The sequence below is a fragment of the Rhizobium sp. RCC_161_2 genome, assembly GCF_041355235.1.
Taxonomy (GTDB): Bacteria; Pseudomonadota; Alphaproteobacteria; order Rhizobiales; family Rhizobiaceae; genus Rhizobium.
Window position 1 is genome coordinate 1 of sequence record NZ_JBFUPL010000004.1, and the last position, 55,527, is coordinate 55,527.

General features: G+C 60.5%; 58 protein-coding genes (1 of these 58 only partly in view). 33 read left to right on the top strand and 25 right to left on the bottom strand.

All coding sequences use genetic code 11. The annotated features are described in order from the left end of the window. Positions 1–281: tyrosine-type recombinase/integrase (locus AB6803_RS11535; RefSeq protein WP_371109014.1), on the top strand; the 281-nt coding region annotated here is incomplete at its 5' end. A gap of 612 nt (positions 282–893) precedes the next feature. On the opposite strand, the gene AB6803_RS11540 is transcribed toward AB6803_RS11535, so the two are convergent. Next, positions 894–1,742 carry a ParA family protein gene (locus AB6803_RS11540; protein ID WP_371109015.1) on the bottom strand — a complete coding sequence of 283 codons (849 nt, stop codon included), beginning with the start codon at positions 1,740–1,742 and terminating at the stop codon, positions 894–896. A gap of 466 nt (positions 1,743–2,208) precedes the next feature. Here AB6803_RS11540 and AB6803_RS11545 point away from each other — a divergent pair, with 466 nt between their 5' ends. The 5 genes from AB6803_RS11545 (at position 2,209) to AB6803_RS11565 (ending at position 5,110) form a co-directional block, all read left to right on the top strand. Next, on the top strand, positions 2,209–2,991 hold the full coding sequence (locus tag AB6803_RS11545; RefSeq protein ID WP_371109016.1) for a pentapeptide repeat-containing protein: 783 nt from the start codon (positions 2,209–2,211) through the stop codon (positions 2,989–2,991). A 45-nt stretch (positions 2,992–3,036) separates the two neighbouring features. Continuing rightward, a complete protein-coding gene (locus AB6803_RS11550; protein WP_371109017.1) occupies positions 3,037–3,534 on the top strand; it encodes a GAF domain-containing protein in 498 nt (165 codons plus the stop codon). Between the two features lie 188 nt (positions 3,535–3,722). Then, positions 3,723–4,172 carry a peptide-methionine (R)-S-oxide reductase MsrB gene (msrB, locus tag AB6803_RS11555; protein ID WP_371109018.1) on the top strand — a complete coding sequence of 150 codons (450 nt, stop codon included), beginning with the start codon at positions 3,723–3,725 and terminating at the stop codon, positions 4,170–4,172. Continuing rightward, a complete protein-coding gene (gene msrA, locus AB6803_RS11560) occupies positions 4,169–4,696 on the top strand; it encodes a peptide-methionine (S)-S-oxide reductase MsrA (protein ID WP_371109019.1) in 528 nt (175 codons plus the stop codon). Before msrB ends, msrA begins: the two co-directional genes overlap by 4 nt. Continuing rightward, positions 4,697–5,110, top strand: a complete 414-nt coding sequence (locus tag AB6803_RS11565; RefSeq protein WP_371109020.1) for a DUF6314 family protein — start codon at positions 4,697–4,699, stop codon at positions 5,108–5,110. An 85-nt stretch (positions 5,111–5,195) separates the two neighbouring features. Here AB6803_RS11565 and AB6803_RS11570 read toward each other — a convergent pair whose 3' ends face one another. The 4 genes from AB6803_RS11570 to AB6803_RS11585 form a co-directional block, all read right to left on the bottom strand. Beyond that, entirely contained in the window at positions 5,196–6,281 is a 1,086-nt protein-coding gene (locus AB6803_RS11570) for a 3-deoxy-7-phosphoheptulonate synthase (RefSeq protein ID WP_371109021.1), read from the bottom strand. A gap of 366 nt (positions 6,282–6,647) precedes the next feature. Continuing rightward, positions 6,648–7,709: a porin gene (locus tag AB6803_RS11575; RefSeq protein WP_371109022.1), complete on the bottom strand. Its 1,062-nt coding sequence runs from the start codon at positions 7,707–7,709 to the stop codon at positions 6,648–6,650. Between the two features lie 402 nt (positions 7,710–8,111). Next, complete coding sequence (locus tag AB6803_RS11580; RefSeq protein ID WP_371109023.1) at positions 8,112–8,459, bottom strand: hypothetical protein; 348 nt, start codon at positions 8,457–8,459, stop codon at positions 8,112–8,114. Positions 8,460–8,680: 221 nt separating this feature from the next. Then, positions 8,681–10,249, bottom strand: coding sequence for an MFS transporter (locus AB6803_RS11585; RefSeq protein ID WP_371109024.1), 1,569 nt, complete (start codon positions 10,247–10,249; stop codon positions 8,681–8,683). A gap of 190 nt (positions 10,250–10,439) precedes the next feature. On the opposite strand from AB6803_RS11585, the gene AB6803_RS11590 reads away from it, so the two are divergent. Beyond that, positions 10,440–11,363, top strand: coding sequence for a LysR family transcriptional regulator (locus tag AB6803_RS11590; protein WP_371109025.1), 924 nt, complete (start codon positions 10,440–10,442; stop codon positions 11,361–11,363). Positions 11,364–11,457: 94 nt separating this feature from the next. Continuing rightward, positions 11,458–12,516, top strand: coding sequence for a histidinol-phosphate transaminase (hisC, locus tag AB6803_RS11595; protein WP_371109512.1), 1,059 nt, complete (start codon positions 11,458–11,460; stop codon positions 12,514–12,516). A gap of 105 nt (positions 12,517–12,621) precedes the next feature. Here hisC and cysN read toward each other — a convergent pair whose 3' ends face one another. The 3 genes from cysN to AB6803_RS11610 all read right to left on the bottom strand — a co-directional run bounded on the left by cysN (position 12,622) and on the right by AB6803_RS11610 (position 15,929). After that, positions 12,622–14,106, bottom strand: a complete 1,485-nt coding sequence (gene cysN / locus AB6803_RS11600; RefSeq protein ID WP_371109026.1) for a sulfate adenylyltransferase subunit CysN — start codon at positions 14,104–14,106, stop codon at positions 12,622–12,624. Between the two features lies 1 nt (position 14,107). Further along, positions 14,108–15,061 carry a sulfate adenylyltransferase subunit CysD gene (gene cysD, locus AB6803_RS11605; RefSeq protein WP_371109027.1) on the bottom strand — a complete coding sequence of 318 codons (954 nt, stop codon included), beginning with the start codon at positions 15,059–15,061 and terminating at the stop codon, positions 14,108–14,110. Between the two features lie 130 nt (positions 15,062–15,191). Next, positions 15,192–15,929: a phosphoadenylyl-sulfate reductase gene (locus AB6803_RS11610; RefSeq protein WP_371109028.1), complete on the bottom strand. Its 738-nt coding sequence runs from the start codon at positions 15,927–15,929 to the stop codon at positions 15,192–15,194. Between the two features lie 486 nt (positions 15,930–16,415). Between AB6803_RS11610 and AB6803_RS11615 the strand changes: the two genes are divergently transcribed. Next, positions 16,416–16,862 carry an Rrf2 family transcriptional regulator gene (locus AB6803_RS11615; RefSeq protein ID WP_371109513.1) on the top strand — a complete coding sequence of 149 codons (447 nt, stop codon included), beginning with the start codon at positions 16,416–16,418 and terminating at the stop codon, positions 16,860–16,862. A 3-nt stretch (positions 16,863–16,865) separates the two neighbouring features. On the opposite strand, the gene AB6803_RS11620 is transcribed toward AB6803_RS11615, so the two are convergent. After that, positions 16,866–18,227, bottom strand: coding sequence for a chloride channel protein (locus AB6803_RS11620; protein ID WP_371109029.1), 1,362 nt, complete (start codon positions 18,225–18,227; stop codon positions 16,866–16,868). 192 nt (positions 18,228–18,419) lie between these two features. Here AB6803_RS11620 and AB6803_RS11625 point away from each other — a divergent pair, with 192 nt between their 5' ends. Together AB6803_RS11625 and AB6803_RS11630 are read left to right on the top strand one after the other, a co-directional pair. Continuing rightward, positions 18,420–18,692 carry a YlcI/YnfO family protein gene (locus tag AB6803_RS11625; protein ID WP_371109030.1) on the top strand — a complete coding sequence of 91 codons (273 nt, stop codon included), beginning with the start codon at positions 18,420–18,422 and terminating at the stop codon, positions 18,690–18,692. Beyond that, entirely contained in the window at positions 18,689–18,988 is a 300-nt protein-coding gene (locus AB6803_RS11630; RefSeq protein WP_371109031.1) for a type II toxin-antitoxin system RelE/ParE family toxin, read from the top strand. The genes AB6803_RS11625 and AB6803_RS11630 overlap by 4 nt, the downstream gene beginning before the upstream one ends. A 12-nt stretch (positions 18,989–19,000) precedes the next feature. Here the strand turns inward: AB6803_RS11630 and betA are convergent, their stop codons facing one another. The 4 genes from betA to betI all read right to left on the bottom strand — a co-directional run bounded on the left by betA (position 19,001) and on the right by betI (position 23,511). After that, positions 19,001–20,653, bottom strand: coding sequence for a choline dehydrogenase (gene betA / locus AB6803_RS11635; RefSeq protein WP_371109032.1), 1,653 nt, complete (start codon positions 20,651–20,653; stop codon positions 19,001–19,003). Between the two features lie 161 nt (positions 20,654–20,814). Beyond that, a complete protein-coding gene (gene betB, locus AB6803_RS11640; RefSeq protein WP_371109514.1) occupies positions 20,815–22,278 on the bottom strand; it encodes a betaine-aldehyde dehydrogenase in 1,464 nt (487 codons plus the stop codon). Continuing rightward, the gene (locus AB6803_RS11645) at positions 22,278–22,919 is read right to left on the bottom strand and encodes a glutathione S-transferase family protein (protein ID WP_371109033.1); all 642 of its coding nucleotides are present in this window, start codon (positions 22,917–22,919) and stop codon (positions 22,278–22,280) included. Before AB6803_RS11645 ends, betB begins: the two co-directional genes overlap by 1 nt. Before the next feature lies 1 nt (position 22,920). Continuing rightward, a complete protein-coding gene (gene betI, locus AB6803_RS11650; RefSeq protein ID WP_371109034.1) occupies positions 22,921–23,511 on the bottom strand; it encodes a transcriptional regulator BetI in 591 nt (196 codons plus the stop codon). Between the two features lie 149 nt (positions 23,512–23,660). Between betI and AB6803_RS11655 the strand changes: the two genes are divergently transcribed. From AB6803_RS11655 to AB6803_RS11670, 4 genes are all read left to right on the top strand, one after another. After that, positions 23,661–24,209: an HdeD family acid-resistance protein gene (locus AB6803_RS11655; RefSeq protein ID WP_371109035.1), complete on the top strand. Its 549-nt coding sequence runs from the start codon at positions 23,661–23,663 to the stop codon at positions 24,207–24,209. 228 nt (positions 24,210–24,437) lie between these two features. Then, positions 24,438–24,689 carry a type II toxin-antitoxin system ParD family antitoxin gene (locus AB6803_RS11660; protein WP_371109036.1) on the top strand — a complete coding sequence of 84 codons (252 nt, stop codon included), beginning with the start codon at positions 24,438–24,440 and terminating at the stop codon, positions 24,687–24,689. Between the two features lie 210 nt (positions 24,690–24,899). Then, the gene (locus AB6803_RS11665) at positions 24,900–26,705 is read left to right on the top strand and encodes a GGDEF domain-containing protein (RefSeq protein ID WP_371109037.1); all 1,806 of its coding nucleotides are present in this window, start codon (positions 24,900–24,902) and stop codon (positions 26,703–26,705) included. Between the two features lie 81 nt (positions 26,706–26,786). Continuing rightward, the gene (locus tag AB6803_RS11670) at positions 26,787–27,785 is read left to right on the top strand and encodes an NAD(P)H-quinone oxidoreductase (protein WP_371109038.1); all 999 of its coding nucleotides are present in this window, start codon (positions 26,787–26,789) and stop codon (positions 27,783–27,785) included. Here AB6803_RS11670 and AB6803_RS11675 read toward each other — a convergent pair. Beyond that, positions 27,766–29,190 (bottom strand): MFS transporter, encoded by a 1,425-nt coding sequence (locus tag AB6803_RS11675; RefSeq protein WP_371109039.1) that lies wholly within the window; start codon positions 29,188–29,190, stop codon positions 27,766–27,768. The two genes, AB6803_RS11670 and AB6803_RS11675, sit on opposite strands and share 20 nt — an antisense overlap. Before the next feature lie 102 nt (positions 29,191–29,292). Between AB6803_RS11675 and AB6803_RS11680 the strand changes: the two genes are divergently transcribed. After that, positions 29,293–29,919, top strand: coding sequence for a helix-turn-helix transcriptional regulator (locus AB6803_RS11680; RefSeq protein ID WP_371109040.1), 627 nt, complete (start codon positions 29,293–29,295; stop codon positions 29,917–29,919). An 8-nt stretch (positions 29,920–29,927) separates the two neighbouring features. Here AB6803_RS11680 and AB6803_RS11685 read toward each other — a convergent pair whose 3' ends face one another. Continuing rightward, positions 29,928–30,212 (bottom strand): addiction module antidote protein, encoded by a 285-nt coding sequence (locus AB6803_RS11685; RefSeq protein ID WP_371109041.1) that lies wholly within the window; start codon positions 30,210–30,212, stop codon positions 29,928–29,930. Positions 30,213–30,214: 2 nt separating this feature from the next. Further along, the gene (locus tag AB6803_RS11690) at positions 30,215–30,505 is read right to left on the bottom strand and encodes a type II toxin-antitoxin system RelE/ParE family toxin (RefSeq protein ID WP_371109042.1); all 291 of its coding nucleotides are present in this window, start codon (positions 30,503–30,505) and stop codon (positions 30,215–30,217) included. Between the two features lie 126 nt (positions 30,506–30,631). Between AB6803_RS11690 and AB6803_RS11695 the strand changes: the two genes are divergently transcribed. Further along, positions 30,632–31,639, top strand: coding sequence for an asparaginase (locus tag AB6803_RS11695; protein ID WP_371109043.1), 1,008 nt, complete (start codon positions 30,632–30,634; stop codon positions 31,637–31,639). A gap of 35 nt (positions 31,640–31,674) precedes the next feature. Here the strand turns inward: AB6803_RS11695 and AB6803_RS11700 are convergent, their stop codons facing one another. Continuing rightward, positions 31,675–32,151: a DUF2127 domain-containing protein gene (locus AB6803_RS11700; RefSeq protein WP_371109044.1), complete on the bottom strand. Its 477-nt coding sequence runs from the start codon at positions 32,149–32,151 to the stop codon at positions 31,675–31,677. Between the two features lie 119 nt (positions 32,152–32,270). Beyond that, the gene (locus AB6803_RS11705) at positions 32,271–33,026 is read right to left on the bottom strand and encodes a DeoR/GlpR family DNA-binding transcription regulator (RefSeq protein ID WP_371109515.1); all 756 of its coding nucleotides are present in this window, start codon (positions 33,024–33,026) and stop codon (positions 32,271–32,273) included. A 125-nt stretch (positions 33,027–33,151) separates the two neighbouring features. On the opposite strand from AB6803_RS11705, the gene AB6803_RS11710 reads away from it, so the two are divergent. Together AB6803_RS11710 and AB6803_RS11715 are read left to right on the top strand one after the other, a co-directional pair. After that, on the top strand, positions 33,152–33,508 hold the full coding sequence (locus tag AB6803_RS11710) for a DUF4406 domain-containing protein (protein ID WP_371109045.1): 357 nt from the start codon (positions 33,152–33,154) through the stop codon (positions 33,506–33,508). 181 nt (positions 33,509–33,689) lie between these two features. Further along, positions 33,690–34,310 carry a glutathione S-transferase family protein gene (locus AB6803_RS11715; protein WP_371109046.1) on the top strand — a complete coding sequence of 207 codons (621 nt, stop codon included), beginning with the start codon at positions 33,690–33,692 and terminating at the stop codon, positions 34,308–34,310. Here the strand turns inward: AB6803_RS11715 and AB6803_RS11720 are convergent, their stop codons facing one another. Then, a complete protein-coding gene (locus tag AB6803_RS11720) occupies positions 34,311–34,667 on the bottom strand; it encodes an MmcQ/YjbR family DNA-binding protein (protein WP_371109047.1) in 357 nt (118 codons plus the stop codon). Between the two features lie 110 nt (positions 34,668–34,777). Between AB6803_RS11720 and AB6803_RS11725 the strand changes: the two genes are divergently transcribed. Continuing rightward, positions 34,778–35,098 (top strand): hypothetical protein, encoded by a 321-nt coding sequence (locus AB6803_RS11725; RefSeq protein ID WP_371109048.1) that lies wholly within the window; start codon positions 34,778–34,780, stop codon positions 35,096–35,098. 6 nt (positions 35,099–35,104) lie between these two features. Here the strand turns inward: AB6803_RS11725 and AB6803_RS11730 are convergent, their stop codons facing one another. Beyond that, the gene (locus AB6803_RS11730) at positions 35,105–35,290 is read right to left on the bottom strand and encodes a hypothetical protein (RefSeq protein WP_371109049.1); all 186 of its coding nucleotides are present in this window, start codon (positions 35,288–35,290) and stop codon (positions 35,105–35,107) included. A 148-nt stretch (positions 35,291–35,438) separates the two neighbouring features. On the opposite strand from AB6803_RS11730, the gene AB6803_RS11735 reads away from it, so the two are divergent. After that, on the top strand, positions 35,439–36,335 hold the full coding sequence (locus tag AB6803_RS11735) for a LysR substrate-binding domain-containing protein (RefSeq protein WP_371109050.1): 897 nt from the start codon (positions 35,439–35,441) through the stop codon (positions 36,333–36,335). A gap of 7 nt (positions 36,336–36,342) precedes the next feature. Here the strand turns inward: AB6803_RS11735 and AB6803_RS11740 are convergent, their stop codons facing one another. After that, a complete protein-coding gene (locus AB6803_RS11740) occupies positions 36,343–37,002 on the bottom strand; it encodes a glutathione S-transferase family protein (RefSeq protein WP_371109051.1) in 660 nt (219 codons plus the stop codon). A gap of 269 nt (positions 37,003–37,271) precedes the next feature. Here AB6803_RS11740 and AB6803_RS11745 point away from each other — a divergent pair, with 269 nt between their 5' ends. Together AB6803_RS11745 and AB6803_RS11750 are read left to right on the top strand one after the other, a co-directional pair. Next, a complete protein-coding gene (locus AB6803_RS11745; protein ID WP_371109052.1) occupies positions 37,272–40,772 on the top strand; it encodes an indolepyruvate ferredoxin oxidoreductase family protein in 3,501 nt (1,166 codons plus the stop codon). Between the two features lie 30 nt (positions 40,773–40,802). After that, positions 40,803–41,966: an isovaleryl-CoA dehydrogenase gene (locus AB6803_RS11750; protein WP_371109053.1), complete on the top strand. Its 1,164-nt coding sequence runs from the start codon at positions 40,803–40,805 to the stop codon at positions 41,964–41,966. 40 nt (positions 41,967–42,006) lie between these two features. Here the strand turns inward: AB6803_RS11750 and AB6803_RS11755 are convergent, their stop codons facing one another. Beyond that, entirely contained in the window at positions 42,007–42,366 is a 360-nt protein-coding gene (locus tag AB6803_RS11755; RefSeq protein WP_371109054.1) for a type II toxin-antitoxin system HicB family antitoxin, read from the bottom strand. Beyond that, complete coding sequence (locus AB6803_RS11760) at positions 42,363–42,617, bottom strand: type II toxin-antitoxin system HicA family toxin (RefSeq protein WP_371109055.1); 255 nt, start codon at positions 42,615–42,617, stop codon at positions 42,363–42,365. Before AB6803_RS11760 ends, AB6803_RS11755 begins: the two co-directional genes overlap by 4 nt. Positions 42,618–42,677: 60 nt before the next feature. Between AB6803_RS11760 and AB6803_RS11765 the strand changes: the two genes are divergently transcribed. The 5 genes from AB6803_RS11765 to AB6803_RS11785 are packed head-to-tail and all read left to right on the top strand — an operon-like array spanning position 42,678 to position 48,322. Continuing rightward, the gene (locus AB6803_RS11765; protein WP_371109056.1) at positions 42,678–44,285 is read left to right on the top strand and encodes a carboxyl transferase domain-containing protein; all 1,608 of its coding nucleotides are present in this window, start codon (positions 42,678–42,680) and stop codon (positions 44,283–44,285) included. A 10-nt stretch (positions 44,286–44,295) separates the two neighbouring features. After that, positions 44,296–44,679: a RidA family protein gene (locus AB6803_RS11770; RefSeq protein WP_371109057.1), complete on the top strand. Its 384-nt coding sequence runs from the start codon at positions 44,296–44,298 to the stop codon at positions 44,677–44,679. A gap of 9 nt (positions 44,680–44,688) precedes the next feature. Further along, positions 44,689–46,677 carry an acetyl-CoA carboxylase biotin carboxylase subunit gene (locus AB6803_RS11775; RefSeq protein WP_371109058.1) on the top strand — a complete coding sequence of 663 codons (1,989 nt, stop codon included), beginning with the start codon at positions 44,689–44,691 and terminating at the stop codon, positions 46,675–46,677. Then, complete coding sequence (locus AB6803_RS11780; protein ID WP_371109059.1) at positions 46,674–47,543, top strand: hydroxymethylglutaryl-CoA lyase; 870 nt, start codon at positions 46,674–46,676, stop codon at positions 47,541–47,543. The genes AB6803_RS11775 and AB6803_RS11780 overlap by 4 nt, the downstream gene beginning before the upstream one ends. Further along, positions 47,540–48,322: a crotonase/enoyl-CoA hydratase family protein gene (locus tag AB6803_RS11785; protein WP_371109060.1), complete on the top strand. Its 783-nt coding sequence runs from the start codon at positions 47,540–47,542 to the stop codon at positions 48,320–48,322. Before AB6803_RS11780 ends, AB6803_RS11785 begins: the two co-directional genes overlap by 4 nt. Positions 48,323–48,325: 3 nt before the next feature. Here the strand turns inward: AB6803_RS11785 and AB6803_RS11790 are convergent, their stop codons facing one another. Next, positions 48,326–49,699, bottom strand: coding sequence for a TIGR03808 family TAT-translocated repetitive protein (locus AB6803_RS11790; RefSeq protein ID WP_371109061.1), 1,374 nt, complete (start codon positions 49,697–49,699; stop codon positions 48,326–48,328). A gap of 177 nt (positions 49,700–49,876) precedes the next feature. Here AB6803_RS11790 and AB6803_RS11795 point away from each other — a divergent pair, with 177 nt between their 5' ends. The 5 genes from AB6803_RS11795 to AB6803_RS11815 all read left to right on the top strand — a co-directional run bounded on the left by AB6803_RS11795 (position 49,877) and on the right by AB6803_RS11815 (position 55,019). Beyond that, positions 49,877–50,647 carry a carbon-nitrogen hydrolase family protein gene (locus AB6803_RS11795; protein WP_371109062.1) on the top strand — a complete coding sequence of 257 codons (771 nt, stop codon included), beginning with the start codon at positions 49,877–49,879 and terminating at the stop codon, positions 50,645–50,647. 28 nt (positions 50,648–50,675) lie between these two features. Further along, a complete protein-coding gene (locus AB6803_RS11800; protein WP_371109063.1) occupies positions 50,676–51,686 on the top strand; it encodes a ligase-associated DNA damage response exonuclease in 1,011 nt (336 codons plus the stop codon). Further along, entirely contained in the window at positions 51,686–53,323 is a 1,638-nt protein-coding gene (locus AB6803_RS11805; RefSeq protein ID WP_371109064.1) for a cisplatin damage response ATP-dependent DNA ligase, read from the top strand. Before AB6803_RS11800 ends, AB6803_RS11805 begins: the two co-directional genes overlap by 1 nt. Positions 53,324–53,413: 90 nt before the next feature. Continuing rightward, positions 53,414–54,427 (top strand): alpha/beta hydrolase family protein, encoded by a 1,014-nt coding sequence (locus tag AB6803_RS11810; protein WP_371109065.1) that lies wholly within the window; start codon positions 53,414–53,416, stop codon positions 54,425–54,427. A 160-nt stretch (positions 54,428–54,587) separates the two neighbouring features. Beyond that, positions 54,588–55,019 carry a hypothetical protein gene (locus tag AB6803_RS11815; RefSeq protein ID WP_371109066.1) on the top strand — a complete coding sequence of 144 codons (432 nt, stop codon included), beginning with the start codon at positions 54,588–54,590 and terminating at the stop codon, positions 55,017–55,019. Positions 55,020–55,034: 15 nt separating this feature from the next. On the opposite strand, the gene scpA is transcribed toward AB6803_RS11815, so the two are convergent. Further along, positions 55,035–55,527 carry the end of a methylmalonyl-CoA mutase gene (gene scpA, locus AB6803_RS11820; protein ID WP_371109067.1) on the bottom strand. The gene runs 1,640 nt beyond the window's last position, so the window shows 493 of its 2,133 coding nt (coding positions 1,641–2,133); its start codon lies off the right edge, out of view; its stop codon occupies positions 55,035–55,037.

Consider the following 55,527-nt stretch of genomic DNA (forward strand, 5'->3'; position numbering starts at 1 on the left):
GACCAACACAAACGATACCTAAGGCGGGTCACTTCTCGGTGGAAATGCCGGGTCAGCTCTCAGTGGAAATCAACAGCCACACCCTTCGGCACACCTGCGCCACCTGGCTCATGCAGGCTGGCGTTTCGATCAGTTTGGTTGCAAAATATATCTCCACAACCGAAAAGATTGTCGAGGAGGTCTACGGTCATCATCATCCTGATTTTCAGGCCGAAGCCGACCATGCTTTTTCGCGCGGGAAAGCCGGACGCGGCAAGGAGGGCAGGAAGTTTGCCGCATGAGGTATGTCATCCGAGAAGCTAATCTCGATCTGACGTAACGTTAGATTTCGGTTTTTCGCTATCTTTCGGCTCGGGTGTGTCTGACGGAGGTTCCAATGATCTTATGCGCTCACTCGTAGACCGGATTGCGTCTGAGAGAGGCCCCAGTTCAGACGGACCGTAATGGCGACTTTCGCTGATCAGCTTCTCCAATGTTTCTGGAGACATAGAGGACACGATCCTTAGCACCTGCCTAAATGCATCCGGCCGTTGCTTTAGATTCCGTGAGGGAATGCCTCGCATTTCGAGGAAGTTACGAACGTCTCCAATCGTCGGCAAAAATGCTTTCCGGTCGAACCGTGAAGCCAAACTCAACAAAAGCTGTTTCGTTTCCGCCGGTGCATCTGAACGAGCTGCCATATCGGTAGCGGTGAGTTTGACCGATGGTGCTCGCTCTGGTTTCTTCGTCTTAGAAGGCATTCCATCGAAACTAGACCGCCCGTCAACAGGCGAGTGTCGGGCCACCTCTGTCAGCGCACGGTGCACTTGCTCAGAGCCGTAACCCCGTACCAAGGCCGATAGGATATCCTTTAAAACCATGTTTTCTTTGGGCATACCGTTCTCTTAAGTTTTTTAGAGTCCGATGCTATCAAAAAATTCCTTAGCAAACCGCGAGAATCTATCGGCGTTGCCCGAATAGCTATAATCTCCGCGCATCAGCTTGGGAAACCCTCTCGAAAATGGGATTTCATTTTTGAAAATCGGCCATTCATTTCTCGCAGCTTCAACTTTGATTTCCGACAGCGCTCTCGTTTTCTCCGGGCCTCCGTTGTTTCCACCATGGTAAAATGCGTTGTTTACAACCACTCCAGCCACGGAAATCTGATGCCCTCGATTTCGGTCGGTAAAGAGGGAAAGTGACTGCTGCAGCAGCGGGAATCCGATAGTAGCGAAATACTCCGGCTTAACAGGGACAAGCACCAAGCCGCTTGCATGGTAAGCAGCGTGCGTGAAAATCGATTCCGTGGGAGAGCAATCAATAATTATTAGGTCCTTGTGGCTGTAGTGTTCCGCAAGAAATTTGGCCAAAACCTTGGGATCAGGACGCAACGTATTCGTGAGATTATCGGAGAAATCAAAACGAGACGGTATGACCTGAAGGGAGTTTGTCCCGATCTGCCACACTGTCTCAATGCCGTCAGTGGGAGAAAGTGGCGATGGACTAGACCGACCTGTGGATGGCGGTTTGTATCCATTGAAAATTTCAACGATAGATGGTCTTCTGTTGGTTAGAAATGCATTGTAATTGTGCCCCATCAGGGCTTGGCTGAGATTTGCTTGCGGGTCCAAGTCGACCGCTAGAATATCTTTCTGTCTAGTGAGTAACGCATAGCGACTAAGCAAAGCCGATATCGTAGATTTTCCCACCCCTCCTTTAAGATTGATGACGCACACCGCCAGAGGACCATTCTGTCTTGCCACTGTACTCCTCCCCCAAATTCAGAGTCTAATAAGTGGCGAGAGTGGCATGCAGCTTAGAAGCGATCAACTTAAAGTTCGCGTGTTTCAAGTTGCCGCCACCGTTTGCCACCGACACAACGGAAAATACCGGGAACGAACAGGCATCAAAGCGGTTTGCAAAGCCCAGATTTGCGGGCTTCTTGCTAAAGTGTCGGTGGTTCGGGACGTGGGGGTCGAGTGTTCGAATCACTCCACTCCGACCAGCTTAAACTCCCGATTTTTCCCGAAAATTTGATACGCTTCCGGTCGCCGGTGGTCATATCCCCATCTCTTCATGCTTCGGGCGTCAAGTCGTTCATCCGCTTCGCAATATCCTTTTGCGGCCTGGGCTCTTTTTGTCGCTCGCAGCACCATATACAAGGGAAAGACGAGCGCATCCGACTCGATGTCGGGGATGGGCCAATGGTTTCGGAAGCGGAGCGACGAGATGGGCAGCCTTTTTGAAAGACTAGTCTGGCAGGCTGGAGCGGAATTCCGGCAGGGCTGGAATATGGGCGGTGCCGCCCTTGGCCGCCTCGCGGGCATCTCCGCGGCGGCGCTCCTGCTCGCTTCGGGCGCCGGGCAATCCGCCTTCGCCGGCGATTGCGACAATGTGGTCGCGGCACCCGGCATAGACTGGAGCGCATGCAGCAAAACCAACATCATGCTGCCGGGCAGCGATCTACATGGAGCCAATCTTGCCGGCGCCCATTTCGACAGCACCGATCTCAGCAATGCCAATCTCACCTCGGCCAATCTGGAAAAGGCAACGCTGGTGCGTGCCTGGCTGAAGAGCGCGCGCGCCGAGGGGACGAATTTCGCCAAGATCGAAGCCTATCGCTCGGATTTCAGCAATGTCGTCGCCAATGGCGCCACCTTTGCCAATGCCGAGCTGCAGCGGGCCGAATTCAGCGGCGCGCAGCTTGCGAATGTCGATTTTCAGAAGGCCGAACTCGGCCGCGCCGATTTCGACAAGGCGGTGCTGACGGGCGTCAATTTCTCCTTCGCCAATCTTTCCCGCGCCACCTTGAGCGGCGTGACCATCCAGGGGCCGGTCACCTTCGGTGGCGCGTTCCTGTATCTGACCCGCATCGAGGGGATAGACCTGTCGGCGGCAACCGGTCTGGTGCAGACTCAGGTCAATCTGGCCTGCGGCGACCAGGCGACCATACTGCCTTCGGGATTGAAGGCTCCTGGCTCCTGGCCATGCCCGCCTGACGACAAGGACTGACGGCAACAATCCGCCCGGCAACGGCGCAACCGAAAGACGACCGCAATGTTTGCAGAACAGACAATTCAGTCCTCCAGCAAGCCCGAATTCTACCGCGAGCTGGCAGGCCAGCTACAGGCCCTGCTCGACGGCGAGGCGGACCCGATCGCCAACGCCGCCAATACATCGGCGCTGATCTTCCAGATGCTGCCGGACCTCAACTGGGCCGGCTTCTATTTCCTGCAGTCGGATGAAGAGCTGGTGCTCGGGCCGTTCCAGGGCAAGCCCGCTTGCGTGCGCATCGCCGTGGGTCGTGGCGTCTGCGGCACGGCGATCGAGAAGGAACAGTCGATCCTCGTCGAGGATGTGCATGCCTTCCCGGGCCACATCGCCTGCGACGCCGCTTCGCGCTCGGAGCTGGTGGTTCCCTTGTTCCGGGATGGTCTTGTCTTCGGCGTCATCGATCTCGATAGCCCGCTTCCCGGCCGTTTCGACAAGAACGACCAGGCCGGCATCGAGGCGCTTTCGGCAATTTACACTGCGGCCTGCGACTGGGATGAGTGACTGCCTGTCGCTGCGCGGCGCATCACGCCGTCATGCGCGATATGGCAAATCGGCTGCCCCATACCTATATTTCCGTCGCAACCACTCCCGCGACGCTTATTGAGCTTAACGTCTGTAACGATGTCCGGCATTCTCCCGTAATGACTGGTGAAGCTTGAGGTATGCGTCCAAGAGCAAGGAGAATAAGAATGCGAAATTACAGCAAGACCTCCGAGGCCATCGCGAAGCTGTCTCCCGAGCAGTATCGCGTCACGCAGCAAAGCGGCACGGAACGTCCCTTCACGGGCGAGCTTCTCGATAACAAGCAGCCGGGTATCTACGTCGATATCGTATCGGGCGAGCCGCTGTTTGCCTCTTCCGACAAGTTCGATTCCGGCTGCGGCTGGCCGAGCTTCACCAAGCCGATCGAGACCGCCAACGTCAACGAGCTCACCGATCTGTCGCATGGCATGTTGCGGGTAGAAGTTCGCTCGATACACGGCGATAGCCATCTGGGCCATGTTTTCCCCGATGGACCGCAGGATCGCGGCGGTCTGCGCTATTGCATCAACTCCGCCTCGCTTCGCTTCGTGCATCGTGATCGCATGGAAGCCGAAGGCTACGGCGCCTATCTCGACCAAGTGGAGGATATCCGATGACTACGGAACGTGCAGTTCTCGCCGGCGGTTGTTTCTGGGGCATGCAGGACCTCATTCGCCGCTATAATGGCGTTATCTCGACCCGCGTCGGCTATACCGGCGGCGAGGTTCGCAATGCGACCTATCGCAACCACGGCACCCATGCCGAAGCAATCGAGATCGTCTTCGATCCCGAGAAGATCAGCTATCGCGATCTGCTGGAATTCTTCTTCCAGATCCACGATCCGAGCACGCGCAACCGCCAGGGCAACGATGTCGGCACGAGCTACCGCTCGGCGATCTTCTACACCAGCGACGAGCAGAAGCGGGTCGCTCTCGACACGATCGCCGATGTCGACGCTTCCGGTCTCTGGCCGGGCAAGGTCGTCACCGAAGTGGTGCCGGCAAGCGATTTCTGGGAGGCCGAGCCCGAACATCAGGACTATCTGGAGCGCATCCCGAACGGCTACACCTGCCATTTCGTCCGGCCCGGCTGGAAGCTTCCGGTCAGGCAGGCCGATATGACGCAGCGTGCGGCGTCCTGAATGATGCAAGCCGCCGCAGCCGAGCGGCTGGAATGCTATCTCGGCACATGGGACGTGAAGCGGCGGATCATCGACCGCCTCAACGCGACCGTGATAACCTTCGAAGGACAGGCGTTGGTGACGCCTGTCCAGTTCGGGGAACACGGCGACACCACGAGCGATTACGCGACGCTCAGAAGCAGCCGAACTTATCGGCTAGCTTCCGAGGCAGAGTGTTTGACTGTCTCTTTCCCCGACCTCTCCGAATTCATCCGCATCGGCGACGGTGCATCGCAGCGTGTTGACCATCAATGCGGCTCGGATCTCTATCGCGGTCGCCTTTTCTTTCGCGGGCCGGATGCCTGGGCCGAAATGTGGCATGTGCGAGGGCCTCGAAAGCACTATGTAAGCCTCGCCCACTATTGGCGAGTTTAGCCTCTCGGGGCAGGGTGTGAGGCGGAAAATCTCTCCGCCTCTCTTTTTCGACTCTTCGCGCAATAGCAGCGAGTGGTGGGAAGTCTTATCGAGACACCCGTCGTCTTGCCTGGACCGCCCGGGCCAGTTCCTCCAGCGTAGCTACCGAGGTCGGCCAATCGAAGCAGCCGTCGGTGATGCTCTGGCCATAGACCAGTGCCTTGCCGGGAACGAGGTCCTGCCGGCCGCCGACGATATTGCTTTCCATCATCATGCCCTTGATGCGGCGGTCGCCGGCCGATACCTGCGCGGCGACGGCGCTGACCACTGCCGGCTGGTTTTCCGGGTTCTTGTTGCTGTTGGCGTGGCTGGCATCGATGATGATCTGCGGATCGAGCCCAAGCTTGGACGCCTGTTCCGAGACCGCCTGCACGCTGGCCGCATCATAGTTGGGCTGCTTGCCGCCGCGCAGGATGATGTGGCCGTCGTCATTGCCGCGTGTCGAGGCGATGGCGGCAAGGCCATCCTTGGTTACGGCGGGGAAATGATGCGGTTGCGACGCCGCCATGATCGCATCGAGCGCGATCCTCGTGTCGCCGTTGGTTCCGTTCTTGAACCCGATCGGGCAGGAGAGACCTGAAGCCAGTTCGCGATGCACCTGGCTCTCGGTCGTCCTCGCGCCGATAGCTCCCCAGCTTACGAGGTCGGCGATGTATTGCGGCGTGATGGTGTCGAGGAATTCGCAACCGGCCGGCAGCCCGGTCTCATTGACGTCGACAAGGAGCTGCCTGGCAAGGCGCAGCCCCTCTTCGATGCGGTAGCTTCCGTCGAGATGCGGATCGTTGATGAGGCCCTTCCAGCCGACCGTGGTGCGCGGCTTTTCGAAATAGACCCGCATGACGATTTCAAGGTCGCCGGCGAACCGGTCGCGCTGTTCCTTCAACCGGGCGGCGTAGTCACGCGCCGCGACAGGGTCGTGGATGGAGCAGGGGCCGATGACCACGATCAGGCGATCGTCCTCATTGTGCAGGATGCGGTGGATGGCGCTGCGTGCGCCCGTCACGGTCGAAGTGACGGCCTCGTCTCTTGGGATCTCGTCTATGATGCGAGCGGGCGGCGTGAGCGCGGTAATTTCGATAATTCGCAGATCATCAGTGGAATTCAACACGGTATCTGTTCCTTTTGGGGTCATACCGTGGCGACAAAAAAAGCCGCCAGGTAGACTAGCGGCTGTTCGGGTCTTTTATTGCGTCAGTTTTATCTACGCGCAGGCCCGCCTCCGCTGAGAGCAGCGGTACGAATAAAATCGCGAGGCGTTTGCGTAGGTGAACGACATGACGTGTCTCTACGACAAAAAATATGGCTTGTCGATGCCGTTGATAGTTTGGGAGCCGATCGTTATCGAGCCTGATTGCTGGTGTTCGATCCAGCGCCCAATTTGGTGGCAGTAGCAAAAAGACGAACCCCAAATCGGAAAGACTGGCCCCGCTTCGCTGGAAGCCGAGCCAGTCCCCATCCGATCAGGGGTCAAGTCAGATCAGATCTCGAAAACGAGGTCTTAGAAAGTACGCTGGAAGCGCAGAATGCCAGCCCACTGGTCCTGATTGATGGAGTCCCAGTTGGTGTAGGATACTTCCGGCGTGATCTGCAGGTTCTTGACCGGGTTGAACTTGACGTTCGCGGTCGCTGCAAAGATCTTCGAGTCGGTGTAGGCAACCTGAGCGTTAGCCTGCAGCTTGTCGTTGATCGGAACGGTGACGCCGCCCCAGACAGCCCAGTCACCCCAGCCGATGGTCTTGGCCGGGCCAGAGCCGTTCGAGCTTGCGTACTTGTTCAGCTTGTCGCCGTCCGTGTTCCAGCCGCCCATCAAGAAGGCCTTGAAGACGCCGAAGTCGCCATCGATACGAGCCTTGATAGCGCCTTCTTCAACGATGGAGTCGTAACCACCGACGACCTTAAAGCCGAACTTGCCGGCCTTGTAGCCGAAACCAGCAACAGCGTCCGGAGCGTAATGGTTGTGGCTGTCTTCGCCGTTAACGCCCGTGGCGCCCGGACCGGAGTTGCTGTCTTCAGCCGAGATCACAGCCGTGAAGCCGTTGCCGGCGTCGTAGTTGTAGGTGATCTGGTTGAGTTCGTACGGGCCGTCATAGACAACGTCGTCGTTGATGACGCCGCCGGCATAGCCTGCGTACAGGTTATAGGCAGAGTCGAGCTTACCAACGGTGAAGCCAGCGAGGCTGATGTTGGCCGCGATCAGCTTGGTGGTGGTCGAACCGCCATCCTGCCAGTCCCAACGCAGAACGGTAGCCGTCTTCAGCGGGCCGTACTCGGTGTCGGAAGCGGTGTCGAGGGTGAGGTGAGCACGGGTGTGCCACAGCGTGCCGTAACGGTCAGCCGGGTTGTAGGCATTGTACCACTTGCCTTCGGTACGGACGTAGCCGCCGATTTTGAGGCAGGTTTCGGTGCCCGGAATAAAGAAGTAGCCAGCACCGTATGCGTCGCAGATGCGAACATATTCGAGCGGCTCAGGCTCAGCAGCAACGATAGCATCGGCTGCCTGAGCGCCGGAAACTACTGCGAGGGCAGCAGCGGAGCCGAGAAGAAGGCTCTTGATGTTCATAAAAACTCCAATCCAATATAGATTGGGCATAGGCTATCGCGCCGAGAAATCGACGTGCCTGACCCTATCCCTGTTAAAAACCCCGACTCGGGAGAAACGGGCCCCACCCGCTTCTGCGCGCTATTAAAGACGAATTCCTGCAAAGTTATATGATATATTTTTCTCAGAATGACGTTTTCGTGATTTTTCATTTTAAGTTGCATGAAAGACACATTTGCAAATATAGATAGTAAGTCAGCCATAATATTGGCTGCATAATGATCACTTCAGGGTAGGAAATGACGCCGCATAGGGCGAGCGGTGGCCTTGCGAGGTCTTCACCGGGATTGTGCTATTTGAAGGCGTGAATATGCCGTGTGCAGAAGCAGTTGCGACGTTTGTAACGGCGCGAAGGTGGTTCGCTTAATACAGCGCGGTTCGCTTCGAGGTCGGCGAGATCAGCCTGCTGAGCATGGCGCCGATTGCGAGCCCCCAGAGCGCGCCCGTCATGGCGACGATGAGGTCCATGGGCGAACCGTAATTGCCGTTGACCAGGAAATGCGAGAAGCAGAGCACCGAGACGCTGGCAATCATCAGCAGGCAGGTAAAAGAGGGCGATTGCGGATAGGCCAGCTTTGCCAGCATGCCGGCAAGGCATAGCGCTCCGGCGCGATACATGTTGAAGGGGTTGCCAAATTCGGCCTGCCAATTGAGATGCGCGAAGGTCACGGCAACCAGTGCCGCGATATAGCTCCAAGCAACAATCTTCAAAAAGCGCTCTGTTATCATGGGGATGTCATATAGCAGCAGCGCGCCGAAACGCCAGTCTCGTCGCGCTTTCGGAGCTTGGAATCAGCCCGCCGGATCGCACACGTTTTATGTGTCCTCGAAATATTCTGTAGCGGATTGGGAGGAGGGCCGGAGATTTCCGCTTATAGTTTCAGCGGATTGGCCCGCCTAGGGGGACGGAAGAGATTGAGGCGTGATCCGTGTCAGGCGTTGGATGCCTCGAGTGCCTCGGCATCATCCTCTGGCTCCAGTGTGCCGGTTTCGGCTGTGCTCTCCTCGGCATCGCCACGGCCGAGAAACGTGAAGATGACGATCGCCGTAACGGCCGTGATTGCCGTCAGGAGCCACAACAATTCGCTAAAGGCGTCACTATATCCATGGATCAGCGCGGTGTGTCCGATGGCAGGCACGCTTGATGCCGCATCATGGAGAGCGCCCGTCACCAGCCGCTGCGCGGCGGCGGATGCATGCTCTCCTGCCGCAGCACCGAGGTTTGACTGAATGAAAGAGGAGAGGATGGCGCTGACCACGGCCAATGCCACGCCTTCACCGGCGACACGCGTGGTGCTGAAAATGCCGGTCGCCATGCCGGCGCGCTCCTTCGGCACGACGCTGACGGCAAGTCCGTCCATTAGGCCCCAGGGCAGGCTGATGCCGATGCCGATCGTCAGCAGCGGACCGATCAATGCAGCTGGCGCGGATCCCGTTGTGAGACAGCTGAGCCAGAACAGGCCGGCGGCCGAGATGACAAGACCCGCGCCGCAAATCGTGGCCGCCGTGAACCATCGTGTCAGCAGGCCGGCAGCGATCGGCAGGATGAGAAGCGGCGCCGACAGGGCGACCATCATCCGACCGGCGGCGACCTCGCTCATACCCTCGATGCCGACGAAGCGGACGGGCAGAAGGATCAGCAGCACGACGAAGGCATAGGCGGGGGCTGCCGCCAGCAGCTGAACGCCGACGAAACGCGGATAGCGGAACAGGGTGAGATCCAGCATCGGCCGTTTCACGGCGCGCTCGATGATGCCGAAGGCCAGGAAAAGCAATGCGGCGCCCACCAGCAGGACAATGACTAACGAGTCGGTCCAGCCATTTTCCGGCGCGCGAAGGACACCATAAGTGAAGAGCGTCAGGGCAAGCGTAAAGCTAAGCGCCCCCGGCCAGTCGAGGCCAGTGGCATCCGGATCTCTGGATTCGGTGAGGAAGCGTGCGCCGAGACCAAAGGCGAGAACGGCGAGGATGACGACCAGAATGAAGATCGCCGGCCAGCCGAACATCTCGACCATCAGGCCGGACGCGATCGGCCCGAATGCCAGTCCGACGCCGAAACTGGAGCCGACAATGCTGAAGGCGCGCAGCCGCGCGGCGTCTTCGAACTCCTGCGCCAGCGACGCCATGCCGCCGGAAAAGGCGGCGGCGGCTCCCATTCCCTGTAAGGCGCGCAGAATATCGAACCAGACGATATCGCTGGCAAAGGCAAGGCCCGCCGAGAACAGGGCGAAGCCGCCGAGCCCGATGAGGAAGATGCGCTTGCGTCCAAAGCTGTCGGCGAGCGCGCCGGCGGCCATCAGGCTGCTGCCGAAGGTCAGCATGAAGGCGTTGGTGACCCAGTTGAGCGCGATCGGACTGCCGCCGAGCGTTCGGCTGATGGCCGGCAAGGCGACGGCGGGGCCCGTGAAGGTGAGGGGCATTGCGGCGGCGGCGCAGCACACGGCGATGAGAACGAAGAGTTTCTCGGCCGGGCTTGCGGCCTTTGTCTTGTCGGGATGCATCGGGATATCCGCTGGATTTGAGCAAAAGTAGCCCTGCGGATGAGTTGGGAGCGCGACCCTCTTTCAAAGAAGATCGTCAACATCCGCGGGAGCATCGAAATACCCGGACAAGATAGTTTTGATGCAATCGACTGAAAATATGGCTAAGTTTCCATATAAAGCGGAAGAAAACGATCGAATGGATATGAGGATGGATCGGCTAAGCGGCCTCAATGCCTTTGTGCGAAGCGCTGATCTCGGCAGCTTCGCCGCCGCCGGGCGTGTGCTTGGCCTTTCTGCCTCCGCCGTCGGCAAGGCGGTGACCAATCTCGAGCGGCAGCTCGGCGTGCGATTGATGCAGCGCTCGACCCGCAGCATTCGCCTGACCGAGGAGGGGCGCCTGTTTCACGAGCGTTGCCGGCGGGTGCTGGACGATCTCGACGACGCCCAGGCTTCACTTGCGCAGGCGGTCGCTGTGCCGCGCGGGCGGCTGCGCGTCAGCGTCCCCATTGTCAGCTACCATTTCCTGCTGCCGGTCGTGCCGGAATTCCTTGCTCGTTATCCGGACGTCGAACTCGACATCGATTTCAACGACCGCATCGTCGATATGATAGAAGAGGGCGTCGATGTTGCGATCCGCAGCGGCGATTTGCCCGATTCACGATTGATGTCACGCACCTTGCGGCCATTCCAGATGCTGCTTTGCACCGCGCCCGCCTATCTCGAGCGTTACGGCGTCCCGGGTTGCCCGCGCGACCTCGACGATCACCTGGCGATCCGGTTTCGTTTCCCCAACAGCGGCAAGTTGCAGAACTGGCCCTTGCCCCTGCCGGATGGCGGACCGGATTTGCGCATGAAAACCGTTCTCGCCTGCAACAATATGGAGGCCCTGCGCGGCGCGGTTATCAGCGGTCTTGGCATTGGATGCATGCCGGATTTTCTCGCGCGCGGGCCGCTCAGTGAAGGCAAGCTGCACACGGTGCTCGATGACTACATCGACGGACCCGGCCATTTCCATTTGCTCTGGCCATCAAACCGCCATTTGTCGCCGAAGGTTCGGGTCTTTGTTGATTTTCTGAGTGAAAGGCTCTTTGCAAAGAGCTGTGAAGTCTTGCCTGCTGCTCCGGTGGTATGAATGGAGGCCTATTTTGGCCAGTCGCCAAGTGCTATGCGAAACTGAACGACGCGATACCAAACCTGCCTGTAACCGCCAAAATTTGGAAAGCACGATGAGCCGTTTCTGGAGTCCGATTGTTCATTCCTTGACCCCCTATGTCGCTGGCGAACAGCCGGCCACTGGCGATTTGATCAAGTTGAACACCAACGAAAACCCTTACGGTCCTTCTCCCCTTGCTCTTGCAGCGATTTCACAGGCCGTGGCCGATACGCTGCGCCTCTATCCGGATCCGACGGCGCTGCGGTTGCGTGCCGCGATCGCCGAAAGCTTTGGGCTCGATCGGAATGAGGTATTTGTCGGCAACGGGTCGGACGAGGTTCTGGCGCATACCTTCCAGGCACTTTTGAATCACGAAGAGCCGCTGCTTTTTCCAGATGTCACATACAGCTTTTATCCGACATATTGCCGCCTCTACGGAATCAAGTTCCGCGAAGTCCCGCTCGATGCCGAAATGCAGGTTCGCGTTGATGGTTACAGGCAGCCTTGCGGTGCGATTATCCTGCCCAATCCCAACGCTCCGACCGGGATCGCCAAGTCCCGGGCGGATATGGAAACCCTGGTCGCGGAGCACCCCGATCAGGTGGTCGTCATCGATGAAGCCTATGTCGACTTCGGCGGCATGAGCGCCATTCCGCTTGTTCGCAAATATCCGAACCTCCTTGTGATTCAGACACTATCGAAATCCCGTGGTCTTGCCGGTCTTCGCGTCGGCTTCGCCGTGGGACAAAGGCCGCTAATCGAGGCTTTGGAAAGGGTCAAGGACAGCTTCAACTCCTATCCTATCGACCGGCTCGCTTTGGCAGGTGCAATTGCAGCTTGGGAAGATCGGGATTGGTTTGAGACACATCGCGCTCTGATCATTGCCAGCCGTGAACGCTTGGCTGTTGCCCTGAAAGAGCTCGGCTTCCACGTTCTTCCGTCATCCGCCAATTTCCTATTTGCGCGATACCCAGGTAAATCGGGAGAGGATTTGGCGGCACAACTGAGGAGCCGGGGAATTCTGATAAGACGCTTTTCGGGGGAGCGTATCAGTGACTTCCTGCGCATCACGATCGGAACGGACGCCGAGTGCGATGGGCTGGTGGCCGCTCTTCGCGAAATATTGGGCTGATCCGGGGGGCGGAATTTCAGCCATAAAAGTCGACGTAGTGCGTACGACTTTTATGGCTGAGCAAAACTGTAAACGGCAGGACCACATTGGCCCTGCCTGCCGCGATCAGATGTCGCTTGCCGCGTTCGCCCATATGTCCGCAGCCTGCGCGGCGGTGACGCGGCGGACTTCCGTCTCGTCGCGGCGGCTTGCGAAGAGTTCGCTGGCCATGATCTGGTCGGCAAGGTCTGCCGGCAGCGACAGGAGCACACGCTGGCCCTCCTTGTGGATGCCGCCGAGATCGGTGCGCTTGCCGGTGATCATGCCGCCAGCGATCGTGTTGTTGCTGTCCGGATCGATCAGAATGAAGGAGCCGGTCGAGCGGTTCTGATCGTAAGGGTCGAAGACGGCGGCTTCGTCGAAGGAAAGCCGGACTTTGCCGATGGCGTTCATCCACAGGGCTTGCGCCGGTGCCCAGGCGCCGGTCTTCAGCTCAAGCTGCGCGATCGGCTGCACCTGCACGCGCTGGCGGCGGCTGCCGCTTTTCAGCCAGTAACGCTTGCCAGGCTCGATGCCCTCCGGCTGAAGCGCGACGATCTGCGCGTCGAAGGCAAGGCCGGATTGCGGCTGGCTGTCGATGGCGACGATCATGTCACCGCGCGATACATCCACCTGGCGGTCGAGCACGAGGGTGATCGCATCGCCGGCAACGGCGGCATTGCGCACCAGATCGAAGGTGACGATCTTCGAGACATTGGCGACCATGCCCGACGGGAGGATCATGACGCTGTCGCCCGGCTTCACAGAGCCGCCGGCAACCGTGCCCTGATAGCCGCGGAAGCTTTCGCCCGGGCGCGACACACGCTGCACCGACAAGCGGAAGCCGACGGACTGAGCCGAGCGCACGGTGGCAAGCTCCAGCGTCTCGACGAGTGTCGGGCCGTTGTACCAAGGCATGGACGCCTGGCCGGAATAGACGACGTTTTCGCCCTTCAGCGCCGACATCGGGATGGCGGTGATCTGCTTGACGCCGAGCGACAGCGCAAACTCGCGGAAATCATGCGCGATCTTCTCGAAGCCGGCGCGATCGTAGTTCGTCAGGTCGATCTTGTTGACGGCAAGCACGAACTGTTTGATGCCGAGGAGCGAGGCGATCGTCGCGTGGCGGCGCGTCTGCTCGAGAATGCCCAGGCGTGCGTCGATCAGCAGGATGGCCAGATCGGCGGTGGAAGCGCCGGTCGCCATGTTGCGGGTGTACTGCTCATGGCCGGGTGTATCGGCAACGATGAAGGAGCGGTTGTCGGTCGAGAAATAACGATAGGCGACATCGATGGTGATGCCCTGTTCGCGCTCGGCCTGCAGCCCGTCGAGCAGCAGCGCGAAGTCGGGCAGGCCGAGATCGTTCTGCTTGCCGGTGGAATCGCGCTGCAGCGTGGCGGCCTGGTCTTCCTTCACGGCCTTGGTGTCCCAGAGCAAGCGGCCGATCAACGTGGATTTTCCGTCATCGACGCTGCCGCAGGTGATCAGGCGAAGCGGACGTGTATCGCGCACGGCCTTGGCGGGCTCGGCTGCGGGTAAGGTGACGACGTTTGCGGTTACGGCTGCGGTCATCTCAGAAATATCCTTCGCGCTTCTTTTTTTCCATGGAGCCGGATTGGTCGCGGTCGATGGCGCGGCCCTGTCGTTCGGAAACCGTGGCGATTTCCAGCTCTGCGATAACGTCTTCAAGGGTGGTGGCGGTGGAGCGGATCGCGCCCGTCAGCGGGAAGCAGCCGAGCGTGCGGAAACGGATAAGCTCCTCGCGCTTGACCTCGCCAGGAAGCAGCTCCAGCCGTGGATCGGCGGCTAGGATCATCATGCCGTCGCGCTCGACGACCGGGCGCTTCTCGGCGAAATAGAGCGGCACGATCGGAATGTTTTCGGCCTGGATGTAGCGCCAGATATCGACTTCGGTCCAGTTCGACAGCGGGAAGACGCGCACGCTCTCGCCCTTCCGGATCTGGCCGTTATAGACATTCCAGAGCTCCGGGCGCTGGTTGCGCGGATCCCAGCGATGGTCCGGCGTGCGGAAGGAGTAGATGCGTTCCTTGGCGCGCGAGGCCTCTTCGTCGCGGCGTGCGCCGCCGAAAGCGGCATCGAACTGGCCGGCGTCGAGCGCCTGGCGCAACCCTTCCGTCTTCATGATGTCGGTATAGAGCGCCGAGCCATGGGTGAACGGGGTAATGTTCTCCGCCTTGCCGCGCGGGTTGATGTGCTCGATCAGGTCGAGATCGTATTTCTTTACTATCTCGTCGCGGAAGGTGATCATCTCGGCGAATTTCCAGCCGGTGTTCACATGCAGGAGCGGGAAGGGCACGCGGCCGGGATAGAAGGCCTTGCGCGCCAGATGCAGCAGCACGGAGGAATCCTTGCCGATCGAATAGAGCATCACCGGACGCTCGAATTCGGCCGCAACTTCGCGGAAAATATGGATGGATTCGTTTTCCAGCGCCTTCAGATGCGGGTCGAGCGGCGGCTTGGTGCTTTGCGGATTGGAGAGTTCCGTATCCGGACGGCTATCGGGCATTTTCAACTCCAGACTTAATCATTTGCTCCGACCGGGGGCTGGTCGAAAAGAATAGGGTGCTTTGGGTCCCCGTAGGTTTGGCGGCGGCGGGACCGCGCCTTGAACCGATGCCGGGAACCGGCGGGGTATGTCATTGCGCGGCGACGACGGCTTCCTCCGCAACATGCAGGCCGCATTCACGCGTCTCGTCGTTTTCCCACCACCAGCGGCCGGCCCGCTCGGGCTCGCCCGGCTTGATGGCGCGGGTGCAGGGCTCGCAGCCGATCGAGGGATAACCGCGTTGATGCAGGGGGTTCACCGGCACGCTATTGTCGGCGACATAGGCGCGGATCACGTCGATATCCCAGTCGGCCAGCGGATTGACCTTGATGAGATTGCGCTCGGGATCGTACTCGGCAAACGGCGTATCGGCGCGATTGTTCGATTGGCCGCGGCGCAGGCCGGTGACCCAGATCGTCGCGCCGGAGAGAGCGCGCGCAAGTGGCTTTAGCTTGCGCACGCCACAACAGGCATGCCGAGCTTCGACGCTCTCGTAGAAGCCGTTGAGGCCATACTTCGCCGCGTAGGCGTCGATGTCGGCCTGCTCCGGCTCGTAACGGCTGATATGGATGTCGTATTGGCTTTCCGTCTCGTCGATCAGCGCCAGGGTCTCGGGGAAGAGGCGGCCGGTCTGCAGCGTCACGACATCGATCGGCAGGCGGTGATTGCCGATCTCGGCGGTGATGACCTGGTCTTCGATCCCGAGGGAGGTCGTAAACACGGCGCGGCCGCCAAGGCCGGCGACCAGAGACAGGCGGCCGGCAAGGTCAAGCGCCGCCAACCGGCTGTTCAGTGTCCCGGCTTCTTCGATGAGATTGATGGCAGTCATGGGGAATCCTGTCCTGATATTGCCGCGAGTATCGCAGTTCGTGAGGACGGCGGACAGAAAAACGGATTTCGAAAGCAAGGGGATAGGGAGCAAATATCTCCACGAAGCCGCTCCCATGCGAAAAAGCGACCGCCTCGGCTGTTAACCAAGGCGTTTTGCCCTCTGAAGCGGGCCGGCAGAGAGGCGCCGATAAGACTAGTCATATCTAAGCGCTTGCTTTAATGTCTATAGAAATAGTAGAGTTACACGCGGCTTGTCAAACGGAAATCGGAAGTGATGGCCAAAAAGATGCGGAGCAACAAAATCTGCGCTAAACTATGGGCATAGTGAGGAGACTTGAAAACAAGGCTGGGTTGCCGATGCTTCAGTCTGTCCGCGTTTCGGGTGTTTGAAGCGGGATGCGGTCGGCCAAGGGTCTAAGAGTTGCGAAACGATGTGGCCGGTGTATCGGGTGAGCGCATCGTATGTGTGTGTAAGCGGTTCGAAATGATCACTCAAAAAGCAAAATACGCGTTGCGGGCGTTATCTGCTCTGGCTCAGGCCGAAGCGGGCGATCCAATGATGATTTCCGACATCGCTGCCCAACAAAAAATCCCGAAGAAATTCCTGGAACAGATCCTGCTCGACCTGAAGCATCAGGGCATCGTCATCAGCCGCCGCGGCAAACAGGGGGGCTATCTTCTGCGCAAGCCGGCCGAGGAAATCACCTTCGGCGAGATCCTGCGCATTATCGACGGTCCGATCGCGCCATTGCCCTGTCTTTCCATCACCGCCTATCGCCGCTGCGAGGATTGCGACGGCGAGCAGACCTGCGAAATCCGCCATGTCTTCGCAAGGGTGGCCGACGCCACCCGCAAGGTTCTGTTCTCGACCACCATTGCAGATGCGGTGGCGCTGCCGGACGAAGCGGAAGTCACCCGTCTTTTGGCATAAGACTCAATGGGCGTCGTGTTCTTCGCCTGCCTCTTTCTCCATTGCCCGCCGTGCCCGGATCGCCGCCGCGATGAAGATGCGCGAGAGGCCGTGATAGAGCGGCTCGCGTGACAGCAGGCGTGAGGTGACGTAGCCGATCATCGATACCGCCATGATCGGGATGACGGCCTGATGGTCGCCCGTCATTTCCAGAATGATGACGAAGGCGGTCATCGGCGCCTGCACGACGCCGGCGAAATAGCCCGCCATGCCAAGGATCGCCGCGAGCGCGATACTGCCGCCGATCAGCGTGCCGACCGTGCTGCCGAAACCGGCGCCGACGGCGAGCGACGGCGCGAAGATGCCGCCGGGAATACCCGATATCATCGAAAGGAAGCTGGCGAGCAGCTTTTCCAGGAAGAAGAGCAGGGGCAGGGCATGTCCTTCCACCGCGCCACGCGCCTGTTCGTAACCGGTGCCGAAGGTGTTGCCGCCGGAGGAGACGCCGATGGCTGCGACCAGAAGACCGCAGCAGCCGGCGAGAAGCAGCATGCGCTTGAGAGGCTGCGGCTGCGCCCAGCGGCGGATGCGGATGCCGGCATAAAGCGCAAAGCCGCTGAAAGCGGCCCCAAGCGCGCCACCACCAACGCCACAGATCAGGACGAGAGCCCAATCCACAAGTGCTACCGGCGCAGCACTGGCCGTGCCGAAATAATTGTAGGAGCCGGAGAGCCCGAGAGCCGCCAGGCCCGAGAGGATGACTGCGGTCAGCACCAGGCCATTGGCGCGCGATTCATAGGTGCGGCTCATTTCCTCGATGGCGAAGACGATGCCGGCGAGCGGTGTGTTGAAGGCCGCAGCAATGCCTGCAGCCGAGCCGGCAAGGATCAATCCCTTCGCCTGCGCCATGCCGCTGAAGCGCGCGACCGCTAGCATGAAGGACGCCCCCACCTGTACCGTCGGTCCCTCGCGGCCGATCGAGGCGCCGCAGAAGAGGCCGAGTATGGTCAGCACGATCTTACCGAAGGCAAGCCGGAGCGACAGAAGCTTGGTGCGGTCCTCGTTATGATGCAGGTGCCGCGCGGCAATCGCCTGCGGAATGCCGCTGCCTTGCGCGTTGGGAAACAAGGTCGTGGCGAGATAGGCGGAGAGCACGAAGCCAAGCGGTGTGAGCACAAGCGGCAACAACCAGCTCCACTCTCCGGAGCTCGTCACCCCGACAAAGGCGCGCTGCGCCAGATCTGCCAGCTTGGCAAAGCCGACGCTGATGACCCCGATCGCGAGAGCCCCCGTCCAGAACACCAGCCGCGGCCGCCAGAGATTGTACGATCCCCAGATCACGCGGGAACGGCGGAGAAGTTTGGACTTGCGGTAGATCGGGGGCATGGGATTTTAAACCGGCGGGCTGAGCGATATGTCCGCTTAGGACTCAATTCTGAACAGTCTGCTTAAAAATGACGGATCAGGATATTCACACTGTCTTACAGGGCTTCACTTTACGACCTGGATTTATCTGAGCCTTGACACATTCTAACGGCCTCCTAGAATGCATCGCAATTGCAATGCAGGAGGTTGCTCATGAAAACCGCTTCCATCCCGTCGCTGAGAGTCGACCCGGAACTGCGCGCCGCCGCCGAGAGCGTGTTGAAAGAGGGTGAAACACTCTCGGCTTTTGTAGAGAACTCGCTAAGGGCTCAAATCGACCACAGGCGAGCGCATGCGGAATTCATAGCACGGGGAATGGTCGCGCGCGAGGAAGCCAAGCGTACGGGAGTTTATTATAGCGCTGACGAGGTGGTGAACGAATTGAAGGAGATGCTCGCAGCAAAGATCGCGAGCAAGAAAAATTGAAATATGCAGTTCGCTACGCCAGCTCTGCTCGTGACGATATAAAGCGGCTTTATGCCTATCTGCTCGAGCGCGATGAGAATACCGCCAGACGTGCCGTTTCGGTCATTGAAGATGCCATGAAGATGCTGGCGGACTTTCCGTTCAGCTGCCGCAAAGCGTCTCCGGACAATTCATTTCTCCGCGAGTTGGTCATCCCCTTCGGTTCCGCCGGCTATGTCGCTCTGTTCGAAATCGAAGACAGCGACACAGTGACGATACTGGCGATCAGGCATCAGCGCGAAGACGATTATCACTGATGTTCGCCAACCCTACCGATCGCTCACTTCCCAGCGGGGATTGATCCACGGCTCCTGATTGGACCGCGCCAGCATTGGCTTGCCGAGGATATGGTCAGCCGCTTTTTCGCCGGTCATGATCGAGGGGCCGTTGAGGTTGCCATAGGTAAGGCTGGGGAAGATCGAGCTGTCGGCGACGCGCAGGCCCTCGACCCCGATGACGCGGGTGTCGGGATCGACCACGGCCATCGGATCGTCCTTCGAGCCCATCTTGCAGGTGCCGCAGGGATGATAGGCGCTTTCCAGATGTTCGCGCAGGAAGGCGTCGATCTGGTCGTCGGTCTGAACCTCGGGGCCGGGCTGGATCTCCGGGCCGCGATACTCGTCGAACGCCTTTTGCCCGAAGATTTCACGGGTGAGGCGCACGCAGTGGCGGAATTTTTCCCAGTCTTCCGGGTGGCTCATGTAATTGAAGCGGATGACCGGATCGGCCTTCGGGTCGGACGAGCGCAGGGTCACCGCGCCGCGTGACTTCGACAGGTTATAGCCGACATGCGCCTGGAAGCCGTGGCTCTTCGCCGCCGCCTTGCCGTCATAACTGATGGCGACCGGCAGGAAATGGTACTGGATATCCGGCTGCTTGACGCCCGGCGCCGAGCGCAGGAAGGCGCAGGCTTCGAACTGGTTTGAGGTGCCGAGGCCGGATTTGAAGAACATCCATTGTGCCCCGACAATGCCCTGCATGTACCAGGGCAGCCAGGAATAGAGCGAGACCGGCTTCAGGCTGGTCTGCTGGAAATAGAATTCCATATGGTCCTGCAGATTGGCGCCGACGCCCGGCCGATCCACCTTCACCTCGATGCCCATCTCTTGCAGATGTTGCCCGGGACCGATGCCGGAGAGCATCAGCAGTTTCGGCGAGTTGAAGGAGGATGCCGAGACGATCACCTCGCGGTTTGCCTTGACGATCTCTATCTTGCCGCCGCGTTCGATCTCGACGCCGGTGGCACGGCCGTTTTCGATCACGACTTTGCGGGCGAAGCAGCGGATCAGCTCGACATTCGGCCGCTTCAGCGCCGGCTTCAGATAGGCAGTCGCGGCAGACCAGCGCCGGCCCATCCAGGTCGTCTGCTCCATCAGGCCGAAACCTTCCTGCTTGCCGCCATTATAGTCTTCCGTCGCCTCGAAACCCGCCTGCTTGCCGGCTTCGATGAAGGCATGAAATAGCGGATTGCGGGCATCGCCGCGCCGGACATGCAGCGGCCCGTCGGTTCCGCGCCAGCCCTCTTCGCCGCCATGCGAATGCTCCAGCCGCTTGAAGTAGGGCAGCACGTCCGCATAGGCCCAGCCCTGGGCGCCGAGCTCTTCCCAGCGGTTGAAGTCCTCGGCATGGCCGCGGACATAGACCATGCCGTTGATCGAGGAGGAGCCACCGATCACCTTGCCACGCGGCGCGGTGATCCGCCGATTGTTGAGCTGTGGCTCAGGTTCGGAGAGATAGCCCCAATTATAGCGATCCATACTCATCGGCCAGGCAAGCGCTGCCGGCATCTGGATGAACGGCCCGACATCGCTGCCGCCGAATTCCAGCACGATGACCGTATGCTTGCCGTCTTCCGACAGCCGCGAAGCCATGGCGGAGCCGGCGGAACCTGAGCCGATGATGACGAAATCTGCTTGCTGCATGTCTATCTCCACGGGGCCGCCCCGATCCTTCGAGGCCCGCCTCTGGCGGACACCTCAGGATGAGGCGGATCATCATCTGTGCTTGCTGTGGTCGCTCTCGACCTCACCCTGAGGTGCCGCTATCGGCGGCCTCGAAGGGCGAGGGCGAGCCCGATGTTACTTCAATAAGGCGCCTGAACCGGTCCCATGCCGACATAGACCGTCTTCAGCTCGGAATAGTGCTCCAGCGCCGCCAGCGAATTCTCGCGGCCGAATCCGGATTGCTTGGAGCCGCCGAAGGGGATTTCGACCGGCGCGAGATTGTAGGCGTTGATCCACAGCGTCCCGGCCTCGAGCTGGTCCACGACGCGGTGAGCGCGGGTGAGATCGGCGGTGAAGACGCCGCCGGACAGGCCGAATTCCGTGTCGTTGGCGCGGGCAATCACCTCCGCCTCGTCATCGAAATCGAGTACGCACATCACCGGCCCGAAAATCTCCTCGCGGGCGATGGTCATCTCGTCGGTGACATCGGCAAAGACGGTCGGCTGCACGTAATAGCCTTCGCCGGAGACATTGTTGGGAATACCGCCGCCGGCCACCAGCGTTGCGCCTTCGGCCTTGCCCTTCTCGATATAGGAGAGCACCTTTTCGCGCTGCGCCCAGGAGACCATCGGGCCGACTTGTGTCGCCTCGTCCATGGGGTCGCCGATCAGCATCGCTTCGGTGCGCGCCTTCAGCCGCTTCAGGAATTCAGCCTTGATCTTGCGCTTGACGAAAACGCGCGTGCCGTTCGAGCAGACCTGGCCGGTCGAATAGAAATTGCCGAGCATGGCGCCGCCGATGGCGCTGTCGATATCGGCATCGTCGAAGACGATCAGCGGCGACTTGCCGCCGAGTTCCATGGTGACGTGCTTGAGGCTTCCAGCGGCGGCCGCCGCGACCTTGCGGCCTGTCGGCACAGAGCCGGTCAGCGATACCTTGGCGACGTCGGGATGGTTGATCAGCAGCGGTCCGGTCTCGCGGTCGCCCTGGATGACATTGTAGAGCCCCTTCGGCAGCCCAGCCTCGATCAGGATCTCGGCGATCTTCAGCGCGCCGAGCGGGGTGTTTTCGGAGGGCTTGAACACCATGGCGTTGCCGGCGACCAGAGCCGGCGCGCCCTTCCAGCAGGCGATCTGCTGCGGGTAGTTCCACGCCCCGATGCCGACGCAGACGCCGAGCGGCACGCGCTTGGTATAGGCGAAATCGCCGCCGAGCGGGATGTAGGAGCCGTTGAGGCCGGCAGCCGCGATGCCGCCGAAGAATTCGAAGCTATCGGCACCCGAGGTCGGATCGGCGACGATGGTTTCCTGGATCGGCTTGCCGGTGTCGAGCGTCTCGAGTTCGGAAAGCTCGCGGTTGCGCTCGCGCATGATATCGGCCGCGCGCTTCAGGATGCGGCCGCGCGCCGTCGGGCTCATCGCCGCCCATTCCGGCTGCGCCCGCTTGGCAGCGGCAATTGCCTGCTCGACAATGGCGGGGGTTGCGGCATGCAGCCGGGCGATCACTTCGCCGGTTGCCGGATAGATGCTTTCAATGACGGTGCCGTCGGTATCCTCGACATATTCGCCGTCGATGAAATGGGAGGCTTTCGGTTGTGCACGCATCATAGGACCCTCAATTCTTCGTAAGACACCATGACATGCTCTTGGAATGCAGGTCGTTCGGTCAGGTTTCGGTAGTAGCGCTCCAGCCGGGGACGGGGAGGACGCGGGATGTCGATGTCGAAATAGCGATAAAGCACATGGCCGAACTGGATGTCGGCCAGCGTCAGCTTCTCACCTGCAAGGAAACGATGCTGTTCAAGTTGCGTCTCGGCGATGTCGAACTTTTTGCCGAGAAGGGCAAGGGCGGCACTGATGGCAGCGTCATCACGCAAGGCCCGCGCGGTCCGCACCACACGCCAGAACACCGGGGCGGTGAAATTCAGCGCCACATTGAGCTTCGCCCATTCCGCCCACTTGTCGATCTTGACGCGGCGTCCGGGCTCCTTCGGCCAGAAGTCCTCAGCCGCATACTGTTCGGCGAGATAGCGGAGAATTGCGCCCGTTTCCCACAGCGGCTCGCTGTCACCGTCGCGCAAAACCGGTACGGTGCCGTTCGGGTTCATCGCGAGGAATTCCGGCGTGTCGACGACCCCGTAGGTGAAGCCGGCATCGATGCGCTTGTAGTCAAGGCCAAGCTCGCCGATGCACCACATCAGTGCCTGTACGTTGGATGACGATTTCCGGCCCCATACGGTCAGCATTCTATCGGCCTCCCAGCGCGTTCAGATGCATGGTCAGATAGTCTTCGGTGAGCGCGATCGACCCTTCGATGCTGATCGGCGCCGACCGCAGGCTCTGGCGAATATAGAGCCCGTCGATCATCGCTGCGGCACCCTCGGCAATGCGCTCGGCATCGTCGGGCGGGCACAGAGCCTTCAGATTTGCGAGCAGGTTCGAGCGCAGCCGCCGCGCATAGATGACGAGGAAGCGGCGGGTCTCTTCGGACCTTTGCGCCTCGGCATAGAAGGCGAGCCAGGCTGCAATCGTCTCCGGCGCGAATTGATCGGCGTGGAAGCTGACATGGATGACGGCAGATAATTTTTCCCGCGGCGTCTTTGCGGCCCTCATCGCCGTCACCGTGCTGTCGCGCAGCCGCTGTAGGTGATGACGGACGGTCTCTATCAGCAACTGTTCCTTGCTGCCGAAGTAGTGATGGGCAAGCGCGGGAGAAACGCCTGCCTGCTTGGCGATTTCGGACATGGTAACGGTCAGCGAGCCGTGATCGCCAATCACGCGCATCGCCGCATCCACAAGCGCCTTGCGGCGCACCGGTTCCATTCCGACTTTCGGCATCAAATTCCCCTGAGGTTGCGGGAGTGTATTTTTGATTGACTGATCAATCAATAAAAAAATCACTTGGCGGCCGGATATAGGCTGAAAATCTGCAGCCCTTTCCGAGCCTCATTTCTGTGCCATACTCTTAGACAGGAGGAGGTACAGTCATGGTCAATGTTCTGGATGAGGTTCCCCCGTCTGCAATGCGTGAAAAATGGGGGTGGTTCGTCGCGCTCGGTGTGGTTCTGCTCGTTTGCGGTGCGATCGCCTTCGGCAATCTTTTCGTCGCCACCGTCGCGTCGGTCTATTATGTCGGCATGCTAATGCTGATCGGTGGGATCATCCATCTGGCGCATGCCTTTCAGGTGCGGGGATGGGAGCATATCCTGTTTTGGATACTGAGCGGCCTGCTCTATACGCTCGCCGGCATTCTTGCCTTCGCCAATCCCTTGCTCGCCTCGGAAGCGCTGACACTCTTTCTGGCCATCGCACTGCTGATCGCCGGTACATTTCGCGTCTGGGTCGGCCGCAAGCTGAAGCCGGAGCGGGGCTGGGTCTGGATCGTCATTGGCGGCGTGGTTACCGCGCTTGCCGGCATCGCGATCGCGCTCGGCTGGCCGGTCAACAGCCTCTGGGTTCTCGGCCTGTTTCTCGCGGTCGACCTGACGTTTCAGGGCTGGACGCTGATGGCTTTCGGCTTTGCGCTCAGGCGATAAAGGCGCATACAACCGGCGGTAACGAAGTGCGACTTTTTGACAAGAGGCGTGAGCGGGGTTACTCTCTGAGGGCTGTCATGCGGAATGCAGCGGCACCGAACGACTGAGTACTCTGTGCCATAGTCGAGAGCATGCGTGTTCATGGAGACGCGCCCTGAATGCTCCGGCTAGACATATGGAGCAGGTCTCCAGCGAAGAATTCTGCAAGAATTACAAGGGAGGAATATCATGCCGATGGTAACGGTTTCCATCTCTCCGCTTCAGGCCGCCGGCATCCGAGCGGCCGTCGACACGGGTACTTATGCATCGAGCAGCGAAGTCGTGCGCGAGGCTTTGCGCATGTGGGATGCCGCACGCAAGCGTGGCGAGATCTGCGATGTGCCTCATGCGGTCAATGATCCGGATGGTGCGGTAAAGAGCAGCCGGTGCGTTTCGGACATGTTCGCCGATTACGAGGCGGAAACACACCGACATAACTGAGTGTCAAGGACTTCTTACCTTGCGAAGCCAAGGGTCACCGATCCTCTGATCGAGGCGGCTGCATTATGGTTAACGTTCTTTTACCATTCACGAAACTTTCACATAGGGGAAAGGTTTCGTTGACGCTTGTGGCCCATCTTGGGCCGAAAATGCACTAAATCCGAAGTTTACTCAAAAACTTAGATCAAAAATTCTTTAGTGGAGATTGGCATGTCCCTGACTGCCGCCGTCGAGCCTGGCGCATTGCGCCGGTATGCCAGCGACCAGATTGTCACGCTCGCCAAACTCGTGATCGAAAATGCCTTCCAGCCGATCGTCGAAGCCGCTACGGGTGCGGTCTTCGGCTATGAAGCCCTGATGCGCGGGCAGGAGCGGATCGGTTTCGACAGCCCGATCGAGATTCTTGATGAGGCCGAGCGCACCGGCCAGCTCCTGGGGCTGGAGCAGATGGTGACGAGCCGGGCCTTGGCGAAATTTGCGACGCTCCCCAATGCTGGCACCGCGACCCTTTTCCTCAATCTCGATGTCCGCCTGATCCCGCAGGGCGACCTGCTTGTCGACGGCTTGCTTCAGCACATGAAGAAGGCCGGCATCGCGCCGTCCTCCGTGTGCTTCGAGCTCTCCGAACGCTTCGATAATACCAGCGTTCCGGAGTTTTCCGATCTGGTCGCGAAGATGCGCGACGCTGGTTTCAAGCTGGCGATCGACGATTTCGGCGTCGGCCATGGCGAGATGAAGCTTCTAGCCGACTATCCCGTCGATTATCTCAAGATAGACCGGCATTTCGTCGCCAATGTCGATCGCAACGCCCGCAAACGTCATATCTTGAGAAACATCGTCAATATCGCCCATGTGCTCGGCACGCGCGTCATTGCGGAGGGGATCGAGACCGAGGCGGAGTTTCTGACCTGCCGCGAATTCGGCGTCGATCTCGTCCAGGGCTGGTTCATCGCCCGCCCGACCATGCTGGTCAACGAGTTGAAGCCCGCCTTTCCGCATCTGCAGGATCTCGGCAAGATGGCGCGCAACAGCCAGTCGCTGGACGAAATTCTCATCCGCAAGCAGATCGAGGTGCTGCCGACCATTCGCGAGAACGACAGCATCGACAGCGTTTTCGAACTCTTCCGCCGCAATCCGCGTCGCGCCTATTTCCCCGTCGTCAACGCCAATGGCGAGCCGCGCGGCATCATCCACGAGTATCGGCTGAAGGAATACATCTATCAGCCCTTCGGCCGCGATCTGTTGAAAAACAAGGTCTATGAACGCTCGATCTCCCATTTCGTCGAAATGGCGCCGATCGTCGGCCTGGATTCCGACGCCGACACGTTGATGGCGATCTTCGCCAATATGGAGAGCAGCGATTGCCTGATCGTCACTGAGGGCACGCACTATGCCGGTATCGTTTCGGCCGCATCGCTGATCAAGGTCATCAACGAGAAGCAGCTCAAGGTCGCCCAGGATCAGAACCCGCTGACCGGCCTGCCGGGCAATCGCGCCATTCATGATTTCATGCAGAGTATCGGTCGCGATGGCGATGAGGTCAGGCATTTCTGCTACTGCGACTTCGACAATTTCAAGCCGTTCAACGATGCCTATGGCTTTCATCTCGGTGATCACGCCATTTCGCTATTCGCCGCCCTGATGCGTCGCTACTTCTTCGCCGAGCGTCATTTCCTCGGTCATGTCGGTGGCGATGATTTCTTCATCGGCGTCTCCGGCTGGACTGTCGAGGAACTGCGCGAGATCCTGGACAGGCTGCTTGCGGATTTCCACGCCGATGTGTTGGAGCTCTATTCGGCGGAGGATCGGGCCGCCGGCCGTATCCGTGGTCATGACCGCAGTGGCGCCGAGGCCATGTTCCCGCTGATGCGCTGCTCCATCGGCATTCTCGAGCTGTCAGAGGGACTGGTCATCGACGATATCAACCGCGTCAGTACCTCGATCGCCGGCATTAAGGCAAGGGCGAAGGAGAGCGAAATCGGCGTTTCGTTCCTGAGCCTGGGCGAGACGAATTGACGCCCTCCCATGCCAGCTTCTTTTCAAGCGGCATGCGCTAAACTATCTCCATTGCTTTGCTGGGATGAGGAGAGTCGAGCCATGCGCTTGCCATCTGAAATGCGTTTTGTGGAATTACCGTCCTTCGGTGCGCCCGAGGTCATGACCCTCGCCCGCAAGCCCCTGCCGGTGTTGAAAGACGGCGAGATCCTCGTTCGGGTCGAGGCGACCGGCGTCAATCGACCGGATGTGGCGCAGCGGCAGGGTATTTATCCGCCGCCGAAGGATGCCAGCCCCATACTCGGACTGGAAGTTGCCGGCGAGATCGTCGATGTCGCGCGCGGCGTCACGGAATTTGCCATCGGCAACAAGGTCTGCGGTCTCGCCAATGGCGGTGCCTATGCGGAATATTGCGCCATCCCGGCCAGCCAGGCCTTACGGTTTCCGAACGGCTATGACGCCGTTCGCGCGGCGGCGCTGCCGGAGACGTTCTTTACCGTCTGGGCCAACCTTTTCCAGATGGCCGGCCTCACCGAAGGCGAGAGCGTCTTGATCCATGGTGGCTCCAGCGGCATCGGCACGACGGCGATCCAGCTTGCCCACGCTTTCGGCGCCACGGTCTACGCCACCGCTGGCTCGAAGGAGAAATGCGAGGCTTGCGAGAAGCTCGGGGCGAAGCGGGCGATCAACTACAAGGACGAAGACTTCGCCGAGGTCATCAAGGCGGAAACCGGTCACGGTGTCGATATCATCCTCGACATGATCGGTGCTGCCTACTTCGAAAAGAACCTGGCCTCGCTCGCCAAGGACGGTTGCCTGTCGATCATCGCCTTCCTCGGTGGTGCTGTGGCCGACAAGGTCAATCTGCAGCCGATCATGGTCAAGCGCCTGACAGTGACGGGCTCGACCATGCGCCCGCGCACGGCGGAAGAGAAACGCGCCATCCGCGACGATCTCCTCTCGCAGGTCTGGCCGCTGCTCGACGAGGGCAGGATTGCCCCCGTCATCTACAAGACCTTCGCCTTTGATGACGTCATCGACGCACATGGGCTGATGGAGACCAGCAATCACATTGGCAAGATCATGCTGAAGCTGGCCTGAGGGTAAGCGACATGGCGATGGCGACGAGGCCGGGCAGGGCCATCAGCGCATAGAGCCATGTCGCCGCCGACAGGCTGCCGGCAATGCCGCCGGGATGGGCAAGTCCGGCACTGTTGACGATGACGCCGGCGAGTGCTGCGCCGAAGGCGCCGCCAAGCGACTGCACCATCGAGATGGCCGCCGAAGCCTTGTCCTGCTCTGTTTGGTCGGCAAGGCTGATGATCCTGGCGATCAGATGTCCCCAGCCGAGGCCGACGCCGAAGCCCATCAGGAACATGGAGACGACGGCGGGCGCGAGCCAGATGAGATGGCCGGCCGGATTGTCTCTCGCTAAGAAGGGGATCAGCGACGCGGTGGAGACGGTTTCAAGTACGCAGCCGATGATGATCGCTATGGCGGCCTGCCGTCCCGAAAACGAGGCACTGAAGAAGGCGGCCACGGTCCAGCCGAGCGCCACCAGCGCGACGAGATAGCCGGAGGCGAGCGGTGCGACGCCGTGCAGGTTTTGCAGGAAATAAGGGATATAGATATCGCTCGTCAGCACCAGCATCATGGTGAACATCATCAGATAAAGGCGGGAGATCGGCTTGGCGAGGGTGACGGCGCCCTTTGGCAGCAGCCGGGTCTGCCCCTTGCGCTCGAAGATCAACATTGCCGCGATGAAAGCGACGGATAGGCCGATCAGCAGGATCTTGTAGGATTGATGATCGCTTGTGCTCGCAAAACTCGTCAGCAGCACCGCCGTGAGCAGAAGTGCGATCTGGACCAGCGGCGTTTTTCCCTCTGCGCGGTCGTCCTTGACCTTCGGCAGCAGCCACCGTGCCGACAGGGCCATGAGACCGGCCACGGGCACGAGAATGATGAAGGCCTCGCGCCAGGCGTGGCCGGCGGAGAACATGCCGCCGAGCGTCGGCCCAAGCACCGTCGCGACGCCCCATATTGCCGCATAAAGCGTGGAGGCCTTGCGCCACATCGGCTCGGGATAAACGAAGCGAATGAAGGCATAGGCAAGGCCCGCCAGCATGCCGACGCCGTAACCTTGTACGGCGCGTCCGGCCAGCACGACATGCATCGTGGGCGCGATGGCACAGATCAGATTTCCGGCGCCGAATATCAGCGCCGCCGCAACATAGACCGCGCGCAGGCCCATGCCTCTCGGTCGCGTCGCAACCGTGATCGAGCCGAGTACGCCGGCCGCGACGAAAAGCGTCGTCATCCAGGAAAACAGCTCCAGGCCGCCGATGTCACGAACGATGGATGGCGCGAGCGTCGCGGTGATGTAGGATTCGACGGCATAAAGCGTGACGCCGCCGCCGAGCATCAGCGTCGCGGGCAGGAGTCGGGGCGAGAAGAGGGTGAAAATGGAGTCGGAGCGGGACGTATCTGCGTGGTCGATGCTAGACATCGGGTGATTCCTCGGTGTTTTCCCTGGCGAATAATTATTTTCCAAGTTATAGATTGGAAAATTACATTGCTGCGAAATTAAAACAAGAGATAACTTGGAAAAATGCGTCAATCGCCCATCAACCGAATCCTGATCCTGTTGAAAACCGATGGTCCGCAGCTTGCAGCGGCCCTCGGCAGCGCGCTCGGCATATCGTCGGAAGCGGTGCGCCAGCAGTTGACGAAGATGGCGGAAGAGGGCCTAGTCGAGCCGGTGACGGAGGCGTCCTCGGGCAGGGGGCGACCACGACAGCTCTGGCATCTGACGGCAGCCGGCAACCGCCAGTTTCCCGATGGCCATGCTGACCTCACCGCAACGCTTCTGGCGACGATGGCCGACCAACTCGGGCAGGGGGCGGTCGACGCGGTCATTTCAGCCCGGGAAATGGAGACGCTGAAGCGTTACCGTAGCGAAATCGACATCGCCTCCGATCTTCCCTCACGCGTTTCCACACTTGCGGCCATTCGCACGCGCGAAGGCTACATGGCCGATCATTGGCTGGAGGAGGATGGCTCCGTCATCCTGGTGGAAAATCACTGCCCCATCTGCGCCGCAGCAAGCGTCTGCGCCGGCTTTTGCCGATCGGAACTCGAGACGTTTCGTGAGGCTCTGGCGGCAAGCGTGGAGCGCGAGGAGCATATTCTGCTCGGGGCGCGGCGTTGTGCCTATAGGATAAGGGCGGCAGTTTGAACGAGGGGTTAAGCAGCCCGCACGGTCAATTTCAAGCCGAGGGCTCGAATGACGCCCGACAATGTTTCCAATGTCGGATTGCCGCCTTCGCTGAATGCCTTGTAGATGGTCTCACGACTGACGCCGGCTTCCTTCGCGAGCTGTGTCATGCCACGGGCACGGGCGACGTCGCCGATAACGGCGGCAATCAGCGCGGGATCACCGTCCTCGAATGCAGCTTCGACGTAGGCCGCTATGGCCTCCGCACTGCTTAGATGTTCCGTCGGATCCCAGGGTTTGGTTTCAAGTGCCATGATCAAGCCTCCTTCGCGAGTGCTTTGGCTTTTGCAATATCTGCGCTTTGCGTTGATTTGTTACCGCCGCACAAGAGCAGGACGAGAGTCTGGCCACGTTTATGATAATAGAGCCGGTATCCTGGGCCGTAATCGATGCGGAGTTCGCTGATGCCCTCGCCAACGGGCTTCACATCGCCGGGATTCCCGAGCGACAGGCGACGAATTCTCACCTGAATGCGGGCAACCGCATTGATATCCTTGAGTTTACCAAGCCAATCGGCAAATTCGGCGGTCTGGCGAATTTCGACCATTTGTGTACTATAATACACATCCGATAACTGTCAATTATAATACACAGATTGCCACATACCAATTGGCAACCCTCCAGTCAGCGGCTAACAATACCTCATCCCGCAAATCAAAGAGCGCTTTCCATCATGTCCAATCCCGTCTGCGTCGAAGTCACCCGTGGAAATCTCGTGGAGAGCCGTCATCGCGGATCGGTCGCCGTGGTCGATGGCGACGGGAAGCTGGTTTTCTCGCTCGGCGATATTGAAAGCGGCGTGTTTCCGCGTTCCGCCTGCAAGGCGATGCAGGCTTTGCCGCTGGTCGAAAGCGGCGCGGCGGATGCCTATGGCTTTGGCGATAAGGAGCTGGCGCTGGCCTGCTCTTCGCACAATGGCGAGGACGAGCATGTGGCGCTGGCCGCGTCCATGCTTGCGCGCGCCGGCCGGGATGTCGCCACGCTTGAATGCGGCGCGCATTGGTCCTTCGACCAGAAGACGATCATCCATCAGGCGCGCACTCTCGACAAGCCGACGGCGCTGCACAACAATTGTTCGGGCAAGCATTCCGGCTTCATCTGCGCCTGCTCTCATCAGGATATCGATCCCACCGGCTATGTCGGCTACGATCATCCGCTGCAACAGCAGATCCGCGCGACGATGCAGAGCCTGACGGGTACGCCGCTCGGCCACGACAATTGCGGCATCGACGGCTGCGCCATCCCGAGCTACGCCGTGCCGCTCAAGAACCTGGTGCATGGCTTTGCCAGGATGGCGACCGGCAACGGACTGGAGCCGCTGCGCGCCAAGGCGTCCCGTCGCCTGTTCGACGCCTGCATGGCCGAGCCCTTCTATGTTGCCGGCACCGACCGCGCCTGCACGAAGCTGATGCAGATCGCCCCCGGCAGGATTTTCGCCAAGACCGGTGCCGAAGGCGTCTTTTGCGCGGCGGTCCCCGAGCAGGGCATCGCGATCGCGGTCAAATGCGATGACGGCACGACGCGCGCCGCCGAAGCCATGGTGGCCGCCACACTCGCGCGCTTCTTCGAGAAAGATGGTGGCGTCCATGCTGGCCTGATGGCCATGGCCAACAAGGCGCTCAAAAACTGGAACCGCATCCATGTCGGCGATATCAGGGCGACGTCAGCGTTGACGGCTTAGAATATCGTTGTCCCTTATCTGCGGCATGCGCTTGTCTATTTGGCTGGCAAATGCTGCCGCACCAGCCGGTACTCATGCCAGATCAGGACCATGATCAGCAGATCGAAGGCGGTCAGGATGAGAAGCCCGATCCCCTGGGTCTCGGTAAAGCGATAGAGCTGGTAGACGATAAAGAGCCCCAAAGCCGCCAGGGACGCCGGATAGGCCCATAGCTTGCCCCTGAGAAGACCGATGACGAGCAGCACTTTTACCAGGCCGTGGGTCAGGAGATAGAATGCGTAGAAGTGCTTGTTCTCAAGGGAGAAGTTTTGCGCCCAGGAAAGCAGGTGCGTTGCGATAAAGTCGTTCGGATTCTGGATCAATTCGTCTTGGGTGAGCAGGTTCACGACATGAACGATCGTATGGGTGCTGATGAGTGCGAGCGCTATTCCACCAATGCATTCGATCAGGGCATGGGCTCCCTTCAACAGCACGCTTATCTCGAAGAGCTGATGAATTCGGCGTTCGTTCATGCTCGATCGAGGCCTTTGCTAAACGCTTTGGATGAGTGACCACACGGATCCCGCAAGCATAAGCCCAATATCGGATCGGATTATGATGGCGCTCTCCTGTGCCCCTTTATTTTTTATCGCTATACGGCAAAAATAGGAACCTCCGCTCTCCGATAGGGCGCCAAGCTCTCCTCCTCAATATCTGATGGCACGATCATGCCCGAAACCGCCGTGATGGGCAGGATGTGGCAAGGCGAGGCGGCATCCAGCTTCTCCTGCGTCGCCAGCACATAGGTTTCCGCCGAGCATTGCGCGATATGCCGCTTGATGGCCGCCTCCTCGAAGTCGCCGGTCGAAAGGCCGCGGGCGGGATGGATCGCGGTGACGCCGAGGAAGAAGATGTCCGGTCGCACCAGCGAGATCGCCGCCATTGCCACGGCACCTGTCGCCACCATCGAATGCTTGTAAAGCCTGCCGCCGATCAGGATGACTTCGACCGTCGGATGATGCTCCAGTTCGCCTGCAATCGTCGGGCTGTGGGTGACGACGGTGAAGGAAAAATCCCTGGGAAGATGGCGCGCCATTTCTGCATTCGTCGTGCCGCCGTCGAGGAATACGGTCTGTCCCGGTCGGATCATCCCTGCCGCATAGGCGCCGAGCTGACGCTTCACCTCCGACGACAGGCTTTGCCGCGCCGAGAAATCCGGCAGCTCTGGCGAGAGCGGCAATGCGCCGCCATGCACACGCTTCAGCAGTTTTTCCGCCGCCATCTCTCGAAGATCCCTGCGGATCGTGTCCTCTGACAGACCGAGATCGTCGGCGACAGTCTTGGCGATCACCTGGCCGTCGCGGCGCAAGATATCGAGGATGAGGGTCTTTCGCTGACTGGTGAGCACGTTGCCTGCTTTCGCACGAAAACTCATGAATTATCGCGAATTTATCAGAAATGAGTCGACAATCAAGAAATTTAATGCATTTTCGTGCAAATTCCTGCAATGGGCAGGATTAGAGGAGATGTGACATGTTGATCCTGATTGCCGGACCCTATCGCTCCGGAACCGGGGACGATCCCGAAAAGATGGCCGCAAATCTCAAGCGGCTGGAAGAGCCGTCCCATGCCCTGTTCAGGGCAGGGCACCTGCCGATGATCGGCGAATGGGTTGCCTTGCCGGTCTGGCACGCCGCCGGCGGCAAGAGCATCGGCGACGATCTCTATGAGGAGATTTTCCACCCGACCGCACACCGGCTGCTGCAACTTTGCGAGGGTGTTTTGAGATTGCCAGGCGAATCCAAGGGCGCAGACAATGATGTTCGCATTGCCCGCGAAAGCGGCATTCCCGTCTGGTATCGGCTGGAGGATGTGCCCGGCTGCGGCTAAGGAACTTGCCGCCCATCTTCATGGCATGACGTGCGGGCCTTCGGTTTCCAGCGTCGCATCATGGGGATGGGCGCGCCCTTGCGCATCATCAAAAGCTTTCATGGCAAGTATCAGTGCCAGCCACTTCCGTATTTGCCCGGATGCCTTTAGTTTTCCTCGGAGTCGAACCGAGGAACAGACTATGCGGACACTCTATTTTGCAACGGGCACCTGTGCGCTCGCGAGCCTGATCGCGCTTGAAGAATCTGGTCTCGCCTACGAAGCCCGGCCTATCAGCTTCGCCAACGGCGAGCAGCGTTCGCCGGAATACCTGGCGATCAACCCCAAGGGTCGCGTTCCCGCGCTGATCACCGACAAGGGCGTCATCACCGAAAACGTGGCGATCCTCGCCTATGTCGCCCAGATCGCCCCACAGGCAAAGCTGGCGCCGCTCGACGATCCGTTCGAATTCGCCCGCATGCAGGCTTTCAACGGCTATCTTGCTTCGACCGTGCATATCAATCATGCCCATAAGATGCGTGGCCATCGCTGGACCGACGATGCCGCAGCGATCGAGGCGATGAAGGCCAAGGTGCCGCAGACCATGGGCGAGAGCTTTGCCTTGATCGAAGAGACGATGCTGGAAGGTCCATGGGTGATGGGCGAGCAATATACCGTCGCAGACGGTTATCTCTTCACCCTGACACGCTGGCTGCCCGGCGACGGCGTCGATCTGGCCCGCTTCGAAAAGGTTAGTGCCCATCACGCGCGCATGCTGGACCGCCCGGCTGTGCAAAGAGCACTTGCTGCCCAGCAGGCTTGATCAGACGGCGTCCAAGGCGGCCCGCAACTTTTTCGGCGCGCGGAACCGCCAGGCTTCGATCAGTCGGTCCTGCAATTCCGCATCGCCGATTTCGGCGACGCGCAGCGGCAGCGACGGCCAGCCGATATAGTGATCCGATTGGAAATAGATCTCCGGTGCCATCTCGATCAGTTGTTCCTTGCGGTCGACGGGCAGGGACAGCACGATGGTTTCGGTGTTCTTGATCGAGGCGAATGCTTTGCCGCCGATTTTCAGCGCCGGCAGGCCGTAATGGGTACTGGTTTCGACGTCGGGCAAGTGGGCTGCTGTTACGAGCCGCAAAAGGCGCTGCAGAATATTGCCGATGTCAGTGCCCATCTGCCATGCTCTTTCTGGTTGTGTCCGAGCAAAAGAGAATATAAGCCATTGGATATGGAGACAACTCTAACGTTGTATAGAGCCATATGCCGATCAGTCGAGAGGGTCGAGTGACACTTGCGAACGCCATCGTCGTGATAGCGTTCTTGTCAATTATAGAGGGGCATCTTCACTACGATCGAAGATGGCGTGCGGCTTTTGAAACTGTTGCGGTAGGCAATACGGAAAAAGTCGTTCTGACCAAGCTCGGACGTCCGACCGCGCGTGAAAAGCCGGACCGACTATATCCTGGTTACGCATATGCGAACTGTACCACGCCCTGCGTTGAAAGATTGTGGTATGAAAACCTCATTCCCGGCCTTGAGGCATGGTCCATTTCTCTTGATAGCGACAGGAGAGTTCTGGAAAGCTATCACTGGGCTTCACCATGAGCGCGCTCACGCACATTCCGTCGATCGCATGTCCCGCCCATCCGCTTTCCGCCCCAGATTTTCGGGCATGAGCGGCAGGTCAGCCAGTTCTTCCAGCGACATGGCCTCTAGTACGGGATGACTGAGCGGATCGTCTTCACGCTCGCGATCCTCGTCCAGCAGGTGATTGAAGAAAAGCTTCAGTATCGACATGGCATGCCTCCTCGTCTCTCCGCGAATATGCGCCCATCGGGCATTCAGTGGGTCTGTGGCGGCAGGTTTCAACTCTATGCTGTAATGATCGCGCGTTTCGCGCTGAATTTCAATTGAGAATGCCGGGATGCTGATATAGATATTCTATATGAGAAATCTCAACAGCGTTCATCTGAACGGGCTTCGCGCCCTGGAGGCGGTCGGTCGGCTCGGGTCGCTGCAGGCGGCGGCCGATGAGCTTGGTGTGACCATCGGAGCCGTCAGCCAGCAGGTGATCAAGGCGGAGGCGCAGCTGGGCCGGCCGGTCTTCGAACGCACGCCGAGGGGCATGGCGGTGACGGAGGCGGGTATCGCGGTGCTGGCGCGGCTTGGCGAGGGGTTTCAGGCGTTATCGGCGGCAGTGACTGTGGCGCAATATCGCGACGATAATATTCTTACCATCTCGGTCGCGCCGGTTCTCGCCGCCCGCTGGCTGGTGCACAGGCTCGATCGCTTCGCCAAGCGTCATCCGGATATCCGTCTGCGCATCGACGCCACCACGCAACTGGTCAATCCGGCGACATCGGATGTCGATATCGGCATTCGCGTCGGCAGCGGCCAATGGCCGGGTGTCAAATCCGAGCTGCTGCTCGCGCAGAAGGTCTTTCCCGTCGTCACGCCGCAGATCGCCGCCACGCTCAAGGAGCCGGCGGATCTCTTAAAGGTGCCCGCCGTGATCGACGGGCACGCCATGTTTACCTGGGATATCTGGCTGAAACAGGTCGGCCTTGCCGGCAGATGCATGGAAGAGCGGCATGTCTTCAACGACGCCTCGCTCTGCCTCGACGCCGCCATGGCCGGCCAGGGCGTGATGCTCGCCTGGCAGACGCTGGCGGCCTATGCGCTAGAGCAAAAGTGCCTCGTCGATCCATTCGGCATCCGCGCCAAAACCGGCTTCGGACATTACTTCATCACGGCTGAAGGCGTGCGGGAAGCCAAGAAGGTGACCGCCTTCAAAGCCTGGATCCGCGAGGAGATGGAAGAAAGCATGCGTCTCTTCCAGTGAGCCGGACTCAGGCCGGCTCCTTGCCCCGTGCAGCCTGCATTGCCTTGTAAGCAGCGCGCGACTGGCAGCGTTCGATCCAGGCTTTCACCTTCGGGTGGCTGTCGAACAGCGCCTGTTCCGTCTGCGCATAACGCAGGACTTCGGCAGCGTTGAGGTCGGCGACGGTGAAGCGATTGCCGGCGATATAATCCTGGTTCTGAAGATGCTGCTCAAGCACATCCAGCGGCTTCTTCAGCGAGCGGCAGGCAACCGCGATCCCGGCCTTGCCGGCCTCGCTGTTCTCAAGGCCATTGTCGTAGATCCTGACGAGTGCGACGGAATAGGGCTCCACCTCGGTCGCCGCCCACATGGTCCACATCAAAAGCTGCCCCTCCTCTTCCACCGTCTTGCCGGCCAGCGGGCCGCCATATTTGCGGGCGAGATAGAGATTGATCGCCAGGGATTCGTTCATGACGAGATCGCCATCCTTGATGCTGGGGATCATCGCCATGGGGTTTACGGCCAGGAATTCCGGCGACAGCGTGTTGAGCGGCGCATCGGGGCTCAAAGGATTATCCAGCCGGCGCGCTTGAAGCGCTGGCACGGACTTGAATTCGATGCCGAGCTCCTCCGCCATCCAGTAATTGCGGGAAGCGCGCGAGCGATAGACGCCATAGATTGTCAGCATGTTCCGTCTCCGAAGTGTTTTGAGTCGAGCGAGGTTATTGGCGGCTATTGGCGAAAGGAAGGGGTGTCCGCTGATATCTGGATGAAAGCTTTTGATGGGTGCACGGGACCAAGCACGAAAATATCTGCAGACCGCCCGGAATCTTTGCAAATCATGCTGTCTGCTCACCTCCTTTGTTCGGAAATTAGCCTCCGTGCATGTTAGATTCGACTCATGGTTTTCATCGGATGCGGTAGGAGGCATCCGGCGAAGAAGTCCATGCGCAATTGGTGACTGCGATCTCGGGAGGAGAGCAGATGCTGGCGACGAGCGTATCGCTTGACGACAAATATACCGCAGACGAGGGTCGTGTCTTCATGACCGGCCTGCAGACGCTTGTGCGTCTGCCGATGACCCAGATGCGCCGCGATCGCGCTGCCGGTCTCAACACCGCCGCCTTTATATCCGGCTATCGCGGTTCGCCGCTCGGCGGCTACGATCAGCAGCTTCTAAAAGCCAAGACCTATCTCGACGCGCATGATGTCACCTTCCAGCCCGGCATCAACGAAGACCTCGCTGCCACCGCCGTCTGGGGGACGCAACAGGTTGGTTTATCGCCCGGCGTTCGCAAGGATGGCGTGCTCGGCATCTGGTACGGCAAGGGCCCCGGCGTCGACCGCTCCGGAGACGTGTTGAAACATGCCAACGCCGCCGGCACATCGAAACATGGCGGCGTCCTCTGTTTCGCCGGCGACGATCATTCCGCCAAATCCTCCACTATTCCGCACCAGACCGACCATGATTTCATGTCGGCGGTCATTCCGGTCCTCTATCCCTCTTCGATCCATGAATTCCTCGAATACGGCCTGCTCGGCATCGCCATGTCGCGCTATTCCGGCTGCTGGGTCGGCATGAAGTTCATCGCCGATACCATCGAGACGACGGCTGCCGTCGATCTCTCGGGTGAAAGACGCCAATTCGTGCTGCCGACCGATTTCGAGCTGCCGCCCGGCGGCCTGAACCTGCGCTGGCCCGATCCGCCGCTGGTGCAGGACGATCGCCTCCAGACCTACAAAGCCTATGCCGCCATCGCCTTTGCCCGCGCCAATCGCGTCGATGAAGTGACCCATGATGTGCCCAACGCCCGCTTCGGCATCATCTCCTCGGGCAAGGCCTATGAGGATGTGCTGCAGGCGCTGCGCGAACTCGAAATCGGCCCGAGGGAAATGGCGGCGATCGGCCTGCGCATCCTGAAGGTTCGTATGCCTTGGCCGCTGGAGCCGGAAGCCGTGCGGCATTTCTCCGAAGGGCTGGACGAGGTGCTGGTTATCGAGGAGCGGCGCGAGATCATCGAAAACCAGATCAAGCAACAGCTCTTCAACTGGCGTTCCGATGTGCGCCCGCGCATCGTCGGCAAGTTCGACGAGCACGACAAGCCCTATCTCAGCCTGTCGGCGGCGCTGACCGTCGGCGCGGTCGCGAGGGCCATTGCCGGCCGCATCGTCAAGCTCGATCTCGATTCCTCATTGCATGATCGCATCGCCGCCAAGCTCACCTATCTTGCCGAGCGCGGCCAGATCAGCCGTAGCCATGTCGCGCCGGTGAACCGCACGCCGTTCTTCTGCTCCGGCTGTCCGCACAACACCTCGACCCGCGTGCCCGAGGGCAGCCGGGCCATGGCGGGCATCGGTTGCCACTACATGGTCACCTGGATGGACCGCAACACCGAGACCTTCACGCAGATGGGCGGCGAGGGCGTGCCGTGGACGGCAATCGCCCGCTATACCGACGAGAAGCACATGTTCGCCAATCTTGGCGACGGCACCTATTTTCATTCCGGCATTCTCGCCATCCGCCAGTCGGTCGCCGCCAAGGTCAATATCACCTATAAACTGCTCTATAACGACGCCGTCGCCATGACCGGCGGGCAACAGATCGACGGTTACCTGACGCCGGAACTCGTCACCCGCCAGCTGCATGGCGAAGGTGTCAAGCCGATCTATCTGCTCTCGGAAAGTCCGGAGGCCTATTCGGCATCGAATCTGGCTCCCGGCGTCAAGGTCCTGCATCGCGATAATATCGATCAGGTGATGCTAACGCTGCGCGAGACGGAGGGCTGTTCGGCCATCGTCTATGTCCAGACCTGCGCTGCCGAAAAGCGCCGTCGTCGCAGCCGTGGTCTCCTTGAAGACCCAGCCAAGCGCGTCTTCATCAACCCGGCTGTCTGCGAGGGCTGCGGCGACTGCTCGGTGCAATCCAATTGCATTTCAGTCGAGCCGTTGGAAACGGAATTCGGCCGCAAGCGCCAGATCAACCAGTCGAGCTGCAACAAGGATTTTTCCTGTGTGAAGGGCTTCTGCCCCTCCTTCGTCACCGTCCATGGCGGCAAGCGCCGCAAACGCAAGGCGCTGGAACATGCGGATGTTAAGGTGCCGATGCCGGAAGTCCCGGCTCTTGGCGAGCGTCCCTGGAATATTGCCATCGCCGGCGTCGGTGGCACCGGCATTCTGACCATCGGCGCCATCCTTGGCATGGCCGCTCATCTCGACGGCAAGGTGCCAATGATCCTCGACATGGCCGGCCTCGCGCAAAAGGGCGGCGCCGTCATGAGCCATCTGCGCATCGGTCACAATCAGGCTGACGTCACCTCGTCGCGCATCGTCAATGGCGGCGCCGACCTGTTGCTTTCCGCTGATGAAGTGGTCGGTGCGTCCAAGGATGCGATCACGCTCTGCTCTTCCGCCCGCACCACCGCCATCGTCAACACCGGCCTGATGCCGGTCGCCGATTTTGTCCGTAACCGCGATTTCGATTTCAAGGTCGGGTCGGTGCAGCATGCCATCGCCAAGACCGTCACCGACACATCCGTCTTCCTCGATTTCGGCCATGTCGCGAGCGAAGTCACCGGCGATGCCATGTCGACCAACATCCTGCTCACCGGCTTTGCCTGGCAGCGCGGTCTGCTGCCGCTGTCGCTGGAAGCCATCGAACAAGCGATCGAGCTCAATGGTGTGGCGGTCAAGGCCAGCCTCTCGGCCTTCCATTGGGGCCGGCTGCTGGCGCATGATCCGCGAGCCGTCCATGAGATGATGAGCGAGCCGGAGGCGAAAAAGACGCTGGTGGAGATGAGCCTCGGCGAACTGATCACCCACCGCAAGGCGCATCTGACCGCCTATCAGAATGCGGCCCTTGCCGATCGCTATGCCGCTTTCGTCACGCGTGCCGCGGCAGCGGCCGCCAAGGCCCAGCTTTCCGACAAAGTGCCCTTCGCCGTTGCCGTGACCTATGCCCGGGTGCTCGCCTATAAGGACGAATATGAAGTGGCGCGGCTTCTGACTGATCCCGCTTTCGAGGCGCATCTGCGCGACGAGATGGAAGGCGATTTCAAGCTGGCTCTCAATCTCGCCCCGCCGATGCTCGCCGGCAAGGATCCGAACGGATGGCCGAAAAAGCGCGAATTCGGTCCCTGGATTTTGCCACTGCTGCGCCGGCTCGCGCCGATGAAACGGCTGCGCGGCACCGCCTTCGATCCCTTCGGCTATATGGCCGAACGTCGACTCGAGCGCCGGCTGATCGACGAATATGAAGGGATCGCCGAGCGCGTCCTCGGCCGTCTGCGCGCGGATAATGAGACGGAGGCCCTTGCTATTCTGTCATTGTTCGATGAGATCAGAGGCTACGGACTGGTCAAGGAGGAGGCCGCCCGGAAGGTCATGGCGCGGATCGCCGAGAAGCTGAAGACCTATGACATGCCGCAGGAGAAGCAGCACGTTCCCGCCGATGCGGCGTGATGTTCAGGAGAGAAGCGGGAGGAGAAAGCCATGTATGACGGGGGACTGAATTTCGCGCTCGGCGACGAGATCGAGGCATTGCGCGACAGCGTGCGCCGCTTTGCCGAACGCCGTATCGCGCCGCTTGCCGATGAGATCGATCGCAACAATGGCTTTCCGATGCATCTGTGGCGGGAGATGGGAGAGCTGGGCCTGCTCGGCATCACCGCCGATGAGGCTTACGGCGGTGCGGGTCTCGGCTATCTCGCGCATACTGTGGCCATGGAAGAGATCAGCCGCGCCTCGGCCTCCGTCGGCCTCAGCTACGGCGCCCATTCCAATCTCTGCGTCAACCAGATCAACCGCAACGGCACGAGTGAGCAAAAGGCGCGCTACCTACCAAAGCTGATTTCCGGCGAGCATGTCGGCGCGCTCGCCATGTCGGAGCCCAGCTCCGGCTCCGATGTCGTCTCGATGAAGCTCCATGCCGAAAAGCGCGGCGACCGCTATATTTTGAACGGCAGCAAGATGTGGATCACCAACGGTCCCGATGCCGAAGTGCTGGTCGTCTACGCCAAGACCACCCCCGATGCTGGTCCACGCGGCATCACCGCTTTCCTGGTCGAGAAGGGGTTCACGGGTTTCTCTGTCGGCCAGAAACTCGACAAGCTCGGCATGCGCGGCTCCAGCACGTCGGAACTGATTTTCATCGATTGCGAAGTCCCGGCGGAAAATGTGCTGGGTCAGGTCGATGGCGGTGTGCGGGTCCTAATGTCCGGCCTCGACTACGAGCGCGTCGTCCTGTCCGGCGGTCCTGTCGGCATCATGGCCGCCTGCATGGATGTCGTGCTGCCCTATCTGCACGAGCGCAAGCAGTTCGGCCAGCCGATCGGCGAGTTCCAGCTGATGCAGGGCAAGCTTGCCGACATGTATGTGACGATGAATGCCGCCCGCGCCTATGTCTATGCGGTCGCCGCCGCCTGCGATCGTGGCGAAACGACCCGCAAGGATGCCGCCGGCTGCATTCTTTACGCCGCCGAGAAGGCGACGGCGCTGGCGCTGGAATGCATCCAGGCCCTCGGCGGCAACGGCTATACCAACGACTATCCGGCCGGCCGCTTGCTGCGCGATGCCAAGCTCTACGAGATCGGCGCCGGCACCTCCGAAATCCGCCGCATGTTGATCGGGCGGGAGCTGTTTGCCGAAACCATCTGATTTCGAAAGCGAGACATCAGCTAATTCAAGGGAAAGTAAACTATGCCTTCACAACCATGGAAGCCGACTCTGCATCCCGCGACGCAGCTTCCATCAACGTATCGGTGATCCATTGGTTGACGGATTGAGCCTTGTTCCCGGCTGCTCGAACGACCTGCTGATGCAGGCGCGGAGTCATGCGCAGGGAGAGGTTCCCGGAAAACGGCCGATCGGGTTCCTGCGATCTCTCTGCGCAGAATGCCAGATAATCATCGACACTGTCGCGGAAGGCTTGCACCAATTCCTGTGCCGTCTCCGCTTCAAAGGTGACGATGTCCTTGATGCCGACGATACGGCCATGGAAAACCATATCATCCTCGTCGAACTCCACCGAACCGGTATAACCCTTGTAAGGTCTCATGGCTTTATTCCCAAATCTGTCAGGAACTCCCTGACGGTGCGAACGACATATTGCTTCGTATCGGGCTTTGGATGCGGTCGATGGATGAACAATGTTCGACCACGAAGCGTAAAACGAACGCGGGAGCCATTTCCCTCCGACACCTCACAGCCGATCGCCACCAGCAGAGCTTCGATATCCTGCCACTTAATGGTGGCTCTCACCGGATTGGTGAAAATGGCTTCCAGCGTCTGCCGCTGCTTCGAATTCATGGATCGTTCCGCTACGGCAAATTATTGGTATCAAAATATGGTAGCAAATAGGCTAAGTCAATGACCGTCCTGAAATCAGATATCTCCGCCCATTCGGACCGGTTCAGGAATAATCGCGCCGCGATGCTGGAAGCGATCGGCGTGGCCGAGGCGGCGGCCTTGCGGGCGGCGGAGGGCGGCGGTGCGCAGGCGCGCGAGCGGCATGTCGGTCGCGGCAAGATGTTGCCGCGCGATCGCGTAGCGGGACTGATCGATCCGGCGACGCCTTTCCTTGAAATCGGTGCGACGGCCGCGCACGGCCTTTATGGCGACGAGGCGCCGGGCGCGGGGCTGATCACCGGCGTCGGCCGCGTTTCCGGCCGCGACTGCATGATCGTCTGCAACGACGCGACCGTCAAAGGCGGCACCTACTATCCGGTCACGGTGAAGAAGCATCTGAGGGCGCAGGAGATCGCGGCGGAAAACAATCTGCCCTGCCTTTATCTGGTCGATTCCGGTGGCGCCAATCTGCCGAACCAGGATGAGGTCTTTCCGGACCGCGATCATTTCGGCCGCATCTTCTACAATCAGGCCAACATGTCGGCGGCGGGCATTCCGCAGATTGCCGTGGTCATGGGTTCCTGCACGGCGGGCGGCGCCTATGTCCCGGCCATGTCGGACGAAACCATCATCGTCGAGGGGCAGGGGACGATCTTTCTCGCCGGGCCGCCGCTGGTCAAGGCTGCCACCGGCGAAGTGGTTTCGGCGGAAGATCTCGGCGGCGGCGATGTGCATACGCGCCTTTCCGGCGTCGCCGATCATCTGGCGCGCGACGATGCCCATGCGCTGGCGCTCGCCCGGCAGGCAGTCGCCAATCTCAATCGCCACAAGCCGGTGACTGTCGAGCTGCGCACGCCGGAGCCACCGCTCTACGATCCGGAAGAAATCCTCGGCATCGTGCCCTCCGATCTGCGCACGCCCTATGATGTCCGCGAGGTCATCGCCCGCGTCGTTGACGGTTCGCGCTTCGACGAGTTCAAGGCGCGCTATGGCGCGACGCTGGTCTGCGGCTTCGCCCATGTCCTCGGCATTCCTGTCGGCATCATCGCCAACAATGGCGTGCTGTTTTCGGAATCGGCGCTGAAGGGCGCACATTTCGTCGAGCTTTGCTCGCAGCGCAAGATCCCGCTGGTCTTCTTGCAGAACATCACCGGCTTCATGGTCGGCCGGAAATACGAGACTGAGGGCATCGCCAAGCACGGCGCCAAACTGGTGACGGCGGTGGCGACGACCAGGGTACCGAAGATCACCATGCTGATCGGTGGTTCCTTCGGCGCAGGCAATTACGGCATGGCCGGCCGCGCCTATTCGCCGCGTTTCCTCTGGACCTGGCCGAACAGCCGCATCTCCGTCATGGGCGGCGAGCAGGCGGCCGGTGTGCTCGCGACCGTGCGCGGCGAGGCCTTAGCGCGCGCCGGCAAGCCCTGGACGAAAGAGGAAGAGGCGGCCTTCAAGCAGCCGACCTTGAAAATGTTCGAAACCCAGAGCCACCCGCTCTATGCCTCGGCGCGCCTTTGGGACGATGGCATCATCGACCCGCGCAAGAGCCGCGATGTCTTGGCACTATCGCTGTCGGCCGCACTCAATGCGCCGATCGAAGACACGCGCTTTGGCTTGTTCAGGATGTGAGGAGATTGAGATGAAACGCGACGCCATCAATGCCAAGAACGCACCACAGCCGCGTGGTGGCTATGCCCAGGCCGTGAAGCTCGAGAATTTCGAGAAATTGCTATTCGTCAGCGGCCAGATTCCGATGACATCAGATGATGCGCTTCCGGAGGGGTTCAAGGCGCAAGCGCGCCAGGCCTGGCTCAATGTCGACGCCCAGTTGAAAGCCGCCGGCATGAGCAAGGTCGACATCGTCAAGGTGACGGTCTTTCTTGCCGACCGTCACCACACCATGGAGAACCGCGAGATCCGCGCCGAATATCTGGGCTCACTCACGCCAGCCATGACGGTGGTGATCGCCGGCATTTTTGACACCGCATGGCTGCTCGAGGTCGAGGTTGTCGCCGCGCAATAGGATCAACTGATGTTCTCGAAGATATTGATCGCCAATCGCGGAGAAATCGCCTGTCGGATCATCCGGACGGCAAGGCACTTAGGTGTTCGCACAGTCGCTGTCTATTCTGATGCGGATATCGATGCCCTGCATGTCACGCTCGCCGATGAAGCGATCCATATCGGCACGGCTGCTGCCAGCGAGAGCTATCTTTCGAAGGAGCGGATCATCGCTGCCGCACAGCGATCCGGCGCCAAGGCTATCCATCCCGGCTATGGCTTTCTATCGGAAAATGCCGATTTTGCTGAGGCCGTCGAGAAGGCTGGGCTGACCTTCATCGGCCCGTCGCCCGCCTCAATCCGGGCCATGGGTCTCAAGGATGCGGCCAAGGCGCTGATGGAGCAGGCCGGCGTGCCGGTCGTCCCCGGCTATCATGGCGACAAGCAGGATACGGCGTTCCTCGCCGAGCGGGCGGCGGAGATCGGCTTTCCCGTGCTAATCAAGGCGCGGGCCGGCGGCGGCGGCAAGGGTATGCGCCGCGTTGACCGGCTGGAGGAATTTGCGGCAGCGTTGGAGGCGGCAAGACGCGAGGCGAAATCGGCTTTTGGCGATGACGCCGTGCTGATCGAGAAATATCTGAGCCAGCCACGTCACATCGAGATCCAGGTGTTTGGCGACAGCCAAGGCAATGTCGTGCATCTCTTCGAGCGCGATTGCTCCTTGCAACGGCGGCACCAGAAGGTAATCGAGGAAGCGCCGGCACCCGGCATGACGATGGAGATGCGCAGCGCCATGGGCGAAGCGGCGGTGCGGGCAGCCCGCGCCATCGATTATCGCGGTGCCGGCACCGTCGAGTTCATTGCCGATGTCTCGGAAGGCCTCTCGCCGGACCGGTTCTTCTTCATGGAAATGAACACCCGCCTGCAGGTCGAGCATCCCGTTACCGAGGCGATTGCCGGGGTCGATCTGGTCGAATGGCAATTACGGGTCGCGAGCGGCGAGCCTTTGCCGAAGACGCAAGCCGAACTGACGATCGACGGATGGGCTTTCGAGGCACGGCTTTATGCCGAGGATCCGTCGCGTGGTTTCCTGCCGGCAACCGGTACGCTGGCGCATCTGAAGTTTCCCGAGGGCGATGCCCGCATCGATGCCGGCGTGCGTCAGGGCGACAGCATCACGCCATACTATGATCCGCTGATCGCCAAGCTCATCGTTCATGCTCCAACCCGTGAGGCGGCGCTCGGCAAGCTGACACGAGCGCTGCGGGATACGCAAATAGCGGGAACGGCAAGCAATCTCGATTTCCTGATCCGCTTGAGCGAGCAGCCGGATTTCGTCACCGGCCATCCGGATACGGGCCTGATCGACCGCGAGGTGGAGGCGCTGACGTCGGTGCAGCCGCCTGACGATGTCGCCCTCGTCATTGCGGCCATTGTCGAGGCGGGTGGTCTGACGCGCTCCTTGAGCACTGATCCTTGGACATCGCTTGGCGCCTGGCAGCTTTGGGGTGAGGCGAGCCGGCCCGTCGTGCTGTATCATGGTAGTGACCAGACGAACTGCCGCGTGATTGCGAAAGGCCAGGATCTCTTCTCGGTGCCTTTTGACGATCGTACTGTCAGTATTCGCCTTGTCGACCGTAGCGGCGATACGTGCCGGTTGGAGGTCGATGGCCGACAAGTGAGTGTGAGTATTTTCCGGATACCGCATGGCCTGACGCTTTTCCTCGACGGCCAAACCCATCGTTTCCATCGGCCCGACCCGCTGGATGGCGAGGCGGAAATGGTCGCCGGTGGCGACCGGCTGATCGCGCCGATGCCTGGCCTCATCAAGATCGTGCGGGTACGAGAAGGCGATGCGGTGGCGAAGGGGCAGGCGCTCATCGTCATGGAGGCTATGAAGATGGAGCTGACACTGGCTGCGATGCGCGATGGCGTTGTGGAAAGCCTGAATGTCAGCGAAGGCGACCAGACCAGCGAAAGTGCCGTACTGCTGTCGCTCCGCCCGGAGGATACGCAATGACCGACCGTGCTCCCAACCATGTTACCATCGTCGAAATGGCGCCGCGCGACGGTTTGCAGAACGAAGAGCGGCAGATCGAGACGCAGGACAAGATCAAGCTGGTGGACCTGCTCTCCGATTGCGGTTTCGAGCGCATCGAGGTTACCAGTTTCGTCAGTCCGAAATGGGTGCCGCAGCTTGCCGATGCCGCCGAGGTCATGGCCGGCATCAAGCGCAAGCCGGGTATCAAATATGCGGTGCTGACGCCAAACAGGCGAGGGTTCGAGGAAGCGCTTGCGGCCGGCGCCGACGAGGTGGCGATCTTCGCCTCGGCCTCTGAGAGCTTCTCGATGCGCAACATCAACTGCTCCATCGCTGAGAGCATCGAGCGTTTCCGGCCGGTAGCAGAGGCGTGCCGCAATCGCGGTATTCCCCTGCGCGGCTATGTCAGTTGCGTTGTCGAATGCCCCTATGAAGGCATGATGCCGCCGGCGAATGCCGCCAGCGTTGCCGGGTTGCTGGGAGGGCTCGGCTGCTACGAGATCAGCCTGGGAGACACGATCGGCAGAGGCACGCCGGAGACGGTGAACAGGATGCTGGAAGCCGTGCTTGGTGAGCTTCCGGCTGCCATGCTGGCCGGCCATTTTCACGATACGTCGGGCCGGGCGCTGGACAATATCGCCGTCGCCCTGGAACGCGGCCTCAGGGTATTCGACGCTGCAGCCGGCGGCCTCGGCGGATGCCCCTTCGCGCCCGGCGCCAAGGGCAATGTCGATACCGCTGCGGTTCACGACTATCTGACGACGCGCGGTTTCGAAACCGGCCTCGATGAGGAGAAACTCACCCACGCAGCCGGCTTCGCCCGTAGCCTCAGGAGCGCCGCATGACATCGCAAACGATCCGCATTGCCATCGACGAACGCGGTGTTGCCCAACTGACCCTGGCGCGTCCGGAAAAGCACAACGCCTTGTCGGCCGAGATGATCGATGCCCTTACGGCGGCGGCCCATGATCTCGGTGGCAATGAGCGCGTGCGCGTTGTCGTCCTTACGGGCGAAGGGGCGAGCTTCTGCGCCGGCGGTGATCTCGGTTGGATGCGCGCCCAGTTCGACGCCACCCGCGCCGGGCGCATCGCCGAAGCCCGCCGGCTGGCGATGCTGTTCAAGGCTCTGAACGAAATGCCGAAGCCGCTGCTCGCCCGCGTGCATGGCAATGCCTTCGGCGGCGGCATGGGGCTCTTGAGCGTCTGCGACATGACGATTGCCGCTGCCACCGCCCGCTTCGGGCTGACGGAGGTTCGTCTCGGCATTATCCCCGCCACCATCAGCCCCTATGTCGTCGCCCGCATCGGCGAGGCGAATGCTCGTCCGCTCTTCCTCTCCGGCAAGATCATCGACGCCTGGCAGGCCCATGCTGCGGGGCTGCTCTCCCGCGTCGTGCCCGAGGATGCGCTGGACGATGCCGTCGAATCCGAAATCCATCATTTTCTCGCCGCCTCGCCACAGGCCGCCGCCCGCGCCAAGGCGCTGGCCCGCTCTCTCGGCATGCCGATCACCGAAGACCTCATTGATCGTGTCATCCTGCAGTTGGTGGAGGCGTGGGAGAGCGAGGAGGCAAGGGAAGGGCTGACGGCTTTCTTCGAGCGGCGGCAGCCGAAATGGCGGTAGGGGTTAGGTCCGCCTGTTCTTCTCGATTGTCAGCTGCGGAAACTCTTCGCTTCCCTTCACCGTCAAATCGCCCGTCGCCGGCTTGTCCCAACGGAAGCCGATAATCGCGCCTTTTTCTATCTGCTGGAACAGATTGTCCGAGATCACCGCCGAACCGGCGCCCTCGACCACGGAGACGGCACAGCCGACCGGCGCTTGGCGGATGATGTTGCCGGTGGCAACGAGGTTGCGGAGATAGGGACCCCAGCCGAGTTTCAGGCCCCAGAGCGGGGCATTCTCGATAAGGTTGGAGGCAATCAGCGTATCGGCTTCGGCGGAGATACCGATGCCGAAACCGCTCTCTTGCGGATAGGGGCCGGTCAGCGACAGGTTGCGGATGATGTTGCCGGTCACACTGGCAAGCCGCCCGCCCTTGTCGAAATTGGCGATCGCAATGCCGTTCGCGGCACCATCCACCAGATTGTTGCCGACGATAGCGCCTTCGAACTCGAACTCGCAGAAGATCGCCGTTTCGCCCGAGCGCAGGCATTGATTGCCCGTTATCTGCACGTTCGATGCCGAATTGGCTCGTACAGCGGTGAAGGCGCAATCGGTGATGCGGTTGCCGGAAACCAGAACTCCGCCGGCGCGAAAGATGTTGATACCGTTGCCGTTCTGGCCAGTGCCGCCGTCATTGGCGCCGATGCGGGCGATGCGGTTGCCGGTGACGATGCTGCCATCCTCGCCTTTGTCCCAGCGGTGGATGAGGATGCCGCCATTGCCGCAATCCTCGACTGTATTATCCGTTACCGTCAATCCGTCCGACTGGACGGAATAGAGGCCGGCATCGGCAGCGCCCGATATCCGGCTGCGCTCGATCCGCCCGCCGCATCGCTCCAGTTGCAGCGCATGCTTGCGGCTGCCGGCGATCTCGCAATTGTCGATCAGCACCTCGCCGACACCGGTAAATTGCAGCAGTCCGCCGGCATAGTCCGCAAGCCAGCGATTACCGCCATCCAGCACGAGGCCGGAAAGTTCGATGCGCCTGGCCTTGTCGGCGCTCATCAAATGGCCGTCGCCGCTATAGACCAGCCGTGACGCACCGGGCACGCCGGTGATGCGGGTATTGTCCGGCAGGGTCAGGTTCGAGATATTGTAATTTCCGGGCGGCAGGAAAAGAGGCGTGTTGTCCCGCGCGGCGCTGTCGATCATCGCTTGCAACTTGCCGCTCCTGACATCGCTGGTGCCTGGCGTCGTCTTGTAGGCGATCGCGTCGATCGGCCCGCGCATTTCGGCCCCGGCGATCTTGGCGAGTGGCGCAGCAAAGGCACGCGGCGCAAGCAGGCCGGCCGCAGTCGAGGTGGTGATGTAGGCGATGAACGCGCGGCGCTGCATCATGATGAACTCCTGAGACAACGCTTACGGAAGCAGAAAACGTGCCATCCGTATCTGTGCCATTCTGGTACGAAAGCGACCGACAGGCTTTCCACTTTATTCCTTCGTTTACCCCTGCGCGCCCGCGGAAATAATCGCGCCGCTCTGTGGACGACTCGCGAAGCGTGTTAGCCCTTCGTTATGCGAATCGCAGCCTTTCAACGTCTGGCATTGTTCGACGCCATCGATGAGGTGGGCGAGGTGGTTGCGCGCGATCTGGCATGGGCGGATGCGCAAGGCATCGATCTCGCTCTTTTCCCCGAATGCTATCTTCAGGGCCACAGCTACAACGAGGCCATTGCCAGGCGGCGCGCCCTCTCTCTCGATGACCCCACCCTGAATGCCTTGATCGGCCGCTGCGTCTCGGGGAGAACGACAGCAATCATCGGCCTTTTCGAGCGGCGAGGGGAGGCGATTTACAACAGCGCAGTCGTCGCGAAGGCCGGCCGGATCGTGGGGGTCTACGCCAAGGCGCATCCGCTGGAAAGCGGCTGTACGCCGGGGACGGATTTTCCAATTTGGGCGCTCGCCGATTGGCGCTTCGGCATCAATATCTGCGCCGATCTCAGATATCTCTACACGGCATCCCGCCTTGCCAGAAAGGGAGCCGGCATCATCTGCAATCCCATCAACCTGATGCTGCGGCCGCACAAGGCGGAGATGTGGCATAAGCCCGGCATCTCCGGCCTACAAGTATGCGCCAGGCATACGGGATGTTGGGTCATGGCCTCGGATGTCGTCGGCAGCAACAAGGATGGCTGGTTGAGCTATGGCAGCAGCGCCATCGTCGATCCGAACGGCGTCGTCGTTGCCAAGGCGAAGCCCTATAGCGAGGATGTCCTGGTCTTCGACCTGCCCGATCGACACCATGAACGCGGATTCGATCAAAAAGCATCGATGATCGCTACATAATCACGGAAATCGCGCTATCCTTGTCCCTATGAGACCGGAGCAACTGCTTTATCCCGCCCCTGAAGGGCTGTTCTGTCCGATCGGCGGCTTCTATGTCGATCCGGTGCAGCCGGTGGAGCGGGCGTTGATCACGCACGGACATTCGGATCATGCTCGCGCCGGCCATGCCCATGTGCTCGCCACCCGCCAGACCCTGGATATCATGCGGATACGCTACGGCAGCGGCTTTGCCGGATCGGAGCAGTCGGTCGGTTTCGGTGAGGAGGTGACGCTCAACGGCGTGAAGGCGCGCTTCCATCCCGCTGGCCATGTGCTCGGCTCCGCACAGATCGCGGTGGAGAAGGACGGCCTGCGCATCGTCGTCTCCGGCGATTACAAGCGGCGGCCGGATCCGACCTGCGCGGCCTATGTGCCGGTTCCCTGCGACGTCTTCATCACCGAGGCGACGTTCGGCCTGCCGGTGTTTCATCATCCTGATCCGATGGCGGAGACGGAAAAACTGTTGGCCTCACTCCGACAATTCCCGGAGCGTACCCATCTGGTCGGCGCCTATGCGCTCGGCAAGGCGCAGCGCGTCATCCGACTGTTGCGCGACGCCGGCTACGACAAGCCGATCTATATTCACGGCGCGCTGGAGACCCTTTGCAGTTATTATGCCGGGCAGGGCATTGCGCTCGGCGAGTTGTTGCCGGCAACCGTGGAAAGCCGGGATCAGTCGATCTTCAAGGGTGCGATTGTCGTCGGGCCGCCATCGGCCTTTTCCGATCGCTGGGCGCGGCGGTTTCACGATCCGCTGCCGGCCTTTGCCTCCGGCTGGATGATGGTGCGCCAGCGCGCCAAGCAGCTCGGCGTCGAGCTGCCGCTGGTGATCTCCGATCATTGCGACTGGCCGGAACTGACCGAGACGATCGCGGAGCTGAAGCCGGAAGAGGTTTGGGTGACGCATGGGCGCGAGGAAGCTCTCGTGCGCTGGTGCGAATTGCGGGGCATCACGGCCAAGCCGCTGCATCTGATCGGCTATGAAGACGAGGGCGACTGATGAAAGCTTTCGCTGATCTTCTCGACCGCCTGGTGCTGACGCCGAGCCGCAATGGCAAGCTGAAGCTGCTGACCGACTATTTCCGCGATACGCCCGACCCCGATCGCGGTTATGGGCTGGCGGCAATCGCCGGCACGTTGGAGGTGCGCAACGTCAAGCCGGCCATGTTGCGCGAGCTCGTGCTCGAGCGCATGGACGAGGTGCTGTTTCGTTATTCCTACGACTATGTCGGCGACCTCGCCGAGACTATCTCGCTGGTCTGGGACAAGGAAAGCGACATTGTCCGTCCGCCCGGCGAGCAGCCGAGGCTCGGTGAGGTCGTGCGCCGCATGAATGCACTGGGCCGTACCGAGGTGCGCGGCTTCGTGCGCGATCTGCTGGACCGGCTGGACACGTCCGGTCGTTTCGCCTTCATGAAGCTTGCGACCGGCGCGTTGCGCATCGGCGTGTCGGCGCGGCTTGCCAAGCAGGCGCTGGCGGAGCTGAGCGGAAAGGACGTAACCGAGATTGAAACGCTGTGGCACGGGTTGCAGCCGCCCTATGAAAGCCTGTTCCAATGGCTGGAGGGCAAAGCCGAGCGGCCGGTGCTGGCGACGCCGGCGATCTTCCATTCCGTCATGCTCGCCAATCCCGTCGAACCGGGTGATCTCGACGGCCTCGACCCGAAGGATTTTGCCGCCGAATGGAAATGGGACGGTATCCGCGTCCAGCTTTCGCGGGCGGGTGCGACGAGCAAACTGTATTCCCGCTCCGGCGACGATATCTCCGGTGCTTTCCCCGATATCGTCGACGCCATCAACTTCGAGGGCGTCGTCGACGGCGAGCTGCTGATCGGCGGCACGGTGCGCTCCAACAGCCCGACGCGCACATTTTCCGATCTGCAGCAGCGGCTGAACCGCAAGACGGTGACGGCAGGGATGCTGGAGGACTATCCGGCCTTCATCCGCGCCTATGATCTGCTGTTCGACGGCGAGGAGGATGTACGTGCCCGCGGTTTTCTCGACCGGCGTGAACGGCTGACGGAGGTCATCGAGGCCGCGCCGCATGATCGTTTCGATCTGTCGCCGCTGGTCGATTTTACCTCGTGGGAAGAATTGAATCAGCTGCGTTCGTCGCCGCCGGATCCGGTCATCGAAGGTGTCATGATCAAGCGCCGCGACAGCGCCTATCTCGCCGGCCGTGCCAAGGGGCCTTGGTTCAAATGGAAGCGCAATCCCTACAACGTTGATGCGGTGCTGATGTATGCCCAGCGCGGCCATGGCAAGCGTTCCAGCTATTATTCCGATTTCACCTTTGGCGTCTGGTCGATGACGCCGGAGGGCGAGCAATTGGTGCCGGTCGGCAAGGCCTATTTCGGCTTCACGGATGCCGAACTCGAAGTGCTCGACAAGTTCGTGCGCAACAATACGGTCGATCGTTTCGGCCCGGTGCGGGCGGTGCGGGCCGACCGCGATTTCGGCTTTGTCCTCGAAGTCGCCTTTGAGGGGATCAACCGTTCGACGCGGCATAAGTCCGGCGTCGCCATGCGTTTTCCGCGCATTGCCCGTCTCCGGCCGGAGAAGCCGCCCTATGAGGCGGACCGGCTTGAAACTTTGGTGGCGCTAATTGACGCCAAGGCTCCCGCGGTTGATGAATAAGGGCGGGTTGATTCCTCACTACAAAGTGAATTGGCCTCGCCTTTCAACCGGTGCAGATATCGACGTGCCGGGCATATTTGGACAGAGCATATGACATCGTCTGAAGAAAAAGCATTTCGCCCCGACCGTCGCATCGTTCTTGCGGGTCTCGCCGCAACTCTCCTGGCCCCCAACATCGCTAGAGCGACTGACACCCAGGTCCTGGAGACAAAGGCGGCAGATGCCAAGGTTGCAGATCCTAAGATCGTAGACCCCAAGGCTCCGGTCGCCAAGACGGCCGAAGCCCCGGCCGATCCACCGCTACTGGCGGGTGACTATGCCAAGGAACGCCACAAGTTTCGCACCGATCTTCTAAGCAAGGGGCCGGCGCCCGACAAATACGAGCCGCTGGTCGCACCTTCTGGTGCCGATCAGATCTTTTATCGCAGCGGGCTCGGCGGCGAGCTTGAGCTGGTCGCCTGGGTGTCGCGCTACGAGCGCACGCCGAAGCCGAGACCGGCGGTGCTGTTCCTGCATGGCGGCAACGCCATCGGCCAGGGCCATTGGCTGCTGGCGAAAGCCTATATTGAGGCCGGCTATGTCGTCATGATCCCGTCGATGCGCGGGGAGAATGGCCAGAAGGGTAATTTCTCCGGCTTCTATGATGAAGTGGCAGACGTGCTCGCCGCCTCCGATCGTCTGCGTCATCTTCCCGGCGTCGACCCGCATCGCCTGTTCCTTGCCGGCCACAGCGTCGGCGGCACGCTGGCGATGCTGACGGCGATGTCGACCAAGCGCTTTCGGGCTGCTGCGCCAATCTCCGGCAATCCCGATGCCTTCGCCTTTTTCCACCGCTATCCCGAGGATATCCGCTTCAACGCCAAGAACCCGCGCGAATTCCAGATGCGTTCGCCGCTCTGCTATGCGCATAGTTTTAAATGCCCGGTGAAGGTGATGCACGGCACGGAGGAAAGCCATTTCGATGGCCGCGCGGCCCTGCTTGCCAAGCGCGCCGTTACCGGTGGTGTCAAGATCGAGGTGGCGACCGTTCAAGGCAACCATACCTCGGCCCTGCCGGGTGAAATCGAGCAGAGCATCCAGTTTTTCAAGAGTGTGGCGGCGTAGAGCTGCCTTGCTTTTTCTCACCTGCCCAATAGGGTCGTGAGACGCTAGCGCATGTCGTGCAAAATGGTGCAGCGATATGCGAAAATAAAGACTTGAAGCGTGAGAGGCGCATCTGAAAGGTTCGGGGCGCCTTGAGTGACGGCAAAGCATGGGAGGGCGTGTGGGTTCGGTCGATAAGAGCTTCAACCTGACGGGCATCTGGAACGGGATTTATAATTATCCAGCGAAGTATGAGATTCCCGAAAGCCATTTTCTCGCAACACTGATCGAATTCGGTGGTTCGTTCTCCGGCTCGATTCACGAAATCATGCAGCGCCGAGGCCATCGGGGCGTCAAGGCTAACGCCTCGGTCGAGGGCAAGCGGACCGAGGATCTTGTGACCTTCGTCAAGCTCTACGACGGCGGTGGCCTGTCACACAGCGTCCACTATGAAGGACACCTAAGTCTGGATGGCTGTGAAATCGAGGGACATTGGCACATTCCGCATGAGGATCCGGCACGCATCTTCGCCGGCCGCTTTCTGATGATCCGTCGCCGTGCCGTCAAGACGCAGCAAACCCTGCATGAACGGTTCGAACACGCTGCACCGTAGTCGCGGCGTCGATGCCTATTTCATCAGCCGATCGATCAGCGCGACGGCGGCCTGCGCGATCACCGTTCCCGGCGGGAAGATTGCGTCGGCGCCGGCGGCTTCCAGCGCGGCGAAATCCTGCGGCGGAATGACGCCGCCGACGGCGATGAGGACGCGGCCGGCATGACGGCGGGCGAGCGCTTCCTTCAGCTCCGGGACCAGCGTCAGATGGCCGGCGGCGAGCGACGAGGCGCCGATGATGTCGACCCCTTCGCGCACGGCGACGTCGGCCACTTCCTCCGGCGTCTGGAACATCGCGCCGACGACGACATCGAAGCCGAGATCGGCAAAAGCCGTGGCGATCACCTTCTGGCCGCGGTCATGGCCGTCCTGGCCCATCTTGGCGACGAGAATGCGGGGTTTTTCGCCGCGCGCCTTGCGGAAGGTCTCGACCTTGGCGATGGCCTTGTTGAAGACGGGATCGGTGTCGCCGACTTCCTTGCGGTAGACGCCGGAGATGGTTTTGATC

Coding starts and splice junctions, on each gene's coding strand:
- AB6803_RS11675 (WP_371109039.1), bottom strand. CDS start 29,190: ATGTCTAGCATCGACCACGCAGATACGTCCCGCTCCGACTCCATTTTC.
- AB6803_RS11700 (WP_371109044.1), bottom strand. CDS start 32,151: ATGAACGAACGCCGAATTCATCAGCTCTTCGAGATAAGCGTGCTGTTG.
- msrB (WP_371109018.1), top strand. CDS start 3,723: ATGCGAAATTACAGCAAGACCTCCGAGGCCATCGCGAAGCTGTCTCCC.
- AB6803_RS11670 (WP_371109038.1), top strand. CDS start 26,787: ATGCGCTTGCCATCTGAAATGCGTTTTGTGGAATTACCGTCCTTCGGT.
- AB6803_RS11755 (WP_371109054.1), bottom strand. CDS start 42,366: ATGAGACCTTACAAGGGTTATACCGGTTCGGTGGAGTTCGACGAGGAT.
- AB6803_RS11730 (WP_371109049.1), bottom strand. CDS start 35,290: ATGTCGATACTGAAGCTTTTCTTCAATCACCTGCTGGACGAGGATCGC.
- AB6803_RS11620 (WP_371109029.1), bottom strand. CDS start 18,227: ATGCCCCCGATCTACCGCAAGTCCAAACTTCTCCGCCGTTCCCGCGTG.
- AB6803_RS11710 (WP_371109045.1), top strand. CDS start 33,152: ATGTTGATCCTGATTGCCGGACCCTATCGCTCCGGAACCGGGGACGAT.
- AB6803_RS11805 (WP_371109064.1), top strand. CDS start 51,686: ATGAAAGCTTTCGCTGATCTTCTCGACCGCCTGGTGCTGACGCCGAGC.
- AB6803_RS11615 (WP_371109513.1), top strand. CDS start 16,416: ATGATCACTCAAAAAGCAAAATACGCGTTGCGGGCGTTATCTGCTCTG.
- AB6803_RS11655 (WP_371109035.1), top strand. CDS start 23,661: ATGGTCAATGTTCTGGATGAGGTTCCCCCGTCTGCAATGCGTGAAAAA.
- AB6803_RS11800 (WP_371109063.1), top strand. CDS start 50,676: ATGAGACCGGAGCAACTGCTTTATCCCGCCCCTGAAGGGCTGTTCTGT.
- AB6803_RS11790 (WP_371109061.1), bottom strand. CDS start 49,699: ATGATGCAGCGCCGCGCGTTCATCGCCTACATCACCACCTCGACTGCG.
- cysD (WP_371109027.1), bottom strand. CDS start 15,061: ATGCCCGATAGCCGTCCGGATACGGAACTCTCCAATCCGCAAAGCACC.
- AB6803_RS11690 (WP_371109042.1), bottom strand. CDS start 30,505: ATGGTCGAAATTCGCCAGACCGCCGAATTTGCCGATTGGCTTGGTAAA.
- AB6803_RS11550 (WP_371109017.1), top strand. CDS start 3,037: ATGTTTGCAGAACAGACAATTCAGTCCTCCAGCAAGCCCGAATTCTAC.
- AB6803_RS11660 (WP_371109036.1), top strand. CDS start 24,438: ATGCCGATGGTAACGGTTTCCATCTCTCCGCTTCAGGCCGCCGGCATC.
- AB6803_RS11735 (WP_371109050.1), top strand. CDS start 35,439: ATGAGAAATCTCAACAGCGTTCATCTGAACGGGCTTCGCGCCCTGGAG.
- AB6803_RS11585 (WP_371109024.1), bottom strand. CDS start 10,249: ATGCATCCCGACAAGACAAAGGCCGCAAGCCCGGCCGAGAAACTCTTC.
- AB6803_RS11565 (WP_371109020.1), top strand. CDS start 4,697: ATGATGCAAGCCGCCGCAGCCGAGCGGCTGGAATGCTATCTCGGCACA.
- AB6803_RS11610 (WP_371109028.1), bottom strand. CDS start 15,929: ATGACTGCCATCAATCTCATCGAAGAAGCCGGGACACTGAACAGCCGG.
- AB6803_RS11545 (WP_371109016.1), top strand. CDS start 2,209: ATGGGCAGCCTTTTTGAAAGACTAGTCTGGCAGGCTGGAGCGGAATTC.
- AB6803_RS11575 (WP_371109022.1), bottom strand. CDS start 7,709: ATGAACATCAAGAGCCTTCTTCTCGGCTCCGCTGCTGCCCTCGCAGTA.
- AB6803_RS11625 (WP_371109030.1), top strand. CDS start 18,420: ATGAAAACCGCTTCCATCCCGTCGCTGAGAGTCGACCCGGAACTGCGC.
- AB6803_RS11570 (WP_371109021.1), bottom strand. CDS start 6,281: ATGACCCCAAAAGGAACAGATACCGTGTTGAATTCCACTGATGATCTG.
- cysN (WP_371109026.1), bottom strand. CDS start 14,106: ATGACCGCAGCCGTAACCGCAAACGTCGTCACCTTACCCGCAGCCGAG.
- AB6803_RS11765 (WP_371109056.1), top strand. CDS start 42,678: ATGACCGTCCTGAAATCAGATATCTCCGCCCATTCGGACCGGTTCAGG.
- AB6803_RS11780 (WP_371109059.1), top strand. CDS start 46,674: ATGACCGACCGTGCTCCCAACCATGTTACCATCGTCGAAATGGCGCCG.
- betB (WP_371109514.1), bottom strand. CDS start 22,278: ATGCGTGCACAACCGAAAGCCTCCCATTTCATCGACGGCGAATATGTC.
- AB6803_RS11795 (WP_371109062.1), top strand. CDS start 49,877: ATGCGAATCGCAGCCTTTCAACGTCTGGCATTGTTCGACGCCATCGAT.
- AB6803_RS11770 (WP_371109057.1), top strand. CDS start 44,296: ATGAAACGCGACGCCATCAATGCCAAGAACGCACCACAGCCGCGTGGT.
- betI (WP_371109034.1), bottom strand. CDS start 23,511: ATGCCGAAAGTCGGAATGGAACCGGTGCGCCGCAAGGCGCTTGTGGAT.
- AB6803_RS11680 (WP_371109040.1), top strand. CDS start 29,293: ATGCGTCAATCGCCCATCAACCGAATCCTGATCCTGTTGAAAACCGAT.
- betA (WP_371109032.1), bottom strand. CDS start 20,653: ATGCAGCAAGCAGATTTCGTCATCATCGGCTCAGGTTCCGCCGGCTCC.
- AB6803_RS11720 (WP_371109047.1), bottom strand. CDS start 34,667: ATGGGCACTGACATCGGCAATATTCTGCAGCGCCTTTTGCGGCTCGTA.
- msrA (WP_371109019.1), top strand. CDS start 4,169: ATGACTACGGAACGTGCAGTTCTCGCCGGCGGTTGTTTCTGGGGCATG.
- AB6803_RS11685 (WP_371109041.1), bottom strand. CDS start 30,212: ATGGCACTTGAAACCAAACCCTGGGATCCGACGGAACATCTAAGCAGT.
- AB6803_RS11810 (WP_371109065.1), top strand. CDS start 53,414: ATGACATCGTCTGAAGAAAAAGCATTTCGCCCCGACCGTCGCATCGTT.
- AB6803_RS11750 (WP_371109053.1), top strand. CDS start 40,803: ATGTATGACGGGGGACTGAATTTCGCGCTCGGCGACGAGATCGAGGCA.
- AB6803_RS11665 (WP_371109037.1), top strand. CDS start 24,900: ATGTCCCTGACTGCCGCCGTCGAGCCTGGCGCATTGCGCCGGTATGCC.
- AB6803_RS11645 (WP_371109033.1), bottom strand. CDS start 22,919: ATGCTGACCGTATGGGGCCGGAAATCGTCATCCAACGTACAGGCACTG.
- AB6803_RS11695 (WP_371109043.1), top strand. CDS start 30,632: ATGTCCAATCCCGTCTGCGTCGAAGTCACCCGTGGAAATCTCGTGGAG.
- AB6803_RS11740 (WP_371109051.1), bottom strand. CDS start 37,002: ATGCTGACAATCTATGGCGTCTATCGCTCGCGCGCTTCCCGCAATTAC.
- hisC (WP_371109512.1), top strand. CDS start 11,458: ATGAGCCGTTTCTGGAGTCCGATTGTTCATTCCTTGACCCCCTATGTC.
- AB6803_RS11760 (WP_371109055.1), bottom strand. CDS start 42,617: ATGAATTCGAAGCAGCGGCAGACGCTGGAAGCCATTTTCACCAATCCG.
- AB6803_RS11785 (WP_371109060.1), top strand. CDS start 47,540: ATGACATCGCAAACGATCCGCATTGCCATCGACGAACGCGGTGTTGCC.
- AB6803_RS11715 (WP_371109046.1), top strand. CDS start 33,690: ATGCGGACACTCTATTTTGCAACGGGCACCTGTGCGCTCGCGAGCCTG.
- AB6803_RS11590 (WP_371109025.1), top strand. CDS start 10,440: ATGGATCGGCTAAGCGGCCTCAATGCCTTTGTGCGAAGCGCTGATCTC.
- AB6803_RS11775 (WP_371109058.1), top strand. CDS start 44,689: ATGTTCTCGAAGATATTGATCGCCAATCGCGGAGAAATCGCCTGTCGG.